Origin of the sequence: Ketobacter sp. GenoA1, assembly GCF_003671475.1 — a bacterium.
Lineage (GTDB): Bacteria > Pseudomonadota > Gammaproteobacteria > Pseudomonadales > Ketobacteraceae > Ketobacter.
This window is the reverse complement of the sequence record NZ_RCHM01000009.1, coordinates 460,755-518,425: the sequence shown is the minus strand read 5'-3', so window position 1 is coordinate 518,425 and position 57,671 is coordinate 460,755. Positions and strand designations below refer to the sequence as shown.

59 protein-coding genes (2 of these 59 cut by a window edge) are annotated in these 57,671 nt (G+C 55.3%); 14 read left to right on the top strand and 45 right to left on the bottom strand.

What is annotated here, in order from left to right; translation table 11 throughout:
- From modA to D9N13_RS03775, 8 genes are all read right to left on the bottom strand, one after another.
- On the bottom strand, nt 1–354 hold the 5' portion of the coding sequence (modA, locus tag D9N13_RS03810) for a molybdate ABC transporter substrate-binding protein (RefSeq protein ID WP_290586059.1). Its footprint begins 408 nt before the window's first position; 354 of the gene's 762 nt are visible here — the first part of the coding sequence; it begins with the start codon at nt 352–354; its stop codon lies off the left edge, out of view.
- 41 nt (nt 355–395) lie between these two features.
- A complete protein-coding gene (locus D9N13_RS03805) occupies nt 396–755 on the bottom strand; it encodes a VOC family protein (protein ID WP_290586056.1) in 360 nt (119 codons plus the stop codon).
- 77 nt (nt 756–832) lie between these two features.
- Nucleotides 833–2,026, bottom strand: coding sequence for an NAD(P)/FAD-dependent oxidoreductase (locus tag D9N13_RS03800; RefSeq protein ID WP_290586053.1), 1,194 nt, complete (start codon nt 2,024–2,026; stop codon nt 833–835).
- Between the two features lie 58 nt (nt 2,027–2,084).
- On the bottom strand, nt 2,085–3,821 hold the full coding sequence (locus tag D9N13_RS03795; protein ID WP_290586050.1) for a sugar phosphorylase: 1,737 nt from the start codon (nt 3,819–3,821) through the stop codon (nt 2,085–2,087).
- A 52-nt stretch (nt 3,822–3,873) separates the two neighbouring features.
- Nucleotides 3,874–5,100: a glycosyl transferase gene (locus tag D9N13_RS03790; RefSeq protein WP_290586048.1), complete on the bottom strand. Its 1,227-nt coding sequence runs from the start codon at nt 5,098–5,100 to the stop codon at nt 3,874–3,876.
- A gap of 45 nt (nt 5,101–5,145) precedes the next feature.
- A complete protein-coding gene (locus D9N13_RS03785; protein WP_290586045.1) occupies nt 5,146–5,946 on the bottom strand; it encodes an HAD-IIB family hydrolase in 801 nt (266 codons plus the stop codon).
- Complete coding sequence (locus D9N13_RS03780; protein ID WP_290586042.1) at nt 5,939–6,868, bottom strand: hypothetical protein; 930 nt, start codon at nt 6,866–6,868, stop codon at nt 5,939–5,941. The genes D9N13_RS03785 and D9N13_RS03780 overlap by 8 nt, the downstream gene beginning before the upstream one ends.
- Before the next feature lie 79 nt (nt 6,869–6,947).
- Complete coding sequence (locus D9N13_RS03775; RefSeq protein ID WP_290586040.1) at nt 6,948–8,156, bottom strand: 1-acyl-sn-glycerol-3-phosphate acyltransferase; 1,209 nt, start codon at nt 8,154–8,156, stop codon at nt 6,948–6,950.
- 311 nt (nt 8,157–8,467) lie between these two features.
- On the opposite strand from D9N13_RS03775, the gene D9N13_RS03770 reads away from it, so the two are divergent.
- The 3 genes from D9N13_RS03770 (at nt 8,468) to D9N13_RS03760 (ending at nt 11,558) form a co-directional block, all read left to right on the top strand.
- Nucleotides 8,468–9,844 (top strand): WS/DGAT/MGAT family O-acyltransferase, encoded by a 1,377-nt coding sequence (locus D9N13_RS03770; RefSeq protein ID WP_290586038.1) that lies wholly within the window; start codon nt 8,468–8,470, stop codon nt 9,842–9,844.
- Between the two features lie 9 nt (nt 9,845–9,853).
- Nucleotides 9,854–10,390: a YaeQ family protein gene (locus D9N13_RS03765; RefSeq protein WP_290586035.1), complete on the top strand. Its 537-nt coding sequence runs from the start codon at nt 9,854–9,856 to the stop codon at nt 10,388–10,390.
- Between the two features lie 91 nt (nt 10,391–10,481).
- Nucleotides 10,482–11,558 (top strand): alpha/beta hydrolase, encoded by a 1,077-nt coding sequence (locus D9N13_RS03760; RefSeq protein WP_290586032.1) that lies wholly within the window; start codon nt 10,482–10,484, stop codon nt 11,556–11,558.
- 48 nt (nt 11,559–11,606) lie between these two features.
- Here the strand turns inward: D9N13_RS03760 and cydX are convergent, their stop codons facing one another.
- The 4 genes from cydX to D9N13_RS03740 are packed head-to-tail and all read right to left on the bottom strand — an operon-like array spanning nt 11,607 to nt 14,608.
- Entirely contained in the window at nt 11,607–11,717 is a 111-nt protein-coding gene (gene cydX, locus D9N13_RS03755) for a cytochrome bd-I oxidase subunit CydX (protein WP_290586029.1), read from the bottom strand.
- Nucleotides 11,718–11,728: 11 nt separating this feature from the next.
- Nucleotides 11,729–12,868, bottom strand: coding sequence for a cytochrome d ubiquinol oxidase subunit II (gene cydB / locus D9N13_RS03750; RefSeq protein WP_317622459.1), 1,140 nt, complete (start codon nt 12,866–12,868; stop codon nt 11,729–11,731).
- On the bottom strand, nt 12,868–14,436 hold the full coding sequence (locus tag D9N13_RS03745) for a cytochrome ubiquinol oxidase subunit I (RefSeq protein ID WP_290586023.1): 1,569 nt from the start codon (nt 14,434–14,436) through the stop codon (nt 12,868–12,870). The genes cydB and D9N13_RS03745 overlap by 1 nt, the downstream gene beginning before the upstream one ends.
- A complete protein-coding gene (locus D9N13_RS03740; RefSeq protein ID WP_290586020.1) occupies nt 14,429–14,608 on the bottom strand; it encodes a hypothetical protein in 180 nt (59 codons plus the stop codon). Before D9N13_RS03740 ends, D9N13_RS03745 begins: the two co-directional genes overlap by 8 nt.
- A gap of 201 nt (nt 14,609–14,809) precedes the next feature.
- Between D9N13_RS03740 and D9N13_RS03735 the strand changes: the two genes are divergently transcribed.
- Both D9N13_RS03735 and D9N13_RS03730 read left to right on the top strand, forming a co-directional pair.
- Nucleotides 14,810–16,114 carry a sigma-54 interaction domain-containing protein gene (locus D9N13_RS03735; RefSeq protein ID WP_290586017.1) on the top strand — a complete coding sequence of 435 codons (1,305 nt, stop codon included), beginning with the start codon at nt 14,810–14,812 and terminating at the stop codon, nt 16,112–16,114.
- 94 nt (nt 16,115–16,208) lie between these two features.
- Nucleotides 16,209–16,991 carry a thioesterase family protein gene (locus tag D9N13_RS03730; RefSeq protein ID WP_290586014.1) on the top strand — a complete coding sequence of 261 codons (783 nt, stop codon included), beginning with the start codon at nt 16,209–16,211 and terminating at the stop codon, nt 16,989–16,991.
- A gap of 52 nt (nt 16,992–17,043) precedes the next feature.
- Here D9N13_RS03730 and D9N13_RS03725 read toward each other — a convergent pair whose 3' ends face one another.
- The 5 genes from D9N13_RS03725 to D9N13_RS03705 all read right to left on the bottom strand — a co-directional run bounded on the left by D9N13_RS03725 (nt 17,044) and on the right by D9N13_RS03705 (nt 21,347).
- Nucleotides 17,044–17,961, bottom strand: a complete 918-nt coding sequence (locus D9N13_RS03725) for a class I SAM-dependent methyltransferase (protein WP_290586012.1) — start codon at nt 17,959–17,961, stop codon at nt 17,044–17,046.
- A 93-nt stretch (nt 17,962–18,054) separates the two neighbouring features.
- Complete coding sequence (locus tag D9N13_RS03720; protein ID WP_290586009.1) at nt 18,055–19,482, bottom strand: NAD(P)(+) transhydrogenase (Re/Si-specific) subunit beta; 1,428 nt, start codon at nt 19,480–19,482, stop codon at nt 18,055–18,057.
- Between the two features lie 18 nt (nt 19,483–19,500).
- Entirely contained in the window at nt 19,501–19,785 is a 285-nt protein-coding gene (locus D9N13_RS03715) for an NAD(P) transhydrogenase subunit alpha (protein WP_290586006.1), read from the bottom strand.
- Nucleotides 19,785–20,927, bottom strand: coding sequence for a Re/Si-specific NAD(P)(+) transhydrogenase subunit alpha (locus D9N13_RS03710; RefSeq protein ID WP_290586003.1), 1,143 nt, complete (start codon nt 20,925–20,927; stop codon nt 19,785–19,787). The genes D9N13_RS03715 and D9N13_RS03710 overlap by 1 nt, the downstream gene beginning before the upstream one ends.
- A gap of 129 nt (nt 20,928–21,056) precedes the next feature.
- Entirely contained in the window at nt 21,057–21,347 is a 291-nt protein-coding gene (locus D9N13_RS03705; protein WP_290586000.1) for a PilZ domain-containing protein, read from the bottom strand.
- A gap of 133 nt (nt 21,348–21,480) precedes the next feature.
- Here D9N13_RS03705 and D9N13_RS03700 point away from each other — a divergent pair, with 133 nt between their 5' ends.
- Nucleotides 21,481–22,440 (top strand): oxidoreductase, encoded by a 960-nt coding sequence (locus tag D9N13_RS03700; RefSeq protein WP_290585997.1) that lies wholly within the window; start codon nt 21,481–21,483, stop codon nt 22,438–22,440.
- 16 nt (nt 22,441–22,456) lie between these two features.
- On the opposite strand, the gene D9N13_RS03695 is transcribed toward D9N13_RS03700, so the two are convergent.
- From D9N13_RS03695 to D9N13_RS03655, 9 genes are all read right to left on the bottom strand, one after another.
- Nucleotides 22,457–22,852, bottom strand: coding sequence for a TM2 domain-containing protein (locus D9N13_RS03695; protein ID WP_290585994.1), 396 nt, complete (start codon nt 22,850–22,852; stop codon nt 22,457–22,459).
- Nucleotides 22,853–22,938: 86 nt separating this feature from the next.
- Entirely contained in the window at nt 22,939–25,518 is a 2,580-nt protein-coding gene (locus D9N13_RS03690; protein WP_290585991.1) for a CHASE domain-containing protein, read from the bottom strand.
- Between the two features lie 110 nt (nt 25,519–25,628).
- Complete coding sequence (locus D9N13_RS03685) at nt 25,629–26,111, bottom strand: peptidylprolyl isomerase (protein ID WP_290585988.1); 483 nt, start codon at nt 26,109–26,111, stop codon at nt 25,629–25,631.
- An 18-nt stretch (nt 26,112–26,129) separates the two neighbouring features.
- Complete coding sequence (locus D9N13_RS03680) at nt 26,130–26,966, bottom strand: 23S rRNA (adenine(2030)-N(6))-methyltransferase RlmJ (protein ID WP_290585985.1); 837 nt, start codon at nt 26,964–26,966, stop codon at nt 26,130–26,132.
- Nucleotides 26,967–27,578, bottom strand: coding sequence for a GNAT family N-acetyltransferase (locus D9N13_RS03675; RefSeq protein WP_290585982.1), 612 nt, complete (start codon nt 27,576–27,578; stop codon nt 26,967–26,969).
- A gap of 177 nt (nt 27,579–27,755) precedes the next feature.
- On the bottom strand, nt 27,756–27,938 hold the full coding sequence (locus tag D9N13_RS03670; RefSeq protein ID WP_290585980.1) for a hypothetical protein: 183 nt from the start codon (nt 27,936–27,938) through the stop codon (nt 27,756–27,758).
- 113 nt (nt 27,939–28,051) lie between these two features.
- A complete protein-coding gene (locus D9N13_RS03665) occupies nt 28,052–28,936 on the bottom strand; it encodes a Dyp-type peroxidase (protein ID WP_290585977.1) in 885 nt (294 codons plus the stop codon).
- A gap of 161 nt (nt 28,937–29,097) precedes the next feature.
- The gene (ilvD, locus tag D9N13_RS03660; RefSeq protein WP_290585974.1) at nt 29,098–30,951 is read right to left on the bottom strand and encodes a dihydroxy-acid dehydratase; all 1,854 of its coding nucleotides are present in this window, start codon (nt 30,949–30,951) and stop codon (nt 29,098–29,100) included.
- Nucleotides 30,952–31,040: 89 nt separating this feature from the next.
- On the bottom strand, nt 31,041–31,673 hold the full coding sequence (locus tag D9N13_RS03655) for a TetR family transcriptional regulator (RefSeq protein WP_290585971.1): 633 nt from the start codon (nt 31,671–31,673) through the stop codon (nt 31,041–31,043).
- A gap of 143 nt (nt 31,674–31,816) precedes the next feature.
- On the opposite strand from D9N13_RS03655, the gene D9N13_RS03650 reads away from it, so the two are divergent.
- On the top strand, nt 31,817–33,865 hold the full coding sequence (locus D9N13_RS03650; protein WP_290585968.1) for an SDR family NAD(P)-dependent oxidoreductase: 2,049 nt from the start codon (nt 31,817–31,819) through the stop codon (nt 33,863–33,865).
- A gap of 5 nt (nt 33,866–33,870) precedes the next feature.
- On the opposite strand, the gene D9N13_RS03645 is transcribed toward D9N13_RS03650, so the two are convergent.
- The 3 genes from D9N13_RS03645 to D9N13_RS03635 all read right to left on the bottom strand — a co-directional run bounded on the left by D9N13_RS03645 (nt 33,871) and on the right by D9N13_RS03635 (nt 36,816).
- Nucleotides 33,871–34,497 carry an FMN-binding negative transcriptional regulator gene (locus D9N13_RS03645; protein WP_290585965.1) on the bottom strand — a complete coding sequence of 209 codons (627 nt, stop codon included), beginning with the start codon at nt 34,495–34,497 and terminating at the stop codon, nt 33,871–33,873.
- Between the two features lie 18 nt (nt 34,498–34,515).
- Complete coding sequence (locus tag D9N13_RS03640; RefSeq protein ID WP_290585962.1) at nt 34,516–35,703, bottom strand: MFS transporter; 1,188 nt, start codon at nt 35,701–35,703, stop codon at nt 34,516–34,518.
- A 342-nt stretch (nt 35,704–36,045) separates the two neighbouring features.
- On the bottom strand, nt 36,046–36,816 hold the full coding sequence (locus D9N13_RS03635) for a 3-hydroxyacyl-CoA dehydrogenase (protein ID WP_290585960.1): 771 nt from the start codon (nt 36,814–36,816) through the stop codon (nt 36,046–36,048).
- Nucleotides 36,817–37,061: 245 nt separating this feature from the next.
- On the opposite strand from D9N13_RS03635, the gene D9N13_RS03630 reads away from it, so the two are divergent.
- Genes D9N13_RS03630 through D9N13_RS03620 form a run of 3 tightly spaced genes read left to right on the top strand, consistent with a single transcriptional unit; the run spans nt 37,062 to nt 39,464 of the window.
- Nucleotides 37,062–38,051, top strand: coding sequence for an NADPH:quinone oxidoreductase family protein (locus tag D9N13_RS03630; RefSeq protein ID WP_290585957.1), 990 nt, complete (start codon nt 37,062–37,064; stop codon nt 38,049–38,051).
- 25 nt (nt 38,052–38,076) lie between these two features.
- Complete coding sequence (locus D9N13_RS03625) at nt 38,077–38,682, top strand: acyl-CoA thioesterase (protein WP_290585954.1); 606 nt, start codon at nt 38,077–38,079, stop codon at nt 38,680–38,682.
- 11 nt (nt 38,683–38,693) lie between these two features.
- On the top strand, nt 38,694–39,464 hold the full coding sequence (locus D9N13_RS03620) for an enoyl-CoA hydratase (RefSeq protein WP_290585951.1): 771 nt from the start codon (nt 38,694–38,696) through the stop codon (nt 39,462–39,464).
- A gap of 92 nt (nt 39,465–39,556) precedes the next feature.
- On the opposite strand, the gene D9N13_RS03615 is transcribed toward D9N13_RS03620, so the two are convergent.
- Nucleotides 39,557–40,147: a YceI family protein gene (locus D9N13_RS03615; RefSeq protein ID WP_290585947.1), complete on the bottom strand. Its 591-nt coding sequence runs from the start codon at nt 40,145–40,147 to the stop codon at nt 39,557–39,559.
- A 16-nt stretch (nt 40,148–40,163) separates the two neighbouring features.
- Nucleotides 40,164–40,712: a cytochrome b gene (locus tag D9N13_RS03610; protein WP_290585944.1), complete on the bottom strand. Its 549-nt coding sequence runs from the start codon at nt 40,710–40,712 to the stop codon at nt 40,164–40,166.
- A 295-nt stretch (nt 40,713–41,007) separates the two neighbouring features.
- Between D9N13_RS03610 and D9N13_RS03605 the strand changes: the two genes are divergently transcribed.
- On the top strand, nt 41,008–41,412 hold the full coding sequence (locus D9N13_RS03605; RefSeq protein ID WP_290585941.1) for a hypothetical protein: 405 nt from the start codon (nt 41,008–41,010) through the stop codon (nt 41,410–41,412).
- 17 nt (nt 41,413–41,429) lie between these two features.
- Here D9N13_RS03605 and D9N13_RS03600 read toward each other — a convergent pair whose 3' ends face one another.
- Nucleotides 41,430–42,584, bottom strand: a complete 1,155-nt coding sequence (locus D9N13_RS03600; RefSeq protein WP_290585938.1) for an iron-sulfur cluster-binding domain-containing protein — start codon at nt 42,582–42,584, stop codon at nt 41,430–41,432.
- Nucleotides 42,585–42,728: 144 nt separating this feature from the next.
- Here D9N13_RS03600 and D9N13_RS03595 point away from each other — a divergent pair, with 144 nt between their 5' ends.
- Entirely contained in the window at nt 42,729–43,064 is a 336-nt protein-coding gene (locus tag D9N13_RS03595) for a pentapeptide repeat-containing protein (RefSeq protein ID WP_290585935.1), read from the top strand.
- Nucleotides 43,065–43,085: 21 nt separating this feature from the next.
- On the opposite strand, the gene D9N13_RS03590 is transcribed toward D9N13_RS03595, so the two are convergent.
- From D9N13_RS03590 to D9N13_RS03535, 12 genes are all read right to left on the bottom strand, one after another.
- Nucleotides 43,086–43,400 (bottom strand): hypothetical protein, encoded by a 315-nt coding sequence (locus D9N13_RS03590; RefSeq protein ID WP_290585932.1) that lies wholly within the window; start codon nt 43,398–43,400, stop codon nt 43,086–43,088.
- Nucleotides 43,400–44,986 (bottom strand): peptide chain release factor 3, encoded by a 1,587-nt coding sequence (prfC, locus tag D9N13_RS03585; protein WP_290585929.1) that lies wholly within the window; start codon nt 44,984–44,986, stop codon nt 43,400–43,402. Before prfC ends, D9N13_RS03590 begins: the two co-directional genes overlap by 1 nt.
- A 113-nt stretch (nt 44,987–45,099) precedes the next feature.
- A complete protein-coding gene (locus D9N13_RS03580) occupies nt 45,100–45,459 on the bottom strand; it encodes a cupredoxin domain-containing protein (RefSeq protein WP_290585926.1) in 360 nt (119 codons plus the stop codon).
- A 27-nt stretch (nt 45,460–45,486) separates the two neighbouring features.
- Entirely contained in the window at nt 45,487–47,784 is a 2,298-nt protein-coding gene (locus D9N13_RS03575) for a heavy metal translocating P-type ATPase (RefSeq protein ID WP_290585923.1), read from the bottom strand.
- 45 nt (nt 47,785–47,829) lie between these two features.
- Entirely contained in the window at nt 47,830–48,375 is a 546-nt protein-coding gene (locus D9N13_RS03570) for a c-type cytochrome (RefSeq protein ID WP_290585920.1), read from the bottom strand.
- Entirely contained in the window at nt 48,362–48,697 is a 336-nt protein-coding gene (locus tag D9N13_RS03565; RefSeq protein WP_290585917.1) for a hypothetical protein, read from the bottom strand. Before D9N13_RS03565 ends, D9N13_RS03570 begins: the two co-directional genes overlap by 14 nt.
- 153 nt (nt 48,698–48,850) lie before the next feature.
- On the bottom strand, nt 48,851–49,228 hold the full coding sequence (locus tag D9N13_RS03560) for a hypothetical protein (RefSeq protein WP_290585915.1): 378 nt from the start codon (nt 49,226–49,228) through the stop codon (nt 48,851–48,853).
- A gap of 164 nt (nt 49,229–49,392) precedes the next feature.
- On the bottom strand, nt 49,393–50,226 hold the full coding sequence (locus tag D9N13_RS03555) for a mechanosensitive ion channel family protein (RefSeq protein WP_290585912.1): 834 nt from the start codon (nt 50,224–50,226) through the stop codon (nt 49,393–49,395).
- Nucleotides 50,227–50,277: 51 nt separating this feature from the next.
- Nucleotides 50,278–50,730, bottom strand: a complete 453-nt coding sequence (gene rimI / locus D9N13_RS03550) for a ribosomal protein S18-alanine N-acetyltransferase (protein ID WP_290585909.1) — start codon at nt 50,728–50,730, stop codon at nt 50,278–50,280.
- Between the two features lie 13 nt (nt 50,731–50,743).
- A complete protein-coding gene (locus D9N13_RS03545) occupies nt 50,744–51,586 on the bottom strand; it encodes a hypothetical protein (protein WP_290585907.1) in 843 nt (280 codons plus the stop codon).
- The gene (locus D9N13_RS03540) at nt 51,587–53,137 is read right to left on the bottom strand and encodes a 2-isopropylmalate synthase (RefSeq protein ID WP_290586629.1); all 1,551 of its coding nucleotides are present in this window, start codon (nt 53,135–53,137) and stop codon (nt 51,587–51,589) included.
- A 161-nt stretch (nt 53,138–53,298) separates the two neighbouring features.
- Nucleotides 53,299–55,041, bottom strand: a complete 1,743-nt coding sequence (locus D9N13_RS03535) for a DUF3592 domain-containing protein (protein WP_290585904.1) — start codon at nt 55,039–55,041, stop codon at nt 53,299–53,301.
- Between the two features lie 233 nt (nt 55,042–55,274).
- Here D9N13_RS03535 and D9N13_RS03530 point away from each other — a divergent pair, with 233 nt between their 5' ends.
- Complete coding sequence (locus D9N13_RS03530; protein WP_290585901.1) at nt 55,275–55,853, top strand: TetR/AcrR family transcriptional regulator; 579 nt, start codon at nt 55,275–55,277, stop codon at nt 55,851–55,853.
- A 30-nt stretch (nt 55,854–55,883) separates the two neighbouring features.
- Nucleotides 55,884–56,414, top strand: coding sequence for a hypothetical protein (locus D9N13_RS03525; RefSeq protein WP_290585898.1), 531 nt, complete (start codon nt 55,884–55,886; stop codon nt 56,412–56,414).
- 68 nt (nt 56,415–56,482) lie between these two features.
- Here the strand turns inward: D9N13_RS03525 and groL are convergent, their stop codons facing one another.
- On the bottom strand, nt 56,483–57,671 hold the 3' portion of the coding sequence (gene groL / locus D9N13_RS03520) for a chaperonin GroEL (protein WP_290585896.1). The gene runs 464 nt beyond the window's last position; 1,189 of the gene's 1,653 nt are visible here — the last part of the coding sequence; the start codon falls outside the window, past its right edge — the gene reads right to left on this strand; its stop codon occupies nt 56,483–56,485.

The following is a 57,671-nucleotide window of genomic DNA, read 5'->3' as shown; positions in this document are numbered from 1 at the left end:
CTCTGCATCCACCAGATTTGGCTTACTGGACCACAACACCAAGCCACCTATGGCGTAAGTAAAACGACTGCCCGGCACGGCCAGGCCAGCCTTTTCCAGTGCGATCGGTTTGTCCTGATCCGCCGAGAAGAACGCCTGGAAGGGGGCATTATGCTGAATCTGCGCAAAAATCTTGCCGGAGGAACCATAGGACACCTTAACCCTGTGGCCGGTATCCTGCTGGAAGCGGCTGACCAATGCCTCCATGGGTCCGATAAAATTGGTGGCCACCGCAATGGTAATCTGCTCGGCGTGAGCAGGAGCTGACAGTAACGACACCAGCGTGAACGCAAGCGCTGTCACATAGGACTTCATAACGGTCTCCTGTTTACCGGCATGGATGGATCAACGCAAAATTACTCAAGCGGTTCCGACCAAACAGCAAATTCATTGCCGCTGGGCTCACGAAAATGAAAACGCCGGCCACCGGGAAAGGCAAAGATCGGTTTGATAACGGTGCCGCCGGCCTGGCTGACTTTGCGCAGGGTCTGTTCCAGGTCGTTACTGTAAAATACCAACAGCGCCGCACCGTTTTGGCTATCTGACATCAAATCACTTTGAAAAAAGCCGCCATCCAACCCCTGATTGGAAAATGCCGTGTACTGCGGGCCGTAGTCAACAAACGCCCAACCGAACACGCTGGAAAAAAAGGCCTTGGTGGCCTCCAGATCCCGCGCCGGCAGCTCCACATAATTTAGCTTTTCGTGTTCTGGCATGGTAATTCCTCTGCGCATCTCCGGTAGTGACAACCAGTAGGTTTAAACAATCTGCCTTTAGTTTATCTCCGCTGCACTCACACATCCATCGCTGCCGCATAAGCCGAGGCCCAGGCCCACTGGAAATTAAATCCACCCAGGTGCCCGGTCACATCCACCACCTCACCAATGAAGTACAAACCGCTTTGCTTTTTACTTTCCATGGTTTTGGAAGACAGCTCATCGGTGGACACGCCCCCCAGAGTGACCTCGGCGGTGCGATAACCCTCGGTTGCGGCGGGCTTTAGTTGCCAGTTCACAATCTGCTGCTGCAGCTGCAGCAGCCGCTGGTTGGAAAATTCCGCCAACGGCTTGCGGTTCTCACTGGGCCACCAGAGCTTCTCCAGCTCGGCCACCAGCTTTTTCGGCAGCCGGGCGGCCAGTACGGTGCGCAACAGACACTTTGGGTCAGAGGCCTTGTGGTTGAGCAACCAGTTTTCCTCGGTTGCAGCGGGCAATAGATTAACGCTAATGGTTTCACCCACTTGCCAATAAGATGAGATCTGCAGAATGGCCGGCCCGCTGAGCCCCCGGTGGGTAAAAAGGATGTTTTCCCGAAACGAGGCCAGATCGTTACTGCTCACCGTGTCCAGGGAAACCCCGCTCAGTGCATGGCACAGGTCTTTCATTGTGTCGGTAAAGACAAAAGGCACCAGCCCTGCCCGGGTGGGCAGAACCTCAAGACCAAACTGGCGCGCCACCTCGTAACCGTAGGCGGTGCCCCCCATGGTGGGGATCGATAAACCGCCGGTGGCCACCACCAGCGCCGCACAAGCATAAACACCACGTTGGGTGTCAACGCGAAATCCCCCTTCACCTTCCAACTGCCGGATGTCACAGCCGGTGTGGACATCCACCCCTTCTTTCTCACATTCCGCCAGCAGCATATCCAGAATATCTTTGGCGCTGTTATCGCAAAACAACTGCCCCAACTTTTTTTCGTGGTAGGGAATGCCGTAATCGCTCACCAGACCGATGAAATCCCACGGGGTATACCGGCTTAATGCCGATTTACAGAAATGGGGATTGGCGGAAAGAAAGTGGGCAGGCTCGGTGTACATATTAGTGAAATTGCAGCGGCCACCACCGGACATCAGGATCTTCTTACCCACCTTGGTGGTGCGTTCCAGCACCACCACCCGGCGGCCTCTGCGGGCAGCCAGGGCGGCACAGAAAAGGCCGGCCGCACCACCACCAATCACCACCACATCATAGGAAAACGTCTTGCTCAAATTCCACCCCGCTTACTCGTGGCGGCCATTCTAGCACGTTTCTTTTTTTGGCGACGGGCTAGCGGTTCGACAGCCAAAGGGTCTGATAGGGGGTCAGGGTCAGGGTGCCTGCCTGGTCTTCGATTTTCATTCCGGAGATCAGGTCGGTCCAGTTATCGGTGCCAATCAGGTTGATATCACTCAACGCCACTTGCTGGGTTTCACTGCTGATGTTGTAAATACAAAAGATAGACTGATCCCGCCGCATGCTCTGGCGCCAGAAGCCAAAAATCTGCAATCCCAGGTGCAGGGTAAACTGGGTGGCATTGGGGTGAAACGCCGGCTGTTTTTTGCGAATGTCAATCAGCGCACTAAGCTGGGTGAAAACCTTGCTGTGATGGCTGTATTTATTCTCCAGCTGTTCTTCCAACGGCCCCACCTCCCACTGGCTGCGGTTGATGGAGCGGTTGCGGCCGGTATTCTCCAGCTTGGCGTAATCGTTTTCCGACCCCAGCAAACTGTGAATATAAAATGCAGGTATACCTTCCAGCGCCAGCATAATGGCATGGGCACAAACAAAGCGTTGCAATTGCCATTTGTCGGGGCCATGTTCAATGGTGCCTTTGAGCGCATCATACAGGCTGATATTCATCTCGTAAGGCTTGTCAAATCCCTCCCGCGATCGGCGGCAGGTGATACGTCCACCAAACTGCTGCATGGTGCTCACCATCTGGTTTTTCTCTTCCTCCTGCAGCAGCCCATCGGTAGGCCGCAATCCCACGCCGTCGTGAGAGGCGATAAAATTCAGATAGGTGGTACCCATCTGCGCCGGCGGCATACTCATCAGCCAGGTTTTCAAGTGCCGACAGTTACCGGCTATAAGGGTGTAAATCAGCAGCGGTGGCAATGAAAAGTTGTAGATCACATGGGCTTCGTTGGCGTTACCGAAGTAGGTCAGGTTTTCCCGGTTGGGCACATTGGTTTCCGTGATGATCACCGCCTGGGGGTTGTAATGTTCAATCAGCAGACGCAATACTTTAATCACTTCATGGGTTTGTTGCAGGTGAATGGAAGGGGTTCCCTCCTCTTTCCATAAAAACGCCACCGCGTCCAGGCGAAAAATCTGTACCCCGTATTCCAGATAGTGGCGAATGATGTTGACAAACTCCAGCAGCACCTTGGGGTTCTTGAAATTCAGATCCACCTGATCCTCACTGAAAGTACACCACACGTAACGTTCGCCATCTTCGGTTTGCACCGGATTCAGTAGTGGCGAGGTGCGTGGCCGCACCACGGCGCTGACATCGGCATCCGGGCGGGCTTCAAAAAAGTAATCCTTGCCCGGATCGATGCGTTTTTTGAAATTGTCGAACCAGCGGCTGCGGGAGGACATGTGATTGATCACCAGATCCGACATAAACTTGAACTCAGAGGAGATCCGCTGGATATCCTCCCATTCGCCGTGGGATTCATTCACCGCCAGGTAATCCATAACAGCAAACCCATCATCGGAGCTGTAGGGGAAAAAAGGCAAAATATGCACGCAGGAGATTCTGTCCTGCAACCTTCTCTTTAAAAAGTTGTACAGGGTTACCAGCGGCTTCTCATCCTGACGGGCAGGATTCAAAATTGAGTCGGCGTAGGTGATCAACAGAACATCGGATTCATCCCAGTTGTTCTGGTGATCCTGGGGCTGCTGACATTGATCATCCAGCCCCATGGTTTCGATCAACTGCCGGGCGAGAAAAACCGTATCAATATCAGGATAAATAAAGTCCAGCGAACCAATCAGCCTTTTTTCCAATTCATCCAACATACAATCAGATCCTGCCTGAGATGTTCATAATGGTTTAAGCACAACGTAATTGTTAACAGCCACCGAATTCTTTATTATCCAGTTCCACCGCTTCCTTCAAGCGTTCCATGATATCCGGTATGGCACTGATCACCCGGTTCCAACTGGGAATAAAAGGCGTATCCATGGGATTATCAAGGAAATAGGCACCCGCCCCCATCAGATTTTGTGCAAACAACTCCACCGCCTGTTCTTCCGAATGCCGATCAAAGCGCAAACCGTTGATGATGGCATCATTCTGGTAGCTTTCGATAAAATCCAGGGCGATCCGATAATAAGTGGCTTTGATGGAGCGGAATTTTTCGTTGGAAAACACTTCACCGTTGGTGGCCAGTTTACGGAACAGCGCTTTGCAGATATCGGTGCTCATTTTTGAAAGCCCGGCGCTGGCATCATCCGCCGACAACTCCTGATGCTTGTGATCATAGGCATCGGCAATATCCACCTGGCATAAACGGTTGGTGGCGTAGTTGCGTTTCATCTCGGATAACACACCTACTTCCAACCCCCAGTCACTGGGAATTCGCAAATCGCTGATCACATCGGTTCGAAATGAAAACTCACCCGCCAGGGGATATCGATAGCTGTCCAGATAATCCAGAAAGTCCGAAGGACCGCATACTTTTTTCATCGCCCGGATAAGCGGCGTCACCAGCAGGCGACTCACGCGGCCGTTCATTTTGGAATCCGCCACCCGGGCGTAATAACCTTTGCAGAACATGTAGTTGAAATTGGGGTTGGCAACAGGATAAATCAGCCGGGCCACCAGATCGCGTTGATAGGTGAGGATGTCGCAATCGTGCAGGGCCACCGATTCGGTACGATCCGCCGCCAGAATGTAGCCAAAGCAATACCAGACGTTTCTGCCTTTACCCATTTCACTGGGAGCCAGGTCGTGGGCCTGTAGTTCTTCATCCAATGCTTTCAACCGGGGGCCATCATTCCACAGCACGTGGTGGCGCTGGGGCAGGCCGGAAAAATAACGCAAGGCGTGCTCAAACTGACCTTGATCCGCCCGGTCCAGACCAATGACGATTTCCTCAAGATAGGGAACCTGTTTCAGTTCATCCACAATGTGCTGTAATGCCGGGCCTTCCAACTCCGAATACAGTGATGGCAACACCAAGCCCATGGGCCGGTGTTTTTTAAACGTTGATAACTCACGTTCCAGGTCTTCCAACGACCGACTGCGCAAATTATGCAGCGTAGTGATGATTCCATTTTGATAAAAATCGCCCATGTTCCCGCCTTTCTTCCCGCCTGTTAATCTCATCACCGCTGTTAATTACAGCAGCTGCTTCAAAAGCGACTGGATACATTCATTCCAGCCAACAGGGCCTTCACCCTGGGAGCGCAGCACCACACCGGCGCCCGTTATTTCAAGTTTATCGGAATTAACCCCCTTAATAATGACAGCATAATCCGCGCTTTCCAGCATGCGCGCATCATTGGGGCTATCCCCCAGCGCGATGGTGACAATCTGCTGCTCGGGATACCAGGATTGATAGCGTTTGACCAAATATTGCATGGCATCGGCCTTATCGTATTGACCCATGGCATGATAGAAACGGCCGCCCTTGATTAATTGCAATCCGGCTTTCTGCAACTGTGCCTGAAACTGCGCGAGCGCGTCTGCACTGCCTTCCCAGAGCAGGGGCTCAGTGCCAATACGTTGCTTGGCCCGGGCCGCTGCCATCTGTGGCAGGCCGGTTACCGCCGCCACTTCAGCAGCATCCATGTCCATAAAGCCGCGAAACCGGTAGCCCTCCTGCCGTAACGAACGCAGTACATCGTGTACCTCATCCAGAGGGGCCGAAAATGACACCACAAGGCCGGTATCTTTACCCAGATTTCCGGCAGGGATGATGGCCGCAGCACCGTTTTCCACAATAAAGGGTGCCTCGATACCCAGCTGCTGTTGCAATGACTCCATCTCAGGGCGGGTTTTACTGGAGTTGAGAATCACCGGAATACCCGCTTCCCGCAGACGCTCCAATGCCGGAGAGGCCGCCTGGAAACGGTAAGTGTGGTGATCCAGCAAGGTGCCATCCAGATCGGTGAACACCAACAATTGACGGTCAGTCACGATACTGGGCTCCTGTTATGCGGTGCTGCTCATCGATAGTGAACAGCGCGTTGGCTCGTGCCGGCATTTCCTCCAGCATGGCCCGGGTGAGTCGTTCGTAATGCATGATAAAGCGTTTGATCTGGTCTGTGGTCATCACACCGGGGGCACCCGCACCATTTTGGTGCTGCGCAATTCGCTGCGCCAGCTTCTGCTCCTGCAGGGTGCGCCACTGCAGTATGCATTCCATGGACGGCGCCCGCAGCATGACCAGATAATCCAGCCGGCCAAACAACGGTTGATATTCCTGGGCCAGGTGCTGGTTCACATACTGCCGCCAGTGTCCATCGGCATCCTCCCGGGCTTCCAGCTCATTGACCGGCGCCATCAGGCGCTGCCCATCCGGTTCCGGCAACGCCGCCACACACCAGCCTTCCAGCAGAACCACATGCACGCATCCACGATGCAAAGGCCAGGCCTGCATGGGGGCACGGTCATCCATGGATTTATCGAAGGCCGGAATCGGCACCACATCATCGGGCCCGGAGGCCAGCAGCTCGTCCAGCACCCGGTGGCCCAATGTCACATCATGGGTGCCGGGCACACCGCGGGTTTTCAGTAAGGGGTGAACACCGGCGGCCAGTTTCTCCCGCTCGGCGCGGGTCAGGTAAATATCATCCAGGGAAAAGCGCGCACAGGGGCAGTCCAGGTGCTGGGTTAACAGCGTCTCCAGGAACAGCGCCAGAGTTGACTTTCCGGTGCCCTGGGCACCATTGATCCCCACAACTATTGGGGCTCGCGCGGCGCACTGCAGAGCCGCAATCCGCTGCGCCAGGGGATAAAAATAGTCTTTTACGGTTGAGACAAAATCGTCAGGCAGATGCTCGTGACGAATCAGTGCTGCGGCTGTGGCCTGGATCGCATCCCAATGCGTGTCTGACACATCGCCCCCTCATTCTTTCGCTTGATTTACAAGAAGATAGTATGAGGTTATTCACGATCCATACCAAGTTTTGGAAAGCCTAATGACTGGTGTAATTGTACTTGTTCAGCAAGGGGTTGGCATACATTTCAAGGATATAGCGCTGAACCTGGGCCGGGTAATGGGCCAGGCGCGCGGAAAACTCCGCCGCCTGCCGGGATAATTCCTGAGCATCCATCGCCGTCAGCGTTTCCCGCGCCTGCTGGGCGATGGTCTGAAATCTGGTGATGGAATCGTCCTTCAGGGATTGCATGGCTTTGCCCAGATTCAGCATATGCTCTATGGCCAGCAGGCTGGGCGGAAACAGGCGGTAATTCTCTACAATCTGCTGGTCCAGGGCATGGGCCAGGGTCTGGGCATCGGCAAAATCACCCTGTAAGGGTTTGCCGATTTCAATGTGAACCCGCCCTTTGGGCAGCGCGATGCCCCGCATAATGCTTTCCACGTCCTCGCCATCCTGCTTGACATAATCCGCGGCGGCACGGGCCTGTAACTCGGTGGCTTTCAAGCCATCACAGGGATCGTATTCATAAGAGATGGCCACCGGCACCAGATTCAGCTTGTTCATGGCATCGGAGAAGGAGACGCCCTGCTTCTTCTGCCAGACATACAGCATTTTGATGATGGCCGGATCGGTAATATCAAAGCCGTCCTTGGCCCGCCCTTCGCGCTGGGCAATCCACACCGAGCGGCCTTCTGCGCTGGCCTGATTAATGTAGTGGGAGAGTTGCAGCAAAGCCTGATACTTAGCCTTGACCCCACTGGCCGAACGGTTCACCACAAAGCTCTTGTTCAGGCGCAGCAGATCCGATACCAGAGGATTGCTCAGCAGGTTATCACCGATGGCAATCTCTGCCGTATCCAGACCGGCATCAATCAGAGTGTAATTAAGCAGTGCCGAATCCAGGGTGATATCCCGGTGGTTACTGATGAAAACATAAGGTACACCCTGCTGCAGGTTCTGCTCACCAGAGAAGGTAAATTCCGTCATGCTCTTTTCAATGGTGCTTTGCACAAAACCGCGCATGCGATCCTGAAATTCCGCGACCGTGCTTATTTCCTTGAGGTTTTTATGGATTCGATGGCGTACGTAACGCGCCAGCGGTTTCTCCAGATACCGGGGCACCAGAGGGAACTGCACGTGAATAATGGCGTGGATCAACGCATCTGACTGCAACAAACGCTCAATCACCGCGGGTACTTCATGATCCTGATAAGGACGAATCGATTCAAACTGCTGCATGGCCATGTGGGACTGACTGTAACCTATGTAAACTTTTCAAGTGTAACCGGGTTTCGGCCAACTGCGCAGCAAAGCATTGCCATCAGGGGCCTATTTTCGCTACAAAATGTGTCGACAGATCAATAATTGGCAACTATTCCTGTCCAATTTTGGCGGGTGGGAATAAAATTTGCGTATCACTGAATGAAAAAATGATAAGAATCAGTGTCAATACGGCTCTGAGTTTGTAATTATTTGATTCTTTTATCGGCACCCTGGCTTGTGCCGGCCCCTGTGAACCCAATCCGACGACAGCGAACTACAAGGAACACATCGGAATGACTCCATTGAGCCCCGCAGACCAGCTTTTCCTGTGGCTTGAGAAGCGCCAACAACCCATGCACGTAGGCGGCCTGATGCTGTTTTCGTTTCCCGATGGCGCCGGGCCCAAGTACGTCACTGAATTGGCGGAATCACTGCGCGCGTACCAGCATCCCGAAGGTCGCTACGGTCAATGCCTCACCCGCAAGCTGGGACAGTACTATTGGGAAGAGGATGATCACTTCGATCTGGAACATCATTTCCGGCATGAAGCACTGCCCAAGCCCGGTCGCATCCGGGAACTGCTGGCACGGGTTTCCGCGGAACACAGCAACCTGATGGACCGGGAACGGCCGTTGTGGGAATTTCACCTTATCGAGGGCGTCAGAGGCCGGCGTTTTGCGGTGTACTCGAAAGTCCACCACAGCATGATGGATGGCATCGCCGCCATGAAAACCTGTATTCAGTTTCTGTCCTACGATCCGGCGGAAATGAATCGCCCCCCGATCTGGGCCATGCCCCCGCGTAAACGCCCCAGCAAATCGATCAACCCGCAGGAAATCGTCAGCGGCTTCGGTGAGCTGTTTGGCGGTGCCAGCAAGCAAATTGCCACGTTGCCGAAAGTGGCAACGGAAGTGGGTAAGCTGTTCCGCAGGGCGCGCAAGGATTCATCCCACGTGTCCATATTCCAGGCTCCCAACTGCCTGCTCAACGAACCCATCACCGGCTCCCGCCGCTTTGCCGCGCAATCCTATTCCATGGAACGCATCCGGCGCATCGCCAAAGCATTTCGCGGCACCATGAACGATGTGGTGCTGGCCATTTGCGGCAGTGCCCTGCGGGATTACCTGATCAGCCAGCATGCCCTGCCGGACAAACCCCTGGTGGCCATGGTGCCGGTCTCCATTCGCCGTGATGACAGCGACAGCGGCAACCAGATTGCCATGATTCTGGTGAACCTGGGCACCCATATTGCCGATCCCGCGCTGCGCATGGAAACCATTCAGGCCTCGGTCAAGGAATCCAAGGATCGCTATAAAAACATGACCCCGGAGGAAACGCTCAACTACACGGCACTGACCATGGCACCTGCCGGCTTCAATATGCTGACCGGCATGATTTCCAACTGGCAGCCGTTTAACGTGATCATTTCCAATGTGCCGGGCCCTAAAAAAACCATGTATTGGAACGGCGCGAAGCTGGAGGGCATGTACCCGGTTTCCATTCCGCTGGACCGCATCGCCCTGAACATTACCCTGCTGAGCTATGAAAACCAGCTCGAGTTCGGGCTGACTGCCTGCCGCCGCACACTGCCCTCCATGCAGCGGCTGCTGGACTTTATTGAAAACGGCATTCACGAGCTGGAAGTAGCAGCGGACATACAGGGTAAATAGCACACGACGATGGCACTGAAATCCACGGTCTATAAAGCGGAGTTGCAGATCTCCAATATGGACCTGAACTATTACCACGGACATAACCTGACCCTGGCACTGCATCCGTCGGAAACCGAGGAAAGGATGATGATCCGCCTGCTGGCATTCGCCCTCAACGCCAGTGAGCAACTGTCGTTCGGCCGCGGCCTCAGTACGGAAGAAGACGCCGCCCTGTGGCAAAAGGATTTAACGGATCACATCACGCTGTGGATTGATGTGGGGCTGCCGGATGAAAAACGCATTAAAAAAGCCAGCCACCGCGCCGACCGGGTTCATATCTATTGCTACGGTGAACGCACCGCTCCCATCTGGTGGGAGCACACCCAGAGAAAGTGCCGCACCTTCGGCAACGTGCAGGTGGACTACCTCACCCCGGGCACCTGTGCCGAGCTGGTCACACTCTGTGGCCGCACCATGCAGCTGCACTGTAATATTCTTGATGGCGAGATCAGCCTGGGCAATCAGCACACCAGCGTCAGTGTGGTAATGGAAAACTGGCTCTAGCTGCCTCCGCACCAACCTGTGCAACCTGCAGCGAACAGGATACTATGGCAACATCATTCAAGCTGCCAAGATCGACACTGCGCAAGAGAAGATGACCGCCATGACCCTGCTGGAAAAAGCCAAAACCACTTCCCTCAACACTTTGCTTAACCTGCCACGCTTCGCCAAGCGCCGGATTGCCGGCAAACCAATCCGTGTGGATGGGCTGGAACTGGACCTGGACATGCAATTGCTGGTGAAACTTTCCAACCTGGAAAAGCCGATACGGCCATCGCGCCAGAACCCGCAGCAATTGCAGGCCAGCCGCCAGGCATTTAACGCCAGCACACGCATCGTTCAGGGCAAGCTTGTGCCCATGTCCACCCGCAACCTGCTGCTCGGGCAGGACAACCCCAGGCTCCCGGCCCGGCTTTACACACCCCATCAACAGGCCCCCAACCAAGCCACAGACGCATTGCTGTTTTTTCTGCACGGCGGCGGCTGGGTACACGGCAATCTGGACACCCATGATAACCTGTGCCGTCACCTGGCCCAGATCACCGGGGCCCGGGTTTTATCGGTGGAATACCAAAAGGCACCGGAGAATCCCTGGCCCACCGCCGTAAACGATGTGCTGCGCGCCTATGAGGATGCCATGCACCGACTGCCGGAGCTGGGCCTGAACGACCCGGTGATTGCGGTGGCAGGGGACAGCGCCGGCGGCAAACTGGCGACCGTATTGGCGCGCAAACTGGCAGACCGCGCTATCCGCCAACCGGCGGCCCAACTGCTGATCTACCCGTCAGCGGACAGCCCCAGGGAAGTGGGCTCCCGCACCCTGTTTGCGGATGGGTTTCTACTGACAGACGAAGGCATTCGTATTTACAAAGACTGCTATATCCCCGCTGATCAGGATCAATGCCATCCGGACATCTCACCCCTCTATGCCGAGGATCTGCACCAGCTACCCCCGGCCATCGTCGTAACGGCAGGCTTTGATCCGTTACGGGACGAAGGTCGCGACTACGCCCGAAAAATGCAACAGGCCGGTGTCGCCGTACAATGGATTGAGTACCCCGGCCTGGTGCACGGCTTTGCCAATATTCTGTGCTCACAATCCGCGCGCGATGCGGTGAACGACATGGGCAGCGCACTGCGTGACCTGATGCGCTGCCACAGCGCGGGCTGAACAGAACCTGTCTATTTGGCTTGCCCCGGCAGGTTACCCTGATCCGGATTAATCCGGATCGGGCCGATCCAGGTCTTCATTCACTTCCAGCCACAGCACATTGATGATGCCAAATGCACAGGCCAGTAACACACCCAGTATCCAGGTGAAATACCACATGGCTTCGCTCCCTAATATAATGAATGGCCGTGAGTACGAATCTGCTCTTCATCCAGGCGCCCCCACATTTTGTAATAGCTCCACAGGGTATACCCCAACACCAGCGGCACAAACACGCAGGCCACCATCAGCATCACATTCAACGTCAATGCGCTGGAGGTGGCGTCCCACAGGGTGAGACTGTGATTGGGCGCAAGGCTGGAGGGCATAACAAAGGGAAACAGCGATACACCGGCGGTGGCGATAATACTGGCCACCGCCATGCTGCTGGTTAAAAAGGCCCAGCCTTCCTGCCGTTGCAAAGACAAAAATGCGGTAACAAAGGGCATCACCAATCCCAACAGCGGAAACAGCGTCAACACAGGCCAATGCTGATAGTTTGCCAACCAGGCGCCCGCCTGAACCTGTACGGTTTTACCCAGCGGATCAATGGCGGCGTTGGTGTCCGGCAGCGCCACAATCAGCAGCCCCTTCATACCGGAAGCCACCCACACCCCACACACACCGAACAGCAGGGCGGTAACGACCGCGGCTTTCACGGTGGCGCCATTGGCCCGATCACGCACCACCCCGTCGGTTTTCAATCCCAACCAAACACCGCCATGCATCACCAGCATACTCAAACTCAGTAAACCCGCCAGCAGTGGAAACAGCGTCAGTAAGCCCCAAAGATTGCCCTCATAGCGGGGCCGCATCAGCTCATCAAAGGTGAAAGGCAAACCCAGAAACAGGTTGCCGAAGGCCACACCAAAAATGAGCGGCGGCACAATGGAGCCAACGAACAACGCCCAATCCCAGTTTTTGCGCCAGCGCGCTGAATCCTGTTTCGAGCGGTAATCAAACCCAACCGGGCGTAAAAACAGGGCCATCAAGGTGATGATCAGGGCAGCGTACATACCAGAGAATGCACTGGCATAGACCAGTGGCCAGGCCGCAAACAGCGCGCCACCGGCGGTGACGAACCAAACCTGATTGCCTTCCCAATGGGGGCCAACCGTGTTGATAATAACCCGGCGCTGTTCATCATTCCTGCCCAAAAAAGGCAACAGCACACCCACGCCCATATCGAAGCCATCGGTGAGCGCAAAGCCAATCAACAGCACCCCCACCAGACCCCACCAGATCAACTTCAGGGTTTCGTAATCAGCAATCATTGGGCTTCTCCTTCAAAGTGATAACGGCCGGTCCCGAGGCTGCTGGGCCCCTTGCGTACAAAGTGCAGCATCAGGAACATCTCAACAATGAACAGCCCGATGTAGAACACCACGATGGCAATCAGGCTGCTCCAGACATCCGCTGCGGCAAGGTTAGAAGCAGAAAGATGCGTCGGCAGTATCTCGCCGATCGACCAGGGCTGACGACCGTACTCCGCTACAATCCAGCCGCATTCAGCCGCGATCCAGGGCAACGGAATGGAGTAGAACGCCATCCGTAACACCCATTTTTTTTCGCCGATGTGATGACGGGTGGATTCATAAAAGGCCAGCAGAAACACCACCAGCATAAAGAACCCCGCCGCCACCATAATGCGGAAGCCAAAAAACAGCGGCCAGACTTTGGGAATACTGCGATCTACCGCCGCCTGAATAGCCGCAGCATCAGCGCTGACCACATCGGGAACATCCTGCTTCAACAACAGTCCGTATCCCAGATCGGCTTTTACTGCCTCAAACGCACTGCGGGTTGCATCACTCACGCCGCCGGCTTCCCTCTCTGCACGCAGTTCCTGCAACAGGCCATAGGCCACCATACCGTTACGGATACGCTGCTCATTGCGCGCTTTCAAGTCGTCAATCCCCAGCACCGGCTTATCCACACTGCGGGTTGCCACCAGCCCCAACGCATAGGGAATACGCACGGCATAATGTGTGTACTGGGCTTCATCGTCGGGCCAACCGATCAGCGTGAAGGCAGCGGGCGGTTCATGGGTTTTCCATTCAGCTTCGATGGCAGCCAATTTAACCTGCTGCACGTCCCCCAGTTCATAACCGGACTCATCCCCCAACACAATGACCGACAGGATGGAAGCCGTACCAAAGCTGGCGGCAATGGCAAAGGATCTGCGGGCAAAGGGAATGTCACGCCCTTTCAGCAGATACCAGCTGGAGATTCCCAACACAAACATCGCCCCGGTCACATAACCGGACGCCACCGTGTGCACAAACTTCACTTGCGCCACCGGGTTAAAAAACACGGCTCCCAACGACGTCAATTCCATGCGCATGGTTTCATAATTAAACTCAGCACCCACCGGGTTCTGCATCCAGCCATTGGCGATCAATATCCACAGTGCCGACAAATTGGAGCCAAGCGCCACCAACCAGGTCACCGCCAGGTGCTGACGCTGACTGAGCCGCTCCCAGCCGAAAAAAAACAAGCCGATTAACGTGCTTTCCAGAAAGAATGCCATCAGCCCTTCAATGGCCAGGGGCACACCAAAGATGTCACCCACATAATGGGAGTAATAAGCCCAGTTGGTACCGAACTGGAATTCCATGGTCAGGCCCGTGGTTACACCCAACGCAAAATTGATCCCGAACAGTTTGCCCCAGAATCGGGTCATATCCCGGTAGACCTGTTTCTGGGTGAGCACATAAACCGATTCCATAATGGCCAGAATGAACGACAGGCCGAGAGTCAACGGTACGAAAATAAAGTGGAACAGCGCAGTGAGGGCAAACTGCAACCGTGCCACTTCAACAGCAGACGCATCAATCATGGTTGCTCCTTAGCGGAGAGTCTTCCGCGGGCGATTCGAAGTACAGATCAACGGGCTGGTGTTGCTGCTCAAGGGAAGTGAAGAAGGTCATTTTCAAACCGATCATAACCACCAGCTTCACCAACAAAATCCAGGTGATGTGCGCACGCAGAGACGATGCCGTTCGTTTCACAATACCTCCCCCCTCTGTGACAGAAACAACAGTCCTGACGAGATCATTGCATCGGACATGCCAACAAACAGAACTCAGAAAACTAATTCTATCCATCTGTTTTAATTGGTTTTTATGGCAATCGATATAAAATTTGAATTGCGCTGACATAAGGCTTCTGCCATATTTGACAGACCATCACTGTCATTTAAGGCAGGCAACATGCTCCACATCCAACCCAGCGCTCTGGTGACCCTGTTCGACAAACCCGCCATATTCATCGACAAGGGCTATCGGATCCTGGCCAGTAACAGGGCCTATGAACAACGCTACGGCACACCACCGGCGGACAGCCGCTGCTATAACATTTCCCATAACTATGACAGCCCCTGTCACACACACGGCGAATCCTGCCCTCTGCAACAGGCCCAAAGCAGCAGCAAGCCGGCCCGCTGCCTGCACATTCACCAGCAACAGGATCACCGGCAATACTGCAACGTTCAGGTGTTGCCGGTTCCCGACAGCCAAGGCCACCACTTAGGCTACATTGAGATCATCAGCGAATCGGAATCCGCCAGCCCACTGGCCAGCAACAAAGCACTGGTGGGCGAATCCAACGCATTCCAGAGCATGATGGAAAGTGTTTATCGAGTGGCCCCCACCAACGTCAGCGTACTGCTGGAAGGGGAATCCGGTACCGGCAAAGAGCTGATTGCAAAAGCCATTCACGACGCCAGCAGCCGCGCGCTGGGCAAGTTCGTGGTACTGGAGTGCAGCGGCATCAACGAAAACCTGTTTGAAAGCGAGCTGTTTGGTTACCGCAAGGGGGCTTTCACCGGCGCCCGCAGCGACCGTGAAGGGCTGGCCGCCAGCGCCAGCGGTGGCACTCTGTTTCTGGATGAAGTGGGCGACATCCCCATCAATCTGCAGGTAAAACTATTACGCCTGCTGGAAACCGGTTCCTTCCGCCCAATTGGGGCCACCGAAATGGAGCGCACGGACTTTCGCCTGATCTGCGCCAGCCACAAGAACCTCAAGGAAATGGTGGAAGCAGGCACCTTCCGTGAAGACCTGTACTATCGATTGGCCACGTTCCCCATTCACCTGCCCCCGCTGCGGGAACGCAAGGATGACCTGCCCGCCCTGTGTGAAGCGCTGCTGGCCAAACCACCTGTGCCTGAGCACACCTATGTAAGCAACGCCGCCTTGCGGCAACTGGCCCGTTATCGCTTTCCCGGCAACATCCGTGAGCTGCGCAATATTCTGATTCGCGCCTCCCTGCTGGCGGACGATCACGTGATTCAAACCAAGCACCTGCCCGCCGACATCACCGACCTGATTTCCGCCCATGACAAGAGCCATTTTGCCGAAAAAATCCACACTCTGGAGGAAATAGAGCTGCAGTACCTGCACCACGCACAGGAGGTGTTTCCCGGCAGCCCGGCTCAGCTGGCACAGCAACTCGGTGTCAGTGAGCGCACTCTTTATCGCAAACTGGCCAGGCTAAAGCAGGCGGAAACGGACTAATTGCGTCCTTTTTCGCATTTTTAGTGCGAAAAACGTTGACCGACGGGGTTTCCCACTTAACATAGAGGACGATCAGATGTAGACGGAGCCCCCCATGCAATTCACCAACCTTATCAACAGCATTGAATCCCAGCCGGGTAAGAGCACACTTAAAGACCCGGGGGACTGGCTCCAGGGCCGCGCCCTGTTCGGCGGATTGCAGACCATCGTCGCCCTCCATGCCATGCGCAGCCTGATTCCCGACACGGCTCTGCGGGCATTGCAAACCACTTTTGTTCAGCCTGCCCGCAGTCAGCAGGTGTTCGCAAAGGCAGCGGTAATCCGGGCCGGAAAGAATGTCACCCATGTGGAATCCAGGCTGCTGGACGAAGACGACAACACCGTCGCCCTGGTGGTTGGCGTGTTTGGAAAGGCCCGGGAGTCCGAGCTGAACATCACTCTGCAACAGCAACCGGTGGCCAATCCCACACCCCGCCATTTCAGGCAGGTTCCCGGAGTGCCCGGTTTTACCAAGCACTTTAATGCCTGCTGGTTGCAGGGCAAACTGCCGTTTGGCGGCGACACCCTCACCAACCATGTGGTGCAGCTGGGTATGCCCGGTGAAACCCACTGTACCGAGTACCATGTGGTGGCGCTGGCGGATTTCATCCCTCCGGTTGCCCTCAGCCACCTGCGCAAGCCCGTACCGGGCAGCTCCATGACCTGGATGCTTGAGTTCCTAAGCGACCGGTACCAGGGCCAACCATTAGACGATTGGCGAGTGGACGCCGAGCTGGTGGCCGCCGGCGAGGGTTATACCCACCAATCCGTCACCCTGTGGGGCCCGGACGGGTTACCGGTGGCCCTGAGCCGACAAAATATGGTGGTCTTTGGGTAAGGGGAGCGCGGCCTGGCGCGGGCAGCACAGGCCCTGTGGACGCTATTGACTCTCATGACTCAACGCTGGGAACACTTTTCAATGCATGCTCGAATTCGGAAATCACCCCATCACTGTTGCTGCATATGGCCAGCAGATCCAGCGCGCATGCCATGTTCTCAGCGCTGTAATGGAAATCCTCCAGCCCATGCTGCTCAATAAAAACGCTCTGCGCTTCTGATTGTGACGCTTTAACGATTGCAGCCGACTTCTTTTTCTTTCTGGAAAAAAGGTTTCGAGGCAGGATTTTCTTCCACCATGGGCGCGGCTTGCTCCCGCCACCAAGCTGTCTTTTTCTGGCCCTTTCCCGTGCCGTGGTAACCCTTTTCTTCTCCACCTCATAGGTGGATTCCGTGGCAAAAAGCCCCAGCACCCCGACATGGCCGAAATGCGCCTCCAACAGAGCCTTGAGCTGATCACTATCAAACTCACGCACATGGAACTTGTTCCAGGGTTTCATCCCAGGATCCAGCCTCAGCACCGAGTTTGGCGTGGTAAACAGCACCGCGCCGGTGGGCGACAAAACCCGTTTCAGCTCATGCAGAAACACATCATGATCGACAATATGCTCGATAACCTGGCAACTGACAATCAAATCGAACCTGCCATCTTCGAATGGCAGGCTTTTTCCATCAATGCAGTGAAACTCGATTCCCTGATTGCCATACTTGCTCTTCGCCTGGGCAACTGCTCCATCGGAAACATCCACACCCACCACCTTGCGCGCAGAGCGTGAAAGGATTTCAGTGCCATACCCGGTATTACAGCCAAGATCCAGTACCTCTTTGTCCTGCGCCAGTACCGCTGCCTGGGTATAGGCAAATGAATGGATCAGGTGCAAAACATATTTTTCTCTGGATTCAAAATCTATCGGATCGATTAGATCATGCTTTTCAGCCTGCAGACCGATCATCTCTTCGTGCGTCAGCATATACCCACCTGTTCTCTGTGCCAGAAAAAAAGCCCTTCTTGTAACAAAAAGGGCTTTGGTACTTCCATTTAGTTGGACAGCTGATGAAAACCGTTACAGGTCTTTCATCGCGCTGATGATTTCCTGCAATACCAGCTTGGCGTCGCCGTGCACCATCAAACTGTTGTCATTGATAAACAACTCGTTGGGAATACCGGCAAAGCCCGGTGACAGACCACGCTTGACCACAATGACGGTTTTCGCATTCTGCACTTCCAGAATCGGCATACCGTAGATTGGTGAATTGGGATCTTTCGAAGCCGCCGGGTTGGTGACGTCGTTGGCACCCAAGACAATAGCCACATCCGTCTGCGCAAATTCCGGGTTGATGTTATCCATTTCAACCAGCTGCTCGTACGGTACTTCCGCTTCCGCCAGCAACACGTTCATGTGGCCGGGCATACGGCCGGCAACCGGGTGTATGGCGTATTTAACATCGATGTCATGGGCCTGCAGCATACTCGCCAGTTCACGGGTAGCGTGCTGCGCCTGCGCAACCGCCAGGCCATAACCCGGTACAAACACCACTTTCTTGGCAGAATCCAGCAACATGGCCACCTCATCCGCGCTGGTGACTTTGACTTTGCCTTCATAGAACGCATCGTTCTCATCTTTGCTAACACCGGCCTGAGCCGCCATAGAGCCGCCGAACAGAACATTGGTCAGTGAGCGGTTCATGGCTTTACACATAATGGTGGTCAGGATCAAACCGGACGCCCCTACCAGTGAACCGGTAATGATCAAACCATTATTACCCAACACAAAACCGGTGGCAGAGCCTGCCAGGCCTGAATAGGAATTCAACAGCGCTATCACCACCGGCATATCCGCCCCGCCAATGGGTATCACCAGGGCTACTCCCAGCAACAGGCACAACACCACCATCACAATCAACAGATCCGTGTTTTCCAGGGGCCCGTCAATCACAAAGTAAATGGAACCCGACACCAGCAACACAAAGCAGATTTTTACAATCAACTTGAACATGCCGATGGATGAAGGGTCACCCAATTTACCCATCAGTTTACCCACCGCCACAAAGCTACCGGTGAGGGTTACCGCGCCGATGAGAATACTGAGAATCAGGGCGATGGCCCATTTCAGGTCCGCTTCCGGCATACCCGCAATCATACCCAGGGGCATTTCAGCCGCCTTCTGCATTTCCAGGTAATTGGCGGACGCCACCAACAATGACGCACCGCCACCGAAACCGTTCAGGGCTGCCACCATTTCGGGCATGGATGTCATCTGGACCTTTTTGGCCAGGAAGGTACCGATACCGGCACCGATCAACACCCCCATAATGATATACAGGTAGCTGACAACGTTCTGTTCCAGCAATGCAGCGACCACGGCAATCAACATGCCCACTGCGGATAACTGATTACCACGCACCGCTGTTTTCGGTGTGGTCATCCCCTTGATGCCGAATATAAAAAGTACGGCCGCGACTAGATAAGCTAAATTAATAAAAACGTGCATGAGCCTTCCTTCTTATCGTTACTTCTTCTTGAACATGTGCAACATGCGATCGGTTACTGTAAACCCGCCAAAAATATTGATGCAGGCCAGGATGATCGCCAGTACGCCAAGAAACGTGGACAGGCCATCAGTTTGTTCACCACCACCGGAGCTGATAATGGCACCCACCACCACAATTCCGGAAATAGCATTGGTGCCACTCATCAGGGGAGTGTGCAAAGTGGGAGGAACCTTGTTGATTACCTCCACCCCAACAAAAATCGCCAACACGAAAATCGTGAAGGTCAACATGAGCATTTCCATTAGCTGGCCCCCTTCTCTATGGCTTCCAACAAGCCTGCATGTTTGATTTCACCGCCATCGGTTACGAGGGTGGCAGCGACAATTTCGTCTTCCATATTCAGTTCAATCTCACCATCTTTTGTCATGTTTTGCAGGAAGGTGATGATATTTTTGGTGAACAACTGGGAAGCATGAACCGGTACCCGGGAAGGGTGATCGATGTAACCAATAATGGTGACCCCGTCAACGTACACCTTCTTGTTCTTCTCGGTGCCTTCCACATTGCCGCCCCGCTCCGCCGCCAGATCCACAACCACCGAACCTTTCTTCATGCGCTTCAGCATGTCAGCGGTTACCAGGCGCGGTGAGGGCTTGCCGGGAATGGCAGCGGTGGTGATCACCAGATCGGACAGCGCCACTTTAGCGGACATCTGCTCCCGCTGCGCCTTGTAGAATTCTTCCGACTGCTGCTTGGCATAACCGCCGGCGGTGGTGCCTTCTTCCTGGGGCAGATCAAATTCAACAAATTTGGCACCCAGGCTTTCCACCTGTTCCTTCACTTCCACGCGGGTGTCATAGGCTTCCACCACCGCTCCCAGGCGACGGGCAGTGGAGATGGCCATCAGGCCCGCCACACCGGCACCGATGATGAACACTTTGGCCGGGTGAATGGTGCCCGCCGCCGTCATCAGCATGGGGAAGTACTGGGGCAGGACCATGGCCCCGGCCAGCACGGCGCGATAGCCGGATATGGCCGCCATGGAGCTAAGCACATCCATGCTCTGGGCTCGGGTGATTCGGGGAATAAATTCCAAGGCAAAACTGCGGATTTTTCTGGCGGCCAGCTGCTTCACCAGATCCTGATTGAACCAGGCATCCAGCATACAGATCAGGGTAGCGCCTTCTTTGACCAGATTGACTTCGTCTTCAACCAGGTGGCGAACTTTCAATACCAGATCGGCTTGACTGTAGAGAGATTGCGCATCGGGGGCGATACTGGCACCCGCGTTTCGGAACTCGTCGTCGTCGTAATGGGAGGCCTCCCCTGCGCCGCTTTGCACCATAACATCAAAGCCTGCACCTGTTAAAATTTGTATACCTGAGGGAATGACGGCGACACGATTCTCCCCAGGATATATCTCTCTCGGTATACCCACTAGCATTTCACGAACTCCAAACCGATTGATTTTTATGTGTTTTATAAAATTTATTGGCCTATAAGCCGGCAGTCTAAAACCCACCTGGTCCGGCGGAGACGATAACCTAGCGTGTGAAAAGAAAGATGACAAGCCCTATTTTGTTTCCGCCTGCTGAGATTCTGGGAGAAAACGTAAACCTATGCCCTCCGGGGCCATTCGAACCACCTCCAGGGTCACAATGGGTGCGTCCTCCATCATGCCCTGCACCTGGCCCTGTAGAATGGTGCCTATTTCAGGCAGGTCATGATTGTCAGTATCCATGACAAGAAACACGCCACCGTCGGAGATATCCCGGGTGTGCACCATCATGGCATCCATCTGGTCGTGCCATATTTTGAATTTACAGCGCAAGGCCGTGCGCAGATAGCGTCGCTGATTACTCATAATACCCCGATTTTGAACTGCTTTATTCTCTGAAATTATAGACGAATGCATATAAGCGATAACAGGTGATACATTGAACCATAGTCACAACTCTTGGTAGCATGCCAATTACAGCCCATAGAGAGCCCCCGACATGGCCCATAACAAAAAGTGGACGCAGCATGACATTCCCAGCCAGACCGGTAAACGCGCCCTGATAACCGGCGCCAACAGCGGTATCGGTTTACACACGGCCATGGAACTGGCGGGCAAAGGGGCACAGGTGATCCTGGCATGCCGCGATGAAGCAAAAGCGCTGCAGGCCATGGCCCTGATCCGGCAGCAGCACCCCAAGGCGTCCCTGCATTTCCTGCAGTTGGATCTGGGGAGCCTGGCCTCGGTTCATGCCATGGCGGAGATGTTTCTGGAACAATACGACCGCCTGGACTTGCTCATCAACAACGCCGGGGTCATGTGGCTGCCCCAAACCAAAACCGAGGATGGCTTTGAGGCCCACATGGGCATCAACCACCTTGGCCACTTCGCGCTGACCGGATTGCTGCTGCCTGCCTTGCTCAAGCAGCCCGGGTCCCGGATTATTACCGTCAGCAGCATTGCCCACCGGGCCGGCGATCTCAATTTCGACGACCTGTTCTTCGAACACAGGCCCTACGGCAGACAAAAAGCCTACGGCCAAAGCAAACTCGCCAATCTGGTCTTCGCCAGGGAACTGGAACGCCGCCTCAATGCTGCCGGCTCTCAAACACTGTCGGTGGCAGTGCACCCTGGGGTATCCAATACCAACCTGGCCATGCCCCGGCATGAATCCAGCAGCGCTTTTCTGGTGGCCAGCCTGGCCAGCATCCTCTCACCGCTGATCGGTCAAAGCCCCCTGAAAGGCGCCCTCCCCACCCTGTACGCCGCCACCGCCACCGACATCCGGGGCGGTGACTATCTGGGGCCGAACGGATTCTATGAAGCCTATGGCTACCCAGCTCCTGCCAGCTCTACCCGACGTTCCCGCAATCCGGAAATCGCGCGCAAGCTATGGGACATTTCAGAACAGCTGACAGCAGTGGTGTACCCCTTCGAAAAAGACCAGGCGGTGGCCTGAACAGCACCGCCGCGCGTCAGGCCTGCCGGTTTACTTCGTCAATCTGACCGTTCAAGGTCCAGTAATCATACAGATAGCCGAGCAGGAACAGGCCACCGGTCAACAGGTAAATCAAGCCGGTAAGCCACTTGCCCATGTAGAAGCGATGGATGCCAAACACCCCTAAAAACGTCAGCAGTATCCAGCACACTGTGTAATCCACACTGCCGGCGGTATACTTCTGATCGGCATCACGATCCATGGACGGGATCAGAAACAAATCAATAATCCAGCCGATAAAAAACAGGCCCAGGGTAAAAAACCAGATTGTACCGGTAATGGGTTTGCCGTAATAAAAGCGATGAGAGCCAAGAAATCCAAATATCCAGAGAATGTATCCGATCACTTTGGAGTGAGTGTTGTTCTGTGTCATATCTTCCCCGAGATGTCCCTGCCAATTGATGCAGATACGATACGAGAGATCGCCGGCGCTGTCCATTAACCGGATAGCGCGGCGTATCAGCCAGGGCCAGCTACCCCATCGCCATCGGTCAAGGCAGCATCGGGGGCCTGCACTGGCAGGCTCACCGTGAACCTGCTTCCCTCGCCGTGCACGCTCTCGGCCTTAATCGTACCGCCCATCAGCCGTACCAGGCGGGCGCTGATCACCAACCCCAACCCCGTGCCCTGAATACTGTGCTCACGGGCTTCCTTCATGCGCACAAACTCCTTGAACAGGGAGCGCAGCTCCACTTCGGGTATGCCGATACCTGTGTCCGTCACCTCCAGCACCACAACGCTTTTTTCTGCGCTCCACTTGAGGCACACATCAACCGAACCCTTGCGCGTGTATTTAACGCCGTTCGACACCAGATTATTCAGGATCTGGATCAACTTCGGCTTGTCCGTCCATATAATGATAGGATCAGCGGGGGTGGTGACGGTGAAATCCAATCCCTTGGCCTTGGCAGACGGGGCCAGCGCCTGGCACTGCACATCCACCAGTTTGCAGATGTCGTGCCGAGCCCAATCCAGTTCCATGCGCCCGGCTTCCACCTTGGACAAATCCAGGATGTCATTGATCAGCGCCAGCAATTGATTGGCATTTCGCTTGACCGTATTCAAAGCATCCAACTCCCGTTCGCGCAGCGTCTCACCGGCCCCTTTCACTACCCGCTCGGTAAAGCCGATGATTGAGTTCAATGGCGTCCTTAACTCGTGGGACATGCTGGCTAAAAACTCCGACTTATAGCGGTTGGCCCGTTCCAGCTCGCACACCAGGTTGTGCTGCTCAGTTATGTCAAATACTGAAACCAGCACGGAGTTGCGGTCTTCATAGGGAAGCGGCTGCAAAGCAATGTCTAAAATCAGTTCTCGCCCGCTCTTGTTTAACCCGCGTAAATCCTTGCGTGTGCTCATCTTGCGCTGGCCCGGCTCATGAGTGAAATCCATCATCAGCTTGTCATGATGGGAGCGGATGTCCTTGGGAATCAACACCGAAACCGATTGCCCCACCAGCTCCTCGGGCTCATAGCCAAAGGCATCGCAGAGCGCTTTATTGGCCAGTTGAATGGACTGATCGCTGGCCACCAGCATCAGTCCGCAGGGCGCGGCGTCAAACAACGTTGTAAAACGATTCTCGGATTCGACCCGTTCGGTGATGTCGATGGCGCTGCACAGGCTGTACTCTGGTTCCGATTCGGCTGCCGCCAGCTCCAGGTTATTGCGGTTGACGACAAACCAGCGTCTACCGGATTCCGTCTCGGCTTCCAACTGCCCCATGAAGGCACAACGGCTGTCCACTCCGGCCAGGCGACTCTGATTCTCGATTCGCTGCACAAAGCGTCGCAACAGCCCACCCCCACCATGCCGGTATTCACCAAACAGTGCCCGGGTATAGGGGTTAACCCTGGACACCTCATCTGAGCCGCGCTTCTTAACCAGAACCACCAGAGGCAAACTGTCAATCACAGCGTTGGCAAAACTGCGTTCCTGTTCAACCTGGCGCTGAGCCAGCCTGAGCTCCCGGGTGCGTTCCGCCACCAGATGTTCTGCTTTTTGCTTGATGAAATGCAACGACAGTATGACGTAAAACAACAACAGATCGATGATAATACCGCCTGCCGCCACATAGCGGGGCAGATCAGCCTGGTTAACCGTTCTGGCAAAATCATCAGCCGGCATCACCCGCAGAGTCCAGGGGCGCCCCTGTAATTCCAGCTCACGCACCAGGACCAAACTGCCTGTCTGAGTTGCCGCGTGATGGGAACCATGGCTGGAATACAACAGCAGCTCCGGTACTACACTGCTGCCATCGTAGATATCAAACTCCAACTTGAACGCCTCCCCTCCCGTCACACCCGCCATCAAATCTCCGGCACGAAAGGCCGCATAAATCCAGCCGGCAAACTGGGCCTCGCGCTGTTCTTCCGTGGCAGGGGTGGACTTGGTTTTATAAACAGGAAGGTAGGTAAGGAATCCGCTTTGCACATCCTGGTTGGTTTCCTGCACCAGGGTGATCTTGCCCGAGGTGGAAGCCAGCCCGGTGCGTCGCGCCCGATCCATTGCCTGGCGGCGGACATCATTGGAGTACATGTCGTAGCCGAATGCCCGCCGATTGCGCCAATCAAATGGTTCCAGATAGATGATGGAAGAATATTGCTCACGCTCGCCCGGGGGCTTGATCTGGTACTCGGGAAAGCCTTCGTTGCGAATGCTCTCCACATGGGAAGCCAACTCTTCGGGGCGCAACGGTATACTGTAACCGATACCCTGAATACCAGGCCAGTATTCATTAAGCTGTAACGATTGAACGTAGATTGCAAATTGGGAACGGGTCAGCTCATCGCTGGCATAGACCATGGCAACAGAGGCCCGCAGCACTTGCTCGTACACACTGAGGTGACTCTTGATTGCTTTCTCCAGCTCTTCTGCGCTGAACAGGAATCGATCCCGTTGCCGCTGCTCAATGAAGCTGGAGGAAACAAAATACGCGCCAATGGTCACCACCAGTGACAACAGTAACACCACCCAGGCGGTGTAAGCATTATGGAGCAGACTGGCTGCCGCATACCAGCGTCTTGGCGCGTTGTCGGTCATCCTTTACCACTAAACCCTTGGACAATTAAAGAAACGGTTCTCTCTGTCTCTAAGGTTAGCCCACCACAGCGGGATTGCACTGCCATGCAATCCCATTGATTCCATTAAATTTAGTGGTGATGATGTCCACCCACACCATGGGCATGGCCATGGGCTTTCTCTTCCGCCGTTGCCTCGCGCACAGCAACGATCTCTACGGCAAAGGTCAGCGTTTTGCCCGCCAGCGGATGATTTAGGTCACAGTCCGCATTGAACTTACCCACCTTGATCACAGTCACCTGACGCTGCCCCTGATCGGTTTGCACCCAGGCGGTCATCCCCGGACGCCATTTTTTTGCTCCCTGCATGTGTTTAAGGGGAATGCGCTGGGTCAGATCCTCCTTGCGTTCACCGTAGGCGTCAGCCGGCTCGATGGTAACACTGAAGGAATCCCCCGCACCCTTGCCTGCCATCGCCTGCTCCAGCCCGGCAATGATATTACCGTGGCCGTGCAGATAGGCCATGGGATCCGCCCCAATGGTACTCTCCAGCTCCGCATCGCCCTCCGTCAGGGTATAGTGAAACTGGACCACTGAATCTTTCGCAATATTCATGATGATTTCCTGTGTAGATTATTCGCTGTGCTGCTGCACCGACCACTGGGCGCCATCGTCCTGCGCCAGCAATTGAGTCAACTCCGGCAGGGTTTCCTCCAACTGTTGCTTGAGGGTCCAGGGGGGATTTACCACAAACAAACCGCTGCCGTACATACCGTGCCCCTGGGGAGGACAACGCACCGCCAGCTGCACATCCAGCCAGCTGGCGCAGGGTAACTTTTGCAACTGTTCGGAAAAACGTTGCGCTGCCACCGAATTGATCAGCGGATACCAAATCAGGTACTGACCGGTGGCAAATCGCTTCACACACTCATTGATGGACTTGATGACCTTGCCGTAATCGCTTTTGATTTCATAAGATGGGTCCATCAGCACCACGCCCCGCCGAGTGGCCGGCGGCAGCAAACCCTTTACGTCCACAAAGCCGTCTCCTTCCAGCACTTTCACCCGGCGGTCTCGGGCAAACTGTTTCTGCAATGCCGACAGGTCCGAGCTGTGCATTTCGATCAAACGCAGACGATCGTCTTCACGAGACAACGCCGCGGCGATAGCAGGCGATCCCGGATAGCGCACCAGTTTATGAGGGTTAAAGGAAGCGATCACCTCACGATAAGCGGCCATAGCGGCAGGCCATTTTGCTGCCTGCCATAACTTACCGATACCCTCGGTTGCTTCACCGGTTTTACGGGCATAAGGGTCGGTCAAGGAATACAGGCCGCTCCCGGAATGGGTATCAATATAAAAAAAGGGTTTGTCTTTTTGCTTCAAGTACTCGAGACACAATACCAGCACCCAGTGTTTCAGCACATCCCCGTGGTTGCCGGCATGAAAGCCGTGACGATAACTGAGCATTTACCACTCCTTAACCCAAAAACGCATGGCTTTTGTGGTTTCCTGTTCCTCTCCCAGGTCAAGCCAGGGAAATTCGCATTCCAAATCGGGGCGGCATTGATAACCACGCTTACTCCAGAACACATCATGAGGGCGGTAATCCGCCGGTTTAAGCGGATGATCCGCCGGGCGCACCACCGCACAAAAAGTGGTGACAACAAAACCCTGTGCTCGGGCTGCCTTCTCCCTTGCATCAAAAAACCGGTGGCCAATACCGTGGCCCCGGTAGTCCGGTAACAGGACAGATTCGCCGAAATAATACAGGCCGGCCGGATCCCAGCCGGCGGCAAGAAAAGGTGCCTGAAACGCGGTGTCGGCATTCACCATTGGTAATCCGGTGGACGCCCCCACCACGCGATCAGCGTCACGGGCCAACACCAGCACGCTGTCTGCGGATTGCTGATAACGCTGCAAATAGCGGCGCTCATAGGACAGGTCCCCGGCATACAAATAGGGGAATTCCCGAAACACCCTGATTCTGAGATCTGCCACCGGATCGATCCACTGGGCAATCTGATCGCCGCTGGCGGTCATGATGGTAAGCGACGTGTCTGACGACGTATTTGACGACATGGGTTTACGCTGGGCAGGTTTTGAAGGGGGCAGGCTACCACAGGTGACATTTAATGAGAATCCACCTGAAGTGCTTAATGACAGCGGGGTACTCTGCCCGGCTACTTTGCCCGACTACTTTGCCCGGGGACGGACATTCCGTCGCCGGTACCCCACCGACCGTGTGTGGTGTTGGCGCTAAGCCGGCAGCGCCCGCTTTTTGCGTGCCTTAACCTCAGGCCTTGCCACCTGCGGCTGCAAATCAGCGTGGAATCCGCACTCGCAATCAAACGCGCGCTGCGCTTTGATTTCGGAAAGGGATTTTGGCGTCAGGGAACCACAGGAAGGGCATTTCAGGTTGAGCGTCAGTTCTGCTTGCATCTCTGCACCTCTGGGAGCATTTGCGTGCAAATTATTGTTATCAACTGCACTGATAAAGCTACCAGACCATTATAGATTTGTGAAGCCAAATGTTTACCGGCAGTTCACCAGCACTATGAGATTTTCAGCAGATCCAAATTCAGCCTGGTGCCTTTCATGGGCGGACACCAGAAAAAAGCGCCATTGATGGGTTGAGTGAAGCGGAACAGTCCATCGGTGATGCCGTCGTCCATGCCGACCATACGCGCCATAATGGCGTTGAAGGCATCGAAGCTTTTGCCAAAGCTCACGAACATCAACCCCTCCTGGGTTGCATCATTCCAGGGCAAGGATCGCCGCAGCATAAAGGCTTCGGGAGAGAAACTTTCCTGCGCAGACCGTTTTACATGGGCTGATTCCGGTGCCTCATCAAATTCCTCGTTATCGGATCGACGCCGCCCCATGATGTTGTCCTGTTCGGATGGCGGCAAACCATGGAAATGATCCAGGTTGTGCAACCACTGTTGCACCGATGCAAAACTGGAGCCGTCCAGTGCGTCAATATTGCTGGATAACAACGCGGCCCGTTCCGCCTTTTCACCCTCGGGGTTTTCCGTGCCATCCACATAACCGGATAAGTCCCGGCTGTCGCGGTATTTAAAGCAGTCCACCACATCCCGCAGGGTGAAGGCCCCGGCCAGCCGCTGCTTCAGCTCCAGGGTCTGCACCACCAGATCTCCGCGCTCTTCGCCGCGCAGCCAGATCCACAATGAAGCCGGTGTGGAGGGAATCTCCACGGCCGAACCGGATAGCACCGGCATGTCCTGCATGCCTTTAATCTCACAGCCCAGGTGCGCCAGCAGACTCTGCCCCAGGCCCACCACCAGTGACTCGCCATCAGCAACTTCCTGCAAGCGACGCAACTGTTCAAGCGGGTTGCTGTCCAGGGCATGGGTAAAAATCAGATGGCGTGCCACCGTGGGCACCGGTTGCAAAATTCCTGGCTGTACTGCACTCATTGGCTTGGTTTCCCCTTCATTGACTGCTGGTTTTATAGCACATTGCTAAAGGGGTTTTAACCACACAGGTCATGGAAAACATAACGCCCCGCTGGCAGCGAGGCGTTAAGAGGGGGCTCCAAAAAAGAGGGTTCCATATGGAACCCCACATACCCTGGCTTTTATTTTTCAATCTGGGAAAGATCCCGCACGCCACCACGGTCCGCACTGGTGGCCAGGGCAGCATAAGCCCGCAACGCGGTGCTGACTTTGCGGGGGCGAAACTCCACCGGCTTCCATCCATCCTTGCCCTTGGCGTCCATGGCGGCACGACGTTGCGACAAGGTTTCATCGCTGAGCAACACATCAATGCTGCGGTTGGGGATATCAATGCGGATCAAATCGCCCTGCTGCACCAGGGCGATGGCTCCACCGGACGCAGACTCGGGTGACACGTGCCCGATGGACAAACCAGAGGTGCCTCCGGAAAACCGGCCATCGGTGAGCAACGCACACTGCTTGCCAAGCCCCTTGGATTTCAGATAACTGGTGGGGTACAACATTTCCTGCATACCCGGGCCGCCTTTGGGCCCTTCATAACGAATTACCACTACGTCACCGGCCTGCACTTCATCACCCAGAATGCCTTTCACCGCCGCATCCTGGCTTTCGTAAATGCGGGCAGGCCCTTCAAACACCAGAATACTCTCATCCACGCCAGCGGTTTTTACCACACAACCGTTCGGGGCGATATTACCAGACAGCACCGCCAAACCACCCTCGGTGGAGTATGCGTGTTCCAGCGAGCGAATACAGCCGTTGGCACGATCGGCGTCTACCGAGTCCCAGCGACAATCCTGGCTGAACGCCTGCTGGGTAGGAATACCGGCCGGCCCGGCCCGGAAGAACGTGTGCACAGCTTCGTCATCGGTCACCGTGATGTCCCACTTGGCAAGGGCTTCTTCCAGCGACGGGGCATGCACAGTGGCAACATCGGCATTCAGTAAACCCGCTCGATTCAGTTCCCCCAAAATACCCATAATGCCACCGGCACGGTGCACGTCCTCGATATGATACTGCTGGGTATTAGGGGCAACCTTGCACAGCTGCGGCACCTTACGCGACAGTCGATCGATGTCCTTCATACCGAAGTCCACTTCACCTTCCTGGGCAGCGGCCATCAGGTGCAGAATGGTGTTGGTCGAGCCGCCCATGGCAATGTCCAGGGTCATGGCGTTTTCGAACGCCTTGACGTTGGCGATGGCGCGGGGCAACACGGAATCATCATCCTGCTCGTAATAACGTTTGGTGATGGCCACGATCTGGCGCCCGGCTTCCAGAAACAGTTGCTCCCGGTCGGCGTGGGTTGCCAGCGTGGTGCCGTTACCCGGTAAGGAAAGCCCCAGGGCCTCGGTGAGGCAATTCATGGAATTGGCCGTAAACATACCGGAACAGGAGCCACAGGTGGGACACGCACTGCGCTCGTACATGTCAGCCTGCTCATCGGTGATATTAGGGTCGGCGGCGGCCACCATGGCATCCACCAGATCCAGTTTCACCACTTTATCGGCCAGTTTGGTTTTGCCCGCTTCCATGGGGCCACCGGAAACAAAAATCACCGGTATATTCAACCGCAAGGCGGCCATCAGCATGCCCGGGGTGATCTTGTCACAATTGGAAATACACACCAGTGCGTCAGCACAATGGGCGTTGACCATGTATTCCACCGAATCGGCAATGATCTCACGGGAGGGCAAACTGTAGAGCATGCCGTCATGGCCCATGGCAATACCATCATCCACTGCAATGGTGTTGAATTCCTTGGCTACCCCACCGGCCTTTTCAATTTCGCGGCAAACCAGTTGCCCCAGATCTTTCAGGTGCACGTGTCCGGGCACGAACTGGGTGAATGAATTCGCCACGGCGATAATGGGCTTCTGAAAATCGTCATCCTGCATGCCTGTGGCCCGCCACAGGGCACGGGCTCCCGCCATGTTACGACCTTGTGTGGAGGTTTTGGAACGATACGCCGGCATGATGCTCTCCTGCTCTACGGTATTGCTGTGCGCTGATAAAAAATCAAGGTTGCATAGGATAGCAGGAAGCGGCGCCTGTCGACAGAGATTCAGGCCCGCAGGGCACGACTGCCCAACACCACCATCATGACCTGACGCTCCAGGATGGCCAGGCGCTGTTCCCGCTTTTCCAGACTGATATCAAGGGCATTAAGCACGAAAGTGATCAGCAGTGAAAATATGGCATCGGACTCCACATCAAAGCCCACCTCGCCCATGCCTTTAAGCTGGGCGGCATCCCTCATGTCATTAGCCATTTCCCGCCGCATCATGGACAGCTCCCGCCGAATCAGCCGGCGGTATTCCGGGTTGGGATTCAGCCACTGCACGATCAACAGGCGCAACACTGGCTCAAAGCGGCTGACAGCCAGCAGGAACTCGCCCAGCAGGGTTTTCAGCGCCGGCTCCACGTCCTGGCTTACCATGGCGCGGCGTGCCCGCCGGGCCACCGCGCGCATCCGCAGCAGGCACTCGTCCACCAGGGCCAGGCCCAGCTCATCCATGTCGGTAAAGTGGTTATATAGGGAAGGGGCGGCCATGCCGGCGGCCCGAGCCACTTCGCGCAAGCCCAGAGCATCCGGTGAACGGCCCTCCTCCACCAGCTGCATGGCCGCAGCCAGTATGCGGCGGCGAGTGGCTTCTTTGCGGTCGGATCGACTGCTTTTTTGGCTGGCTGGAGGCATCAAGGGGCTCATTCAATAAACAAACAGATGTTAGTTTATTGAATTATGGTATGTTCGGCAATTTTTGTCCGAACAGGCTATTGACTTGGTTTCAAAGGGCGTCTAACTTAACTTACACTTGTAAGCTATCAAGGGTGAGAGATATGGAACATCTGGTGACTGGCGCCACCGGCTTTATTGGCCGTTTTGTGGTGGCGGAACTGTTACAACAACCCGATTGCGTGGTGCACGCTCTGGTTCGCAAGGGCTCTGAACACAAACTGGACCAGATTCGCCAACAACTGGGCTCCAATGGCCAACGCCTGCGCGCTCTCAGTGGGGACCTGACCCAGCCCGGGCTGGGATTATCCCGGGCGGATCAGCAGCGGTTACGGGGTAAGATCCGGCATCTATACCACCTGGCAGCGATTTACGACCTGCAAGCCGACGCCGACAGCCAGCAGCAAGCCAATGTGGAGGGCACCCGTCATGCCCTGCAGGCAGCCAGAACATTGCAGGTGGACTGCTTCCAGCACGCCAGCTCCATCGCCGTTGCCGGCCTGTATCCCGGGCAATTCACTGAAGCCATGTTTGAGGAAGGCACCGACTTCAATAACCCCTATTTCCTGACCAAACACCTGGCAGAGAAATGCGTGCGCGACGAAGCCGACGTGCCCTACCGGATTTACCGCCCCTCCATGGTGGTGGGCGATTCCCGCAGCGGCGCCATGGACAAGATCGATGGCCCCTACTACATCTTCAGGCTACTGGAGTTGGTGGGGCGGTTTGTGCCGGCCTGGGCCCCCTTACCGGGGCTGGAAGGCGGTCAATTCAATATCGTACCCGTGGACTATGTTGCCAAGGCCATGGTCCACATTGCGCATCAACCCGACCTGGACGGGCAATGTTTTTTTCTCACCGACGACCGCCACTACAGCCTGGCTGAGTTGATCAACCTGATTGCCGAGGTTTCCGGGCTGCCCGGTTTCCGTTGGGCCATCCCCAACCGCGCACTGGACAAACTACCCGCTTCAACCATTCCCACCCTGGCCCGTCAGTGGTGGATGAAAAAGTTCCTGTTGAGTCTGGACATTGCACCGGATGCCCTGGGCTTTATCACCTACAAAACCACGTTCGACCGTTCCAACGCCGCCAGGGCATTAGCAGGCTCCGGCATATCCCCACCACCACTGCCGGAGTACCTGCCGCGACTGTGGCAATACTGGCGCCAGCATCTGTCTCCACAACGCCCGCAGGCCCGCATCGAAAACCACGGTGTATTGTTGCGCAAACCCAGCCTTAAACCCTATCTTATGCGGGCTCGGGATCACTGGAAATGGAACACCAAACGCCTGCTGCATTCTCAGCAGGCGCTGCACGACCGGGTGGCAGGTAAAACCATACTGCTTACTGGGGCCAGTTCCGGTATCGGCGCACAGGTGGCGCACCAACTGGCCGCCGCCGGCGCCACTCTGATCCTGGTGGCGCGCAGCAAAGACAAACTGGATGCCATCGCTGAACAGATCCAGAACGAAGGCGGTACCGCCTTTGTGTATGCCACCGACCTCACCGTCGGGGACAGCATTGATCAGGTCTGCCAGCAGATTCTCAAACAGCATGGCGGCGTGGACATACTGATTAACAATGCCGGCCGCTCCATCCGCCGCTCCATCAAGTTCAGCCTCGATCGCTTCCACGATTACGAACGTACCATGCAGCTGAATTACTATGGCTCCGTGCGCATGGCCCTGAACCTGTTGCCGGGTATGCTGGAGCGGGGGGACGGACACATCGTCAACGTATCCACGGTCGGTGTGCAGGCCAATCCGGCCCGTTTTTCTGCTTATCTGGGATCGAAGTGGGCGTTGGAAGGCTGGAGCTGGGTGGCCGCCAACGAACTGGCGCACACCGGTGTTACGGTTTCCACCATCAATTATCCCCTGGTGCGCACCCCCATGATCGCCCCCACCAAAATATACGACTACACACCGGCCATGTCGCCGGAAACAGCGGTCAATTGGATGCTGGACATCATCATTACCCGCAACAAGCGCAAGGTGGGGCCCCTGGGCCTGGGCGCGCTGACCATGTATTACCTGCTGCCCAAAACTGCAGAAACCATCGTCAATGCAAGCTATCAAGCGGTCTACGAAGCACCGCCTGAGCCCCGTGCAAAAACCGCGAGAAAACAGAAGCGGAAGGCTCCGATTTAAGCGCCTTATTGCTGGTCTTGCAGCAGGATTTCTTTCATCAATCGGGACAGGTCCTGCAGCTGGGTGTCCTCACGGGCTGCCAGCTGCTGCACCACACCCACACGATCCATCTTACTGCGATTCTGACTCAGTTTGGCTTTGCCTTCGATTGCCCGGATTCTGATACGGAAAAACACCAGGGACTTGAGCATGGATTGCAACATACCGTGATCAAGCTCTGCCAGTGTCCAGCCTTCACCGTAACGCGCTTCGTTGACTTCACTGATACGCTCCAGCACCGACACCGACTCTGTCTCGGTTTTGATTAACTCGGCCTTGCCGGACACCTGCACCGAGACAAAATTCCAGGTGGGCACACCATTGGGCTGGCTGTACCAGCGGGGAGAAACATATCCATGGGGCCCATCAAAACACACCACCAGGTCGTCTGCCATTATCAGGCTTTGCCATTGTCCATTGGCCCGCCCCATGTGCCCCAGTAATTCGCCCTTTTCACGGTCGAGAAGAAACGGATATGAGTTGATTTCAATGCGCCCACGTTGACAGGTAGCCAGTTTGCCGAAACTCCAGCGTTCAACCCAGTCAAACAGCAGAGACCTGTCAGTAACAGAAAACGATTTTGGCGTGTACATCTAAAGGCCTGTAGTCTCTCATTCGGTAGCCGTCTGTACCCGGCCAATTTGTTTAATCAATACTAGATGCAACCACACCATCAGACAAATCAGCAGCATAGCCAGCGCGACCATGTTCAATCCCTGCCAGCCAATTTGTGCCAACAGGAAGCCAGCGCAGAGTGAGGCAACCCCCTGACAGGCAAATACAATAAAGTCGTTTGTGGCCTGCGCCTGAAACCGTTCCGGGCCGGGGTGCGTGGTCGCCACCATTTGGGTACCGGCCATAAACAACGCATTCCATCCACCACCGAGCAAGATCAATGCCGCCAGATAATGGGTCAGGGTGACGCCTGACAGCGCCAGATAAACGCAAGCAAGATTGCACAGCAGCCCCAACAAAGCGACCCAATAGACACCCAGGCGCTGCATTACGTAGCCGGTCAACAGTGACGGCAGAAACATGGCCACAATGTGCCATTGAATCACCGCTGAGGTATCGCTCAGGGACAATCCCTGATGATGATGCATGCTGATGGGCGTAGCCGTCATCACCAGGCTCATGACGGCAAAGGAGGTTGCACCGCAAATCACTCCCAGGGTGTAATCAGCCCGCCACAACGCCTTGCGCGGCAAACGAAGGGTTGGGGTGGCACTGGCCGTAACAGTGGCTCCGCGATAGAACCACATCAACGCGCCGCACAGCACGGCCAGTAGCATCAGAGCCAGAAAGGAACCCATATACGGATAATCAGGCACCCAGTTCACCGCCACCACTCCCAAGCGGGGGCCAATCATGGCAGCACCAATCCCGGCAAACAGAATCAGCGATACCGCCAGTGAGATGCGCTGGGGCTCTGCATTCTCAGCTGCCGCAAACCGAAACTGTTGGACGAAGGCCAGGGTGGAACCCAGCAGCGCCATGGCCACACAGAACAGGGCAAACGACTGGATCGCAATGGACACCATGGCCAATGCGCTGCCGGCCAGACACAACCCCACAGCGGCCAGGAACCCGCGCCGACGCCCGTGCGCCTGCGCCAGTCGCGCCGCGGGTAGGGTGCTGAGGGCCGTGCCCGCCACCAGCGTGCCCATGCCCAACGTGGCCCAGGCCTCCGATGGCGCCAGGCGCACACCAATAAAGCCATTGATCAAGACCAGCATGGGGGCCGTGCTGCCGAGGGTACAATGCCCCAGCACCAACAGAATCAGGTTTCTGATGTTCACGCTTAACAACAGGCTTCCGTAAGCAGTTATCCGTTAGCAGACTAAGGGCAGCGAACGCCGCCGTGATATTTTGCTCTTACATGCCAATGGCACACACATCGTCTCCGAACCATAATGAGAGATCGCAGGTGGTGCACCCGGAAACGGAGAAGCAGGCGGCCAGCAAAGCGGCCATGAGAATTCTTTTTGTCATGGTGTCTTTCCCTGAGGTGATGAAGCTCCACTTTACACGCTTGCGCGCCGGGTTTCCACAGGCCTGCATGGGCAGCGGATACGCTGTGAACGGCCACAAAAAAGCCCGCATAATGCGGGCTTTCCGGCCGTCAAACCTTTTGAGTTCGATCAGCGAGGCGCCATACGGATAGAGCCGTCCAGACGCACAACCTCACCATTGAAGAAACCGTTTTCAACCATCTGGCAGGCCAACTGACCATACTCGGGCGGATGCCCCAGACGCTTGGGAAACTGAGTCATCTCAACCAACGGCAACTTCACCGCATCCGGCGCAGCATTCATCAACGGTGTATTGAAAATGCCCGGAGCGATCACATTGACTCGAATACCGTAACTGGACAGATCACGGGCAATAGGCAGGGTCATCCCCACCACACCGCCTTTGGAAGCAGAATAGGCAACCTGCCCCACCTGACCATCAAACGCTGCCACCGAGGCAGTATTGATAATCACGCCACGTTCACCGTCTTCGGTGACAGGATCGTTCTTGGCCATGGCTTCCGCCGCCAGACGGGTAACGTTAAAGGTTCCCACCAGGTTCACGCTGATTACTTTCTGGAAAATCTCCAAGGAATGGGGGCCCTTGCTGCCGTAGGTTTTCATGGCCGAGCCGATGCCAGCACAGTTCACTGCCACATGCAGCGCACCAAAGGCTGTCAGCACATTGGCAATGGCAGCCTGGACCGAGGCTTCATCGGCCACGTTCACTTTTTCAAAACGGCAGTTGTCACCCAGTTCCGCCGCTGCTCCGTTGCCCGCCTCTTCATTGAGATCGAAAATGACAACCTTGGCACCCTTGGCCAGAAACGCTTCGGTGGTGGCTCGACCCAGACCGGATGCACCACCGGTGACCACGGCAACCTTATCTTGTAAATCCATGTTATGTCCTCTTAAGTCGGTGACTGTATCATCGTGTTATGTAAGGAGTATGACTATGGGGTCGAGAGTATACAGGGGCAATATCAACACGCAACTGGCCAAAACTGACAGTTAATTAGCCTTTTCAGTCAGTGAAGCCACTTCCGATTGACTTCAAAATTACAGACTGCGTACCCTTCCCTGCCACGCTCAGGATTGCGAGCTTTCAGCAGCAACGACCACACATTATATATAGGGAACCAGCCATGAAAGCGGTACTTTGTAAAGAATACGGGCCAGCGGAAAAGTTGGTGATCGAAGACATCCCCGCCCCCAGTATCGGCGCCGATGGCGTACTGATTGAGGTCAAGGCGGCGGGTATCAACTTCCCGGACACCCTGATCATTGAAAACAAATACCAGTTTAAACCGCCGCTGCCATTTATTCCCGGTACCGAAGTAGCTGGCATCGTAAAGCAAGTGGGTGAAACAGTGTCACAGGTAAAGCCCGGCGACAAGGTCATGGGATTCGCTTTTGTCGGTGCCTACGCTGAGCAAATCGTGGTCCCGGCGGCCAGTTGCTTTCCCATGCCCGACACCTTCAGTTTTGAGGAAGCGGCAGCCTTTACCATGATCTACGGCACCTCTTATTACGCTCTCAAGCAAAGGGGCCAACTGCGCAGCGGCGAAACCTTGCTGGTGCTGGGCGCTTCCGGCGGGGTGGGCATGGCGGCCGTGGAATTGGGCAAACTGATGGGTGCCACGGTGATTGCCGCCGGAGGAAATAACGATAAGCTGGCGGTGTGCCAGGAGCGCGGTGCAGATCACATCGTCAATTACAACGATGCCGACTGGAAAGATCAGGTGAAACAATTAACCGGTGGCAATGGCGCCGATGTGATCTATGACGCCGTGGGTGGCGAGTACACCCAGACCGCCCTGCGCTGTATCAACTGGGGTGGCCGTCTGCTGGTAATTGGCTTCGCCAGTGGCGACATCCCCCAGCTGGCCGCCAACCTGACGCTGCTGAAAAGCAGTTCCGTGGTCGGGGTATTCTGGGGTGCCTCGCTGGCCAAGGAGCCTGAAGCCAACCAGGAAAATTTCAAAGAGCTGTTCAACTGGTCCATGGAAGGTAAAATCAAACCCTATGTGTGTGCCAGCTATCCACTGGAACAGGTGGCAGATGCAATGAACCTGCTACTGCAAAGGAAGGCCGTAGGTAAAGTTGTATTGACCACGGATCAGGCTTCCCAATAACCAGACGATTGTAGGTAGTAGTATCATGTGGTTTATTTTTCGGTTTATCGTTGCCCTGCACATTCAGAAGATCAAGCCGACCCAATCCCTGCTCGACTGGGTGTTGGTGCCCTATCGGTGCATGCCCTGGGATCTGGATGCCAATATGCACATGAACAACGTAAAGTATTTAAAGTACCTGGAACGGAGCCGGGTTGAGCACATGATTCACACTCCCTGGCTGCAGGAAATGCATGGCCGGGGCTACAAGGCGCTGATCGCCAACACCGAAATCAGCTACGTGAAGGAGATCAAACCGTTCCAACGATTCAAGGCCGAGACCCGCATCAGCAGCTGGGATGAAAAGTACATCTACATCGAGCAGCTCTTTACCCACCGTGACACCGTCTTCACTGCGGCGGTGATCCGTATGGCCATGGTCAGCATCAAAAGCGGCCAGCGGGCATCCCCCGCCAGGGCATTTGAAGACATTCTGCCCGGTGTGATGCCACCGCCGTTGCCTGACAGCGCCCGCCACCTCAATCTGCTGGTGCAGGCGCAACGCAGTGAAACCCAGGCCATCGCCGCTGCCCATGCCGACGTCGATGCAGCCCCAAACCACAAAGACTCCCGCATGCAAAAGAAGACTTAGGAAACCACCCAATGACCGATCAAATACGCACAGAGGTTCAAGGCAACATTATCATCATTCGCCTGAACCGGGCTGACAAGAAAAACGCCCTTACCGGGGATATGTACAACGGCATTTCCGATGCTCTGGATCTACTTGAAAACGACCCGGGCCTGCGCGCCGGTGTTATTACCGGAACGGAAGATTGCTTTACCGCCGGCAATGACCTGGTGGACTTTCTCAACAGTTCCGGTATCGGCGGTGAATCACCGGTGGGCCGTTTCCTGCGTACGCTGCCTCACCTGAGTAAGCCGCTGGTGGCTGCGGTCAACGGCCCTGCGGTGGGTGTGGGCACCACCATGCTGATGCACTGTGATCTGGTATACGCCGCACCCGGCGCCAAATTCCAGATGCCGTTCGCTACCCTGGGTCTGTGCCCGGAAGCAGGCTCCAGCCTGCTGTTCCCTCAACTGATCGGCTATCGCAAAGCCGCCCGGCTGTTAATGCTGTGCGAAATGTTCGGTGCCGAAGAAGCGGTAGAGATGGGCATTGCCAATGAAGTGGTGGCGGCAGAAGAGTACCAGGCCCTGGCCATCACCAAGGCCGAACAACTGGCAAAACTGCCGCCGCGTTCCATTCGGGTCACCAAACAGCTACTGCGCAAGGGCAATGAAGAACAGTTGCGGGCGATTATGAAGCTGGAAGAAGACTACTTTACCGAGATGTTGCAGGGCGCTGAAGCCAAAGAAGCATTCAGCGCGTTTTTGGAAAAGCGCAAACCCGACTTTTCCCAGTTCAGCTAATTCCGGGTTAATGCGAAAGCGGCAACAATAAAGCGGCAAAAATAACAAGGGGGCGCTGCCGCCCCTTTATTATTGTTGCGCCGGATCACCTGCTACTGTCTGATCCCTTCCACGGAAATATAGATATCCACCACCTCGGAAGCCGGGCCAAGGTTGTAATCAATGCCAAAATCCTTCAGTTTTAATTGGGTTGTCGCCTCAAAACCCTGCCGGTAGCCACCCCAGGGGTCTTTGCCGCCGCCAATGTATTCAGCGTCCAAAGTCACCGGTTTGGTCACCCCCTTAAGTGTGAAGTCACCCGTAATCTTTGCGGTTCTCTCACCGGTTTTTTCGACACGGGTACTGACAAAAGTCGCCTCCGGGTATTTTGCCACCTCGAAAAAATCCTTGCCGCGTAAATGCTTGTCCCGCTCACCGTGGTTGGAATCCACGCTGGCAACATCAATGGTCACCTTGACTTTAGAGTTCTCAATATTTTTCTGATCCAGTACAAACTCACCGTCAAAGGTATTAAAGCGACCCAACAGCCAACTGAATCCCAGATGCTGGATCTTGAACTGGATAAAGGCATGGCTGCCTTCGGTATCCATTTTATAAGTCTCCGCTGCCTGCGCCATGCCGGAGGTCAGCAGGGCGAATCCCACTACCACCAACCCCAGTGAAGAACGTACATTGCGTTTCATAGTTTGCTCCTTTTGGTCATTGACCCTTGATGTAAACCATACGTATCAGCGTTGAATCCCGATCGACAAAATGATGCTTGAACGCCGCCAGGGCGTGCACAGTGGCCAGTCCGATCAGCCCCCATGCCGTCCACAGATGCAGGCTGCCTGCCCAATCGGCAAGGGCGGGGGACAACTCAAACAAGCCCGGCAACAGGGTCCACCCAAAGGCACTCAGGTCACTGCCTTCAGCAGTGGAAATCAGGTAGCCCGTGAGCGGAAGCAGTAACAACAGCAGATACAGTGCCCAATGTACACTGCGGGCAGCCGCCACCTGCCAGCCGGCTGCCGCCAGAATCGTTGGGGAACGGGATAATATTCGCCATAGAATGCGCGCCAAGCTCAGTACGGCCAGCACCACCCCGAACAATTTATGCCACTGAGGCAGCTCGTGATAGAGGGGATCATAGTAGGTCAGGTCCACCATGTAGAGCCCAACCCCAAACAGCGCCGCCACCAGCAGAAAGGACAACCAATGCAACACAATACTGACCACGCCGTACTGAGTTTCGGTGTTGATAAACATGACTGTGCACCCCGGTTGATTGACCCCACAAGCATCCCGTCCACCTTGGACACAATCAAATGAGAATGGTTCTGCTTACCATAAAAATAAACATTATCCCATAACTATCAATTAGTTACGGAAAAACTTCAGCAGCACACTTGCATTAATTGGTACTTTTTCACAATTTCATTGATCTATATTCGGTAGAAAATTTCATCAATCAGAGGACAATAGAACCCATCGGCGAAACGCTGGAGACAGTGATTGTCTTGGTCTTACTCCCGGCACAGGGAGCCAAGTTAAGGATTGCACCATGAACTTCAAGTCTATAACCGCGAGCTGGGCCATTGCCCTGTGCCTGTTGGGAATTTTCAGCCTGGTGAAACAACCGACCTTGGGCGAGAGCGCCGACGAATCCGTGATCAAGGTGCCACAGGAAAAAGCGCCCAAAAATGAAGAGCAGCTCAGCGAGCTGGAAGCCCGGGTATGGTGTGCACTGGATGGTCATCAGATAGCGCAAGTCCGTTTCAACGGTCAGCTGCATTCCCTGCAGGGCGCCATGGCAATCGCCCCTGAGTGGGATGGGAATGAGCTGACTGAGAACCAGGCGAAACTGATCAAACCCTGCATACAGCAGCGACTGCAGCATCTGACTGCCAACACACCGGGCCAACATCAGGAAGAGCCGGTACTGGCCTATCTGTTCACCCAGATTTAACAGGCGTTCCGTCGCCCTCAGGTAGTGGGCAACTTCACCACCACCGATTCGGTGGGATAGGCAATACACCCCAACACATAACCGTTTTTGGCATCGTCGATGGATAGCGAGTTGGGCTCGTCCATCAGCACCATTCCCGATTTGATTTTGATCTTGCAGGTCTGACAGTTACCCACTGTGCATTTCTGCGGGATATTCACGCCGTTGCGGCGAGCAGTCTCCAGCAAGGTCTCCACCTGTTTTTGCCGCACCCGCACGGTGTTCCCCAGCACGGTGGACGGAAGGAAGGTAATGGAGCGCGGTTTCAATTCATCCGATATCAGGCGCGCGGGGGGCGAACTGAAGGTTTCAATGTGGATGCGGGATTCCGAGATCCCGGCACTGTGGAACGCTTCGGTGCACTTACTGACCAAACCATAGGGGCCGCAGATATAGAACAGTGCACTGGAAGGATCGGATAGACGCGACAGTATTTTTTCCCCGTTGAGGCGGCGGTACGGGTCATGGCCATCCCCTTCCCGACGGGTGAATTGAAACCGTACCGACAGGCCCGGGTGTTCTTTTTCCAGTCTTTGCAGCTGGCGGTAGAAAATTGCCTGCTCCTGATTGCGGCAGGCGTAAATCAACTGAATTTGCGCCATCGGGTTTTTACCCAACAGATCCTTGATCAGAGAATACAGGGGTACAATCCCAACGCCGGCCGCCACCATCACGTAGCGCTGATCTTCCGGATGGGTGGTGGGCGCCACAAAATCCCCCATAGGGTCATCGATAAAGAAGTGATCTCCCACCCGTAGCGAACTGTAAAAATGGGAGGAGACACGGCCATGAAAGATACGCTGCACGGTAATCGCGTAGCGGTTTTCATCCGGGGCGCTGGAAAACGAGTAACAACGCTGAAAGATGGTCGGCCCCACCGGCAGCGATATGGTCACGCACTGCCCGGCTTTATAATTGAGGCGATACCCTTCTGTCAGTTCAAACTCAACCGTCACTGCACGGGAAGTTTCCCGGCGCACTCCGGTCACAACGGCTTCGTAGGCGTTTTCCATCAAGGTGGACGTGCTGCGAGGCACGGCATCCTGGCGGCGGGACAGCGGCAGTGCCCGACTGACCCGCTGCAACAGGCGCGCAGGCAACGTCTGGTTGATGGTTTTTGAAATCCGGTTCACAACGATTTCCCAAGTGCGAGCATTAACAACCGATCAACGGGCATTAAATCATATTACTGCACAGCATTACCATGCGCTTAATCAGCAAAAGCCCAGCAAATATGGGCAAGATCAACTATAAATGAAAATAAAGGAAGGAATACCATGGCATATGATCCCAATGACCCACTGTACAAGATGCTGCAGGATGAAGACATCAAAGCGTTCAACGCTGCCCGCCAGGCCGGTAAAACGGTGGACCTGCAGGGCGCATTGTTTCGCGGTATTGACCTGCGCAACATGAACGCGGATGGCTTGAATATGCAGGATGCCTACTTACGCGGCGCGGATCTGCGCGGGGTTGATCTCAGGAATACGCAACTGGAAGGCGCCAGCCTCTGTGATGCCAAGATCTCCGGCTGTTATTTTCCCAAAGAACTGAGCGCTGAAGAGATTCGGCTGTCGCAGGAAAAGGGTACCCGGTTGCGCTATTCACGCTAAGGGAAACGGCGGCCCCAGGGATTATTCATCCCAGAAACGCCGCAGCTGAAACGCGCAGTATCCAAGGGCAAACAACAGGTTGATCACAATACTGTTACGTACCGTATTGGAAAGCTGCTGCGGGGTCATGATGTCCTTGGCCAGGTGGGAGTCCGGCAGCCCCCACAGGGACAGCGCCACCATGATGGCGGCGATCACGAAAACCCCCGCAATCATCCCCACAAAGGCTTTGCCACGATTCAACCATTGGCGTATGGCGGCGTATTCGATAAAGCCATTGAGCGCGCTGCACAGTACCCAGGTCAACAAGAGCGAGCCCACCAGATAACCAGCCATCAGTGCTCCCGTGTTTGCGTGAATTCAACATCCGGCCAACGCTCCATGGTCAACTCCAGATTGACCCGGGTGGGCGCCAGATAGGTCAGGTAGCCACCGCCGTCCAGCGCCAGATTATCGTGGCACTTGCGCTTGAAATCTTCCAGCATCCTGGCATCGCTGCAGTAGACCCAGCGTGCGGTGGCAACGTTAATATTATCGTAGGCACATTCCACTTTGTATTCGTCCTTAAGCCGGTAGGCAACCACATCGAATTGCAACACCCCCACTGCCCCCACAATAACATCATTGTTGCGCAAGGGCATAAACACCTGGGTGGCCCCCTCTTCCGACAGCTGCTTGATGCCTTTCTGCAGTTGCTTGCTTTTCAACGGGTCTTTCAACTGTACACGGCGAAACAGCTCCGGAGCAAAGTGGGGAATGCCCTGAAAACTCATGGTCTCTCCGCTGGTGAAGGTATCCCCAATCTGAATGGTGCCATGGTTGTGCAGGCCAATAATATCCCCCGGCCAGGCATCCTCCAGGTGAGCACGCTCTCCGGCCCGGAAAGTGAGCGCATCGGAGATACGCACGTCTTTTCCAAGCCGCACATGGCGCATTTTCATGCCTTTTTCATAGTGACCGGAGCACACCCGCATAAAGGCAATTCGATCCCGGTGTTTAGGATCCATATTGGCCTGGATCTTAAATACGAAGCCGGAAAACGCCTCGTCGGTGGCCTCCACTTTGCGGGTGTCGGTAGCCCGCGATTGCGGCGACGGAGCCCAGCTCACCAGGCCATCCAGCAAATGGTCCACGCCAAAATTACCCAGCGCCGTACCAAAAAACACCGGCGTCAGTTTCCCTTCCAGAAAGGCCTGCAGATTGAACTCATGACTGGCACCCTGCACCAGCTCAAGCTCCTCCCGCAGGTCATTGGCCAGGTCACCCACGGCCTCATCCAGCTCCGGATTATTCAGCCCCTTGATGGCACGCACTTCCTGAATGGTATGGCCCTGGCCGGTGCGGTACAGGTAGGTGGTGTCCTGATACAGGTTATAAACCCCTTTGAACAGCTTACCCATGCCGATGGGCCAGGTGATGGGCGCGCAGTCAATGTTGAGGATACGCTCTATTTCATCCAGCAAATCGATGGGGTCACGGATATCCCGGTCAAGTTTATTGATGAACGACAGAATGGGCGTATCCCGCAGGCGACAGACATCCATCAACTTGATGGTGCGGGGCTCCACCCCCTTGGCGCCATCAATCACCATCAGGGCGGAATCCACGGCAGTCAGGGTGCGGTAGGTATCTTCGGAAAAGTCTTCGTGGCCCGGGGTGTCCAGCAGATTGACAATACAGTCCTTGTAGGGAAACTGCATGACCGAGGTGGTCACGGAAATACCCCGCTCCTTTTCCATTTCCATCCAGTCAGAGGTGGCATGACGGTCGGAACCACGGCCTTTTACCGTTCCCGCCACCTGGATCTGGTTGCCGTAAAGCAGCAGCTTCTCCGTCATGGTGGTTTTACCCGCATCCGGGTGGGAGATGATAGCAAACGTACGTCTGCTATTGATTTCGTTTAGAAATTCGGCACTTGCCATGGTATCCGCGCCCCGTTTGGTACAGGCAGCTGTACCAAGTAATGAGTTGCATGCCCCATCAAACCAACGGGGCGACTAAAAAAGACGCAACATTATAGCGGAAGATGGTTTGCCTATAAATCGCTTACATGAAGCTGCCCGCGATACATCTGCATCTGGCAGTGAAACTCATAGACACCCTGCTCCAGCGCAGGTAACTGCAGGCTTCTGGTTTTGTTCAAAGGCAATTGTTCGCTGATATTCAAGGCGGGAAACTGGACCATCTCCGCACAGGGCGAAGCGTCTTTGCGGAGGAAGCGGAGGGTCGCCGGCTGCCCTGGCGGAATCCGGATGTGAGCAGGCTGATACACGCCGTTTTCAACCACAATGACGCTGTCTTCCTGATCCAGCGCCTGACTTTGGGGTTTATACAACCAAAACCACCAGACTATCAGCACAATCAAGGCCAGCCCGGCAATATTAACGATGATCATAAAGCTCTCCTTTTGCGCCGCAGGCGGTTAATGTTGCTGGGCTTTGAACAATCGCAGACGATTGGCGTTGGTGACCACGGTCACCGATGAGAACGCCATCGCGGCCCCCGCCACCACTGGATTGAGCAGCACGTGAAAAAACGGGTACAGCATGCCGGTGGCAAAGGTGACGCCAACCACATTGTAAATAAAGGCACCAAACAGGTTTTGCTTGATGTTGCGCAGGGTAGCCCTGCTCACGGCAATGGCATCCGCCAATCCATGCAGGGACCCGCGCATCAGGGTAATGTCCGCGCTCTCAATGGCCACATCGGTTCCGGTGCCTATGGCAAAACCCACGTTTGCCTGTGCCAGAGCCGGGGCATCATTGATACCATCCCCGGTCATCCCCACGGTTTCCCCGGCAGCCTGCAGGGCTGTGATTTTGTCCGCCTTATCCTCGGGTTTCACTTCCGCCACAAATTCCTTGATTCCCACTTTGTGGGCGATGGCCTCGGCGGTGGCCCGATTGTCCCCCGTCAACATAATCACTCTCACCCCACGCTGTTGCAGACGCTTGATGGCAGCAACGGAATCCTCCTTGATGGGATCAGCCACTGCAATGACCGCCGCCAGGCGCTGGTCAACCGCCAGATACATGGGTGTTTTTGCCTCCGCCGCCAGTTGTTGGGCCTGCTCCCTGAATTCACCCAAATCAACTTGGCGTTCAGCCATGAGTTTCTCGTTACCGAACAGCAGGTGGCGCCCATCAAGTTCGCCTTCCACCCCCTGCCCCACGACGGCGTTAAACCGGGATACGCTGCCCACCTGCAGATTCCGTTCCCGAGCCGATTCCACAATGGCGGCAGCCAACGGATGCTCCGAGCCGGATTCCAGGCTGGCAGCCAACCCCAGTACTGATGCCTCGCTCTCACCCGCTACCACTCTGATATCCGTTACCTTGGGTGCCCCCTCAGTGATGGTGCCGGTTTTATCCAACACCATGGCGGTGATCTGGGACGCAGTCTGCAGGGACTCGCCATTACGAATCAGCACGCCAGCCTCCGCCGCCTTGCCGACACCCACCATGACCGACATGGGCGTGGCCAGGCCCAAAGCACAGGGGCAGGCAATGATCAACACGGTGGTGGCGGAAACCAGAGCGAACGCCAGCGCCGGATCCGGGCCAAAATTAAGCCAGGCCAACGCGCTGATTACCGCAATGATCATGATGACCGGAACAAAGTAGCTGGATATCACATCCGCCATACGCCCGATTGGAGGCTTGGAGTTCTGGGCCTGCTTTACCATACCGATAATGCGCGCCAGAGCGGTGTCTTTACCCACCCGGGTGGCCACGAACACGATGGACCCGGTTTTGTTGAGCGTACCGGCCACCACGCTGTCACCACTGGTTTTTTCAACGGGCATGGGCTCCCCGGTCAACATGGATTCGTCCACCGAGGTATGGCCCTCAACCACCTCGCCATCCACCGGAATTTTCTCACCGGGCCGAACCCTGATGCGATCGTCCTGCACCACCTCTTCATACGGCAGATCCGTTTCCTCACCATCACGGATAACCCTTGCGGTTTTCGGCTGCAGGCCGATAAGCCTTTTGATGGCTTCTGAGGTTTTGCCCCGGGCCCGGAGTTCCAACGCCAGCCCCAGGTTAATCAGCCCGATGATCATGGCAGTGGCTTCGAAATAGACATGGCGCGCCATCTCCGGAACCGCTTCTGGAAACACCACCACCACCATGGAATATACCCAGGCCGTTCCGGTACCCAAGGCGATCAAGGTATCCATATTGGCGGAGTGATGGCGCAGGGATTGCCAGGCACCGATGAAGAAATGCCGGCCGGCAAAGACCATCACGCCAAGCGTCAACAGCCCCACCACCAACCAGGCCATACGCTGGGCGGCGGTGTTAATGCTCATATCACCGATAACCATGCCGTACAACATCAATGGTACGCCCAGGCCCAACCCCAGGATCATTTCCCGTATGCGCTGCCGGTAGTAATCCCTTTCCGCCTGCTCTTTCTCCTGCAAGGCATCCTGCGAAGACGCACCGGGCATTACCCTGGCGTGATAACCGGCTTGCTCCACCGCCGCCACCAAGGCAGCGTCAGTGGCTTCACCACTCACCGTGACCACTCTTTCGGCAAAGTTCATGTGCGCCTGCCCAACACCGGGCACACCCTGCAGGGCATGCTCAATTTTACTCACACAACTGGCACAGCCCGCACCGTCGATGAGAAGCTCCCTGGTACGGGACGGCTTCTCCTCTGTGTGTGAATGCGCGCAGGTTGATTCAGCTTCCGGGGTTTCTGCCTGGTTCATGTTTATCGCCTCCTGTTGGTGGAGCGTCACTCTGAGCAACTTGCCTTAATGGTGTCCAGCGCCGGAACGTTCGGTACGGCTGGTAATGATCTGATACTGATCGGCAGTCAGGTCCGGCAACCTTTGCAGGAACGCAACCATTGACCAGATACGGTCATCATCATGGGTGGGGCCCCAGGCCGGCATTGCCGACGCTTTGATGCCATGCTTGATGATCCAGAACTGCCGCTGAAGTGCGAACGTTTCATCCATGGACCCGTGCTCTGCTTCTGTTAGGTTGGGTGGTGCCGGGTACAGGCCGATACTCATATCAGAGTTGTCCCGACCAGGCTGCAAGTGACAGGTGGAACACATTTCATTGTAGTCGGCGCCACCGGCCAGCAAACGCTCCGCGGAATCAAGGTCATCGGGTATGGCAATGTGCTCGGCGGCCCGGGCAACGGAGCGCTCCCGCAGGGTTTCCAACAACCAATAGGTGGCCCGATGGTGAGGCACATCGGCACCAATGGGGTAAATGCCGGAGTACAGGTAGAAAGCTCCACCTGCAACCGACAACATAAATAACGTTAGAATCAGCTTAATGCATTTCATGATGACCATCCGCTTTGCCATCGGAATGCATGGAGCTGCCATTGCCATGAGCTTCGCCGTGACCGTCACCGTGCTCCGCATCACCTGCGGCAGCATGATCGTCAGCGCCGTGCATCTGATCCTCGCACTGTTTCATCATGGCCATCATGACCGGATCCCCGGATTGCATTTTTTCCTTGTCCATTTTGCTCATTGCCTGGCAATTGGGTTTTTCCTTCGATTTTTTGTGCATGGACGGATCATGGGCATAAGCGGTCACCGCAACACCCGGCAGGATGATCGCTACAAGCACGGCGGCCTTGGTTCGATTGAATATATTCATGGTGATTTCCTCACGTTAAGGTGAAATAGTACAACGTCATTCAGTATGCGATGGGCACGGAACGCCGGCAGGCAAACACCGCCACCGCCATTTGTTCAGAAATTCAGCGGTATACAGGTCTTTCCAGTGATTTTGGACGGACCTGTCCTGGGGTCATGACAATATCGGCGGGCGATACAACACGGAGGGAGTCAGGCTATGATAAACACGGTGATCATAAGAATGGGTGATGACAGGGGGAATCTCCAGCATCCATGCCATCTGATGCTGTACCAGGGTATGACAACCCAGGACACCGCAGCACTGCAGATCGGCACAGTGTTCCGCTGCCGCCTGAGCATCATGATGAGCATCGCCCGCGATGCCATGGTCATGGGCCACCACCCCCTGCTCTGAATCAGTAGGGTGCACTGCCGGATTAAACCCATGATGGGGCTCAACCCCACTGGCAGCCACGACAATACCCGCCTGCTGCAACACCAGGAAAACCAGCAATAAACGGGCTATTAATCCTTTCTTGGAAGCACTCATTGTGACACAGCCATCAATCGGCGAATCAGATTCATAGACTTCATTCTAAATAACAAGCGGTCGATCTGACAACTGTTCTTCTCCAGCATCCATGCCGGAAGCTGAAAAGGCCCGCCACAATCCAACGGGGGCCGTGGCTGTGCCACGACCCGGACCAATGAAAATCAGGTGGCCTTCTGGAACAGATGCACATCGCGCTGGGGAAAGGGAATGCTGATATTGGCGTTATCCAGCGCCGGCTTGATGCGTTTATTGAGATCGAAGAACACCGGCCAGTAATCAGCGTTTTTCACCCAGGCTCTGATGGTAAGGTCGATGGAGCTGTCGCCATATCCGGTGACACCGATAAAGGGCGGCGGATCGCTCAGGACTCTGGATTCTTCACCGATCATCTTGAACAACGCTGTTTCCGCGTCTTCGAAACGGTTGTGGTAACTGATCCCCACCGACAGCTCGACCCGGCGTACCTCGTCCATGGTGTAGTTCACCAGATTGCCGTTGGCCAAGGGGCCATTGGGCAGAATGACGTGCCGGCTGTCCATGGTGCGCAGGAAGGTATAGAAGATATCGATGGATTCAACAAAGCCCTCTTCACCATTGGTTTTGATGTAATCACCCACCTTGTAGGGCTTAAAAAACAGAATCAGCACACCACCGGCAAAGTTGGTCAGGCTACCCTGCAGGGCCAGACCAATGGCCAGACCCGCCGCACCCAACATGGCGATAAAGGACGTGGTCTGCACGCCGATCATGGAAATCACGGAAATCAACAAACAGGCTTTTAAGACAATGCTCAGAATGGTGGTAAGCCAACGCTGCAGGGACACATCCAGGCTGCGCTTTTCCAGTACAAATCCAATCCCTTTGCTCATCATATTGATAAGCCACAATCCAACAATCAACGTGACAATGGCCAGTATAAGCTTGGGTGCATACAGCATCACCATCTCTACGGCCTTGTCCATCAGTGGTTGCAGGTCCAGATTTTCCATGTCCATGGGTTTTGCCTCTTCTCGGTTGATAAGATTAATCTGTTATAAAACTGGCCTTCAGCGCTTTAGATCCAGTAGTTGCCGCCGGTATACCAAGGCGTCCTCCCGTTGATCACCGGCCGGATAGTAATGCCGGCGCACCCCCACCTGCTGGAATCCATGACGTTCATAGAGTTTAATCGCCGGATCATTACTGACGCGGACTTCAAGAAAGGCATCCTCCGCCCCCAGATCGGAGGCCGCGGCCAGGGCATGCTCCAACAGCCTGCTGCCGCAGCCCTTGCCCTGGTGGTTCGGATCAACACATATATTCAGAATATGGCACTCCCCTGCCGTCACCAGGACCACAATGTAGCCCAGGATCCTATCCTGCTCACTCAAGTGATAGCACAGATGGCCATTACGCAGGCTGTCGACGAACATGCCTTCGCTCCAGGGCCAGGGATAGGCCCGTTGCTCGATTTCCAACACCTGAGGCAAATGACGGAAACCCAGCAAACCCAATGTCATGCCGAGCACTCTGTTATGGGTTCGTTAGAAACGGGAAAACTGTGCTCCAGAATGCGGCCTTGTGCCGCCAATCCTGTCGCATTTCAGCCAGAGAATAGGTTGCCAGTGAATCCGCCTCCCCGGCATCAGGCAACGCAAAAATCTGCCCTGGGGAGGTGTCGGCCAGCACGGTGGTTGCCTTCATCCCCAAAAAAACATTACGACTCACGGTCGGCGCACTGGCGATAAAACCCAGCAGCCCGTCCCGGGCGGCTTGTGCATCGGCGGCAATACGGGGGTTCGTCACCATCGGCCAGCGATACAGTTTTGCGCCAAATGAATCCAGACCCTGAGGCTGCCCCAGCAATATCAGTAAATCCGTCACCATGCGGTGCTCCACCGCCGACAACCCCGGAGCATCCGCCAACTCCAGCTCCACAAACAGACGATACTGGCCGGTTACGGTGATCACCGCCAGCGCAAACTGTTGCACCCTGGCTTGCGGTTTGGTAACCGGTTGCGTTGCCACCTCAGTTTCCAGATTCAGTTTACTGAGATCCAAACGCGGAACCGTTTCCTCTGCTTCGGTTACCTCACCTGCAGGGGTTTGCGGTGGTGTTTGTGGCCCGGCCGGCTGCTGGGCGGTTTGGCCCTGAACCTGATCCCGCTGGTCCGCTGGGCTAGATTGAAGCCCGTGTTGGGGCGCCTGCACCGCCGTATGATCACCCTTAGCATCATGAGTAGCGTCAGGTTCGGGCCAGATCTGTTCCGGTGCCAACACCGGCAGTTGTTGAGCCCCCGCAATGGGGTTCAAGGCAACATACTGGGTGATACCCAGTGCATTCAAGTAAGCGAGTCGATCCGCTTCCAGCATCATTTAAACACCAGCGGTTTGTGGATGTGCCTTTTGACTGTCGGCACTGAGCAGATTCAGGGCATTCAAATAGGCTTTGGCAGAAGCGGCAACGATGTCGATATCCGAGCCGTGTCCATTCACAATGCGCCCCCCTTTCTCTAACCGCACTGTCACCTCCCCCTGTGAATCCGTGCCACTGGTGATGGCACTGACGTTATACAACTCCAGGCTGGTGCCACTGTTAACAATGCGTTCGATGGCTTTGAAGGTGGCATCAACCGGCCCTGCCCCTTCACTTGAAGAGCGCTGCTCCTCACCGCCGATGGTCAGCACAATGCTGGCGTTGGGTATTTCACCCGTCTGTGAGCACACCGCCAACGACACCAAGGCAAACTGTTCATTTTCAGCCGCCTTCTGGGTATCGCTGACCAGGGCCTGGATATCCTCATCGAAAATTTCGTGCTTCTTGTCCGCCAGATCCTTAAAGCGCTGAAAGGCATCGTTGAGCGCCTGTTCAGATTTAAGATCAATACCCAATTCCTCCAGCCTGGAACGGAAAGCGTTGCGGCCGGAGTGCTTGCCCAACACCATGCGATTGGCATTCCAGCCAACGTCTTCGGCTTTCATAATCTCGTAGGTTTCGCGGAATTTAATCACCCCGTCCTGGTGAATGCCGGATTCGTGGGCAAACGCATTGGCACCCACAATGGCTTTGTTGGGCTGCACCGGGAACCCGGTGATCGATGACACCAGACGCGAGGCAGGAACAATTTCCCGGGTATTAATGTTGGTATCGATATGAAAGAAATCGGCACGGGTTTTTACCGCCATCACGATCTCTTCCAGGGCCGCGTTCCCGGCCCGCTCACCCAGGCCATTGATGGTGCACTCCACCTGACGGGCACCGTTGGTGACCGCAGCCAGCGAGTTGGCCACGGCCAGGCCCAGGTCGTTGTGGCAATGCACCGAGAACACGGCTTTATCGGCATTGGGAATGCGTTCCATCAACTGGCGGATGGTTTCACCATACTGATGGGGCATGGCATAACCCACTGTGTCCGGGATATTGATGGTGCGGGCACCGGCATCAATGGCAGCCTCAATCACGCGGCACAGAAAATCCAGTTCCGATCGGCCGGCATCCTCACAGGAGAACTCCACATCATCACAGCGGCTGCGGGCGCGCTTGACCGCTTTCACGGCCTGTTCCAGCACCTGCTCCGGTGTCATCCGCAGTTTGTACTCCATGTGGATGGGTGAGGTGGCAATAAATGTGTGGATACGGCCGGCATTGGCGTTTTTAAGCGCTTCTCCGGCTCGGTCGATATCCGCATCCACCGCTCTGGCCAACGAACACACCCGGCTTTCTTTAATGGTATCGGCAACCGCCTTGACGGACTCAAAATCCCCCTGGCTGGCGATGGCGAAACCGGCCTCAATCACATCCACCTGCATCCGCTCCAGTGCCTTAGCGATGCGCAGCTTTTCTTCCTGGGTCATGGAGGCCCCGGGGCTTTGCTCGCCATCACGCAAGGTGGTATCGAATATGATGAGGGTATCGTTGGCGCTCATGCTGCTCTCCAATGCGGCCATCGCGGCCATCGTAATGGCTTCGGCCGCGTTAAAAATCAATCAAAAAAGATCCGGCTAAATCCCCTGTATAATGATCCCGATTGGGTTGAATCTCAACCTGACGGGTTATTGGGGCGCCTAACTATAACCAACTTTGCAACTCAGGGTAACCCGGTATTGGAGCGCAGAAAGACGATCGCCTCATCCGCCAATACCCGGCCCGGAACCGATTCCGCAATAACCTGTTTTTTGCCGTTATGCCACACCCTCAGCTGGAACCAGTTGCGGATGCGGTTCCCGTTGCCGTAACTGCTGTTTTTGTGCGCTTGCAACTGCGTCACATCCTGCAGGGCAATGGTTTTACGAAAGATCTCGCGCCCCAGAAAGAGACGCCGTACATGCAGATTGTGGCGATCGATGGCGGTGTCCAGCCGCGTCATGGGCGTCAGAACGCAAGCCAGCAATATCAACAGGCCCAGGCCACCGAAGACCGTGCAGAACATCAGTTTTACCGGTATTTCGATCAGGCCCGGCCCCATCTCGGCAAACCCGATACCAATACCCACAGCCAGAAAAATCGCCCCAAACACTGCCCCCATGATCGAGCCGGCCAGCTCTCGGCCATAATCCGAATGCAGGAACAGCGTTTCTCCTTTTTGCTCAATATTGAGAACCTGCGCCAACTGTTGCGAGCGCTGCATTTGTTGCTTCCGCTCACGACCGGCGATGCGGATGCGGCTTTTTCCCGCACCCTGCTGCACCGGAATCTCGAAATCCAGCGCCAGATCCAACCCCGGAATGTCCGCGGCCACATGCACCTTCCAGTGGTGCCAGTTGCTGGATTGGGCCTGGGATGAGGGCAGCTCCGCTGGCACGTCGAACACAAAGCGGATACGGGTTTTGCCTGCCTCCTGAGCCCCCCGGACTGTCAGCGCATCCTGCCACTCAACACTGGTTGAGATACGCTTTTGACCCTTGCTGTTGCGGGTTTCCCTGGAATGCAGGCACTCCAGGCGCACTTCACATTGGGTATTCAGGGGCAGGGCTTTGCTTAACAGAATTTCGCCACCCACCTGACCGCCCGCCTGCCCCGGATTCGGATCCAACTGCAGGCGGGATCGGCCATAACGCCGATTTAAAATGGTGCCTTTGATGGCCAGCCACAGCAGGAACAACCCCACCGCCGGAAACAATAGTACGATCAGCACCAGATAATCTTCTGTGCCGTGCACGGACTGGAGTTCATCCCAGACCGCTATGCAGGCCGGGAACGAAATCAGATTCCAGATCACGGCAAACAGCCACATGGCCCAGACACCGGTAGCGGCCCCAGGTGCAATGGGTTCCCGCTTACTGAAATCCAGAACGGCGCCGCCTGACTCCGCCATTGCACCATCCCCGCTCACGTCCGGCTGCCGCGCTTTACTGAACAACCCGGCGGCGAGCAAACCACCCCCTATCAAGGTGAACACTACCGCGAATGCTGCCTGCATTGCCATCAGTCCCCAGCGCAGGTCGGGGTCCAGTAGTGCTTGATCGGGCCGCTCAGGATCATACCAGACCGTAAGGGGCTTCCCGGAACTCTGGATACGCCGCAACCGTTGCTCCCACTGCTGGTGGTAATCGCCAATGTTATCCTTACCACTGTGAATACCGACCCTGGCGGCTTCGTAGTCACGGCCATTCACTTCATAACGAAAGCGAGCCTTGATTTCATAGGTGGTGCCCCCCTCACTGGAACGGGAGCTGTCCAAACGATAGGAAACCAACTGGCCCGCTGTGGATTGCCAGTGGCTCACCTCCATCCAGGTGGCAATCTCCGGCCAGACTTTGAAGTAGCCAAACCCAAGACCGAACCCCAGAAAGGGCAATCCGAATAGTGCCAACAGCACGCTCCCTTTCATCGTCTTAGCACCTGTAATGGCCCCCGGCTTCCATCTGCTGCCCATGATCTCACCCGCTCAAATACTTATTCTGTAAGGTTATATTCTAGACTGCGCTTTGCCACAGGTAGAGGCGACATAGGTTATCCATGTCATATATTGGTTGACCGGAGCATCTCATCAGCCTAGCATAAAACGGAATGAACGTTCATTCCGTTTTATGCTAGCCATAACCAAAGGAGGACATCTGTTACATGTCCAAAAAAGCCCTCAATGCCGCCGACAAGGAGCAACGCATACTGACTTCAGCCCTACGCCTGTTTTCCATCCAAGGCTATGAGGCAACGGCAATACCACAGGTGGCGCAACAGGCCCAGGTGGGTGCTGGCACCATCTATCGCTATTTCGACAGCAAGGAAACATTGGTCAATGCGGTGTTCAAAAGTGCCAAGTCAAAACTGAAGGATTACCTGCAGGAAGATCACTTTGAGGATGATCCACGGCAGGTTTTTCATCGTTTCTGGAATAACCTGGTTCGATTTACCACTGATCACCCTGAGGAGTTTTACTTTCTCGAGCTACAGGATCACACCCCTTATCTGAATGCTGAGAGCCGAAAACTGGAATGGGAAGTACTCTCTCCCATCAGCCAGTTCTGCATTGACGGCACCCGCCGCGGCTTATTCAAGACCCTGCCGTCGGACACCATGATGGCGATGATCTGGGGTGCTTTTGTTGGCCTGATGAAGGCCAGCAAACTGGGCTATGCCCGCACCAACCGTGATATTCTCCAGCAGGCAGAAGAACTTTGCTGGCAGATGTTACTGAAATAACGCCCTTCCATCACGTTACAAGGATTTACTATGACAACCACAACTGCTCACCAAATTCCCGATGCCCCAATGTCCCTTGATCACCTGGCCGGTCTGCCCGTAGATGCGCTGGACGCTCTGTACCGTGACGCCTCGCTACCCGCCAGCCTGAAGTCGCTTAACGGTACTCCGAAAGGCCGCATGCTGGCCGTACGTGGCCTGGATCGTACGCCACTGTTCACGCCTATCAGCCTAATCTCAGCAGCCAGCGTATTCCCCTGGGACGGTAAAAGTTTCAATGCCACCAGCGACCAGAACGGCACCGGCATCAATCGCATCAATCTTACTCTGCTGCAACAGGAGTGGTTTCCTTTCCAGACCCGGATTGAACCGTCGGTAATCGATGGCCGGGACTGTATTTATCTGGATTACGATTTACCGGAAAATCCCTGGTTTATCCGCAAAATTCGTGATGAATTGCGGCAAGTAGCTGATGGTTTATTTCTGGGTCCGGCCATGTGGAAATCCGCCAACAATCGCGCTGCATTGGTGCTTTGGTTTGCCATTGATAACCGCCAATAGATCACCCGGCAAAAAAAAGCCCCGCCAGAGCGGGGCTTTTTAGTCTTTGCAAGTGCCAGGGGGGATGATTACATCATGCCGCCCATGCCACCCATACCGCCCATGCCGCCCATATCGGGCATGCCACCACCGGCGCCTTTCTCTTCCGGCAGATCAGCAACCATTGCTTCGGTCGTGATCATCAAGCCGGCAACAGAGGCAGCTGCCTGCAGCGCAGAGCGGGTTACCTTGGCAGGGTCCAGAATACCCAGTTCGATCATGTCACCGTACTCACCGGTGGCCGCATCGTAACCGTAGTTACCAGAACCGCTTTTTACTTTGTCTACAACCACTGACGCTTCAGCACCGGCGTTGGAAGCAATCTGACGGATCGGTGCTTCCATGGCGCGCAGGGCCAGGTAGATACCGGCAGTCTGATCATCGTTGATGCCTTCCAGCTCACCGATATTGGCCAACGCTCGTACCAGAGCAACACCACCACCCGGTACTACACCTTCTTCAACCGCAGCACGGGTTGCGTGCAAAGCGTCTTCAACGCGGGCTTTTTTCTCTTTCATCTCGACTTCGGTCGCCGCGCCAACTTTGATTACCGCAACACCACCGGCCAGCTTGGCCACGCGCTCTTGCAGTTTTTCTTTGTCGTAGTCGGAGGTGGCTTCTTCAATCTGCTGACGAATCTGCTTCACGCGCGCCTGGATTTCAGTCTCTTCACCGGCGCCATCCACCACAGTGGTGTTTTCTTTGGTGATGGATACTTTCTTGGCGGTACCCAGATCGTCCAAAGTGGCACCTTCCAGAGACAGACCCACTTCTTCGGAGATCACAGTGCCGCCGGTGAGGATCGCGATATCCTGCAACATGGCCTTGCGACGATCACCGAAGCCGGGCGCCTTAACTGCAGCAATCTTAACGATGCCACGCATGTTGTTTACCACCAAAGTGGCCAGGGCTTCACCTTCTACGTCTTCAGCAATGATCAACAGCGGACGGCTGGCTTTTGCCACTGATTCCAGGATCGGCAGCAAATCACGGATGTTGGAGATTTTCTTGTCCACCAACAGGATGAATGGGCTTTCCAGCTCAACGCTCATTTTTTCCTGATCGTTGATGAAGTAAGGAGACAGGTAGCCGCGATCAAACTGCATACCTTCAACCACTTCCAGTTCGTTATCCAGGCCGCTGCCTTCTTCAACCGTGATCACGCCTTCTTTGCCGACTTTCTCCATTGCTTTAGCAATGATGGTACCCACTGAGCTG

Coding starts and splice junctions, on each gene's coding strand:
- D9N13_RS03620 (WP_290585951.1), top strand. CDS start 38,694: ATGACCGATCAAATACGCACAGAGGTTCAAGGCAACATTATCATCATT.
- D9N13_RS03555 (WP_290585912.1), bottom strand. CDS start 50,226: ATGGACATGGAAAATCTGGACCTGCAACCACTGATGGACAAGGCCGTA.
- D9N13_RS03535 (WP_290585904.1), bottom strand. CDS start 55,041: ATGAAAGGGAGCGTGCTGTTGGCACTATTCGGATTGCCCTTTCTGGGG.
- D9N13_RS03685 (WP_290585988.1), bottom strand. CDS start 26,111: ATGAATATTGCGAAAGATTCAGTGGTCCAGTTTCACTATACCCTGACG.
- D9N13_RS03645 (WP_290585965.1), bottom strand. CDS start 34,497: ATGTACACGCCAAAATCGTTTTCTGTTACTGACAGGTCTCTGCTGTTT.
- D9N13_RS03720 (WP_290586009.1), bottom strand. CDS start 19,482: ATGCACGTTTTTATTAATTTAGCTTATCTAGTCGCGGCCGTACTTTTT.
- D9N13_RS03775 (WP_290586040.1), bottom strand. CDS start 8,156: ATGGCCATGCAGCAGTTTGAATCGATTCGTCCTTATCAGGATCATGAA.
- cydX (WP_290586029.1), bottom strand. CDS start 11,717: ATGTGGTATTTCACCTGGATACTGGGTGTGTTACTGGCCTGTGCATTT.
- D9N13_RS03570 (WP_290585920.1), bottom strand. CDS start 48,375: ATGAAATGCATTAAGCTGATTCTAACGTTATTTATGTTGTCGGTTGCA.
- D9N13_RS03635 (WP_290585960.1), bottom strand. CDS start 36,816: ATGGATTTACAAGATAAGGTTGCCGTGGTCACCGGTGGTGCATCCGGT.
- D9N13_RS03760 (WP_290586032.1), top strand. CDS start 10,482: ATGACCGCCATGACCCTGCTGGAAAAAGCCAAAACCACTTCCCTCAAC.
- D9N13_RS03625 (WP_290585954.1), top strand. CDS start 38,077: ATGTGGTTTATTTTTCGGTTTATCGTTGCCCTGCACATTCAGAAGATC.
- D9N13_RS03575 (WP_290585923.1), bottom strand. CDS start 47,784: ATGAACCAGGCAGAAACCCCGGAAGCTGAATCAACCTGCGCGCATTCA.
- prfC (WP_290585929.1), bottom strand. CDS start 44,986: ATGGCAAGTGCCGAATTTCTAAACGAAATCAATAGCAGACGTACGTTT.
- D9N13_RS03595 (WP_290585935.1), top strand. CDS start 42,729: ATGGCATATGATCCCAATGACCCACTGTACAAGATGCTGCAGGATGAA.
- ilvD (WP_290585974.1), bottom strand. CDS start 30,951: ATGCCGGCGTATCGTTCCAAAACCTCCACACAAGGTCGTAACATGGCG.
- D9N13_RS03730 (WP_290586014.1), top strand. CDS start 16,209: ATGCAATTCACCAACCTTATCAACAGCATTGAATCCCAGCCGGGTAAG.
- D9N13_RS03690 (WP_290585991.1), bottom strand. CDS start 25,518: ATGACCGACAACGCGCCAAGACGCTGGTATGCGGCAGCCAGTCTGCTC.
- D9N13_RS03530 (WP_290585901.1), top strand. CDS start 55,275: ATGTCCAAAAAAGCCCTCAATGCCGCCGACAAGGAGCAACGCATACTG.
- D9N13_RS03565 (WP_290585917.1), bottom strand. CDS start 48,697: ATGAATATATTCAATCGAACCAAGGCCGCCGTGCTTGTAGCGATCATC.
- D9N13_RS03525 (WP_290585898.1), top strand. CDS start 55,884: ATGACAACCACAACTGCTCACCAAATTCCCGATGCCCCAATGTCCCTT.
- D9N13_RS03795 (WP_290586050.1), bottom strand. CDS start 3,821: ATGTTGGATGAATTGGAAAAAAGGCTGATTGGTTCGCTGGACTTTATT.
- D9N13_RS03715 (WP_290586006.1), bottom strand. CDS start 19,785: ATGGAAATGCTCATGTTGACCTTCACGATTTTCGTGTTGGCGATTTTT.
- D9N13_RS03580 (WP_290585926.1), bottom strand. CDS start 45,459: ATGATCATCGTTAATATTGCCGGGCTGGCCTTGATTGTGCTGATAGTC.
- D9N13_RS03610 (WP_290585944.1), bottom strand. CDS start 40,712: ATGTTTATCAACACCGAAACTCAGTACGGCGTGGTCAGTATTGTGTTG.
- D9N13_RS03735 (WP_290586017.1), top strand. CDS start 14,810: ATGCTCCACATCCAACCCAGCGCTCTGGTGACCCTGTTCGACAAACCC.
- D9N13_RS03765 (WP_290586035.1), top strand. CDS start 9,854: ATGGCACTGAAATCCACGGTCTATAAAGCGGAGTTGCAGATCTCCAAT.
- D9N13_RS03770 (WP_290586038.1), top strand. CDS start 8,468: ATGACTCCATTGAGCCCCGCAGACCAGCTTTTCCTGTGGCTTGAGAAG.
- D9N13_RS03805 (WP_290586056.1), bottom strand. CDS start 755: ATGCCAGAACACGAAAAGCTAAATTATGTGGAGCTGCCGGCGCGGGAT.
- D9N13_RS03725 (WP_290586012.1), bottom strand. CDS start 17,961: ATGCTGACGCACGAAGAGATGATCGGTCTGCAGGCTGAAAAGCATGAT.
- D9N13_RS03700 (WP_290585997.1), top strand. CDS start 21,481: ATGGCCCATAACAAAAAGTGGACGCAGCATGACATTCCCAGCCAGACC.
- D9N13_RS03655 (WP_290585971.1), bottom strand. CDS start 31,673: ATGCCTCCAGCCAGCCAAAAAAGCAGTCGATCCGACCGCAAAGAAGCC.
- D9N13_RS03545 (WP_290585907.1), bottom strand. CDS start 51,586: ATGATGCTGGAAGCGGATCGACTCGCTTACTTGAATGCACTGGGTATC.
- D9N13_RS03605 (WP_290585941.1), top strand. CDS start 41,008: ATGAACTTCAAGTCTATAACCGCGAGCTGGGCCATTGCCCTGTGCCTG.
- D9N13_RS03615 (WP_290585947.1), bottom strand. CDS start 40,147: ATGAAACGCAATGTACGTTCTTCACTGGGGTTGGTGGTAGTGGGATTC.
- D9N13_RS03670 (WP_290585980.1), bottom strand. CDS start 27,938: ATGCAAGCAGAACTGACGCTCAACCTGAAATGCCCTTCCTGTGGTTCC.
- rimI (WP_290585909.1), bottom strand. CDS start 50,730: ATGACATTGGGTTTGCTGGGTTTCCGTCATTTGCCTCAGGTGTTGGAA.
- D9N13_RS03650 (WP_290585968.1), top strand. CDS start 31,817: ATGGAACATCTGGTGACTGGCGCCACCGGCTTTATTGGCCGTTTTGTG.
- D9N13_RS03540 (WP_290586629.1), bottom strand. CDS start 53,137: ATGAGCGCCAACGATACCCTCATCATATTCGATACCACCTTGCGTGAT.
- D9N13_RS03675 (WP_290585982.1), bottom strand. CDS start 27,578: ATGTCGTCAAATACGTCGTCAGACACGTCGCTTACCATCATGACCGCC.
- D9N13_RS03710 (WP_290586003.1), bottom strand. CDS start 20,927: ATGCTAGTGGGTATACCGAGAGAGATATATCCTGGGGAGAATCGTGTC.
- D9N13_RS03790 (WP_290586048.1), bottom strand. CDS start 5,100: ATGGGCGATTTTTATCAAAATGGAATCATCACTACGCTGCATAATTTG.
- D9N13_RS03680 (WP_290585985.1), bottom strand. CDS start 26,966: ATGCTCAGTTATCGTCACGGCTTTCATGCCGGCAACCACGGGGATGTG.
- D9N13_RS03560 (WP_290585915.1), bottom strand. CDS start 49,228: ATGAGTGCTTCCAAGAAAGGATTAATAGCCCGTTTATTGCTGGTTTTC.
- D9N13_RS03630 (WP_290585957.1), top strand. CDS start 37,062: ATGAAAGCGGTACTTTGTAAAGAATACGGGCCAGCGGAAAAGTTGGTG.
- D9N13_RS03665 (WP_290585977.1), bottom strand. CDS start 28,936: ATGAGTGCAGTACAGCCAGGAATTTTGCAACCGGTGCCCACGGTGGCA.
- D9N13_RS03590 (WP_290585932.1), bottom strand. CDS start 43,400: ATGGCTGGTTATCTGGTGGGCTCGCTCTTGTTGACCTGGGTACTGTGC.
- D9N13_RS03705 (WP_290586000.1), bottom strand. CDS start 21,347: ATGAGTAATCAGCGACGCTATCTGCGCACGGCCTTGCGCTGTAAATTC.
- D9N13_RS03745 (WP_290586023.1), bottom strand. CDS start 14,436: ATGATTGATGCGTCTGCTGTTGAAGTGGCACGGTTGCAGTTTGCCCTC.
- D9N13_RS03695 (WP_290585994.1), bottom strand. CDS start 22,852: ATGACACAGAACAACACTCACTCCAAAGTGATCGGATACATTCTCTGG.